Annotated in this window: 43 protein-coding genes and 4 tRNA genes (1 of these 47 running past the window's edge); 6 read left to right on the top strand and 41 right to left on the bottom strand. The window is 49.1% G+C overall.

Going from position 1 to position 57,671, the window contains the following annotated elements; genetic code table 11:
- The 10 genes from dxs to DWV73_RS08255 all read right to left on the bottom strand — a co-directional run.
- Positions 1-677, bottom strand: the beginning of a protein-coding gene (gene dxs / locus DWV73_RS08300) for a 1-deoxy-D-xylulose-5-phosphate synthase (protein ID WP_117796393.1). Its footprint begins 1,204 nt before the window's first position; the window shows 677 of its 1,881 coding nt (coding positions 1-677); its start codon is at positions 675-677; the stop codon falls past the left edge of the window.
- Positions 678-738: 61 nt separating this feature from the next.
- Positions 739-1,629, bottom strand: coding sequence for a polyprenyl synthetase family protein (locus DWV73_RS08295; RefSeq protein ID WP_117796477.1), 891 nt, complete (start codon positions 1,627-1,629; stop codon positions 739-741).
- 5 nt (positions 1,630-1,634) lie between these two features.
- A complete protein-coding gene (xseB, locus tag DWV73_RS08290) occupies positions 1,635-1,844 on the bottom strand; it encodes an exodeoxyribonuclease VII small subunit (RefSeq protein ID WP_107000293.1) in 210 nt (69 codons plus the stop codon).
- A 109-nt stretch (positions 1,845-1,953) separates the two neighbouring features.
- A complete protein-coding gene (gene xseA, locus DWV73_RS08285; protein WP_022359936.1) occupies positions 1,954-3,165 on the bottom strand; it encodes an exodeoxyribonuclease VII large subunit in 1,212 nt (403 codons plus the stop codon).
- A 3-nt stretch (positions 3,166-3,168) separates the two neighbouring features.
- Positions 3,169-3,612 carry a transcription antitermination factor NusB gene (gene nusB / locus DWV73_RS08280; protein ID WP_107000295.1) on the bottom strand — a complete coding sequence of 148 codons (444 nt, stop codon included), beginning with the start codon at positions 3,610-3,612 and terminating at the stop codon, positions 3,169-3,171.
- A gap of 429 nt (positions 3,613-4,041) precedes the next feature.
- Positions 4,042-5,496, bottom strand: coding sequence for an IMP dehydrogenase (guaB, locus tag DWV73_RS08275; protein WP_022359938.1), 1,455 nt, complete (start codon positions 5,494-5,496; stop codon positions 4,042-4,044).
- Between the two features lie 381 nt (positions 5,497-5,877).
- On the bottom strand, positions 5,878-7,503 hold the full coding sequence (gene groL / locus DWV73_RS08270; protein WP_022359939.1) for a chaperonin GroEL: 1,626 nt from the start codon (positions 7,501-7,503) through the stop codon (positions 5,878-5,880).
- A 74-nt stretch (positions 7,504-7,577) separates the two neighbouring features.
- Positions 7,578-7,862, bottom strand: coding sequence for a co-chaperone GroES (locus DWV73_RS08265; protein WP_022359940.1), 285 nt, complete (start codon positions 7,860-7,862; stop codon positions 7,578-7,580).
- 184 nt (positions 7,863-8,046) lie between these two features.
- Positions 8,047-8,403 (bottom strand): Hpt domain-containing protein, encoded by a 357-nt coding sequence (locus DWV73_RS08260; RefSeq protein WP_117796392.1) that lies wholly within the window; start codon positions 8,401-8,403, stop codon positions 8,047-8,049.
- A gap of 12 nt (positions 8,404-8,415) precedes the next feature.
- Entirely contained in the window at positions 8,416-10,521 is a 2,106-nt protein-coding gene (locus tag DWV73_RS08255) for a diguanylate cyclase (protein ID WP_333491318.1), read from the bottom strand.
- Between the two features lie 240 nt (positions 10,522-10,761).
- On the opposite strand from DWV73_RS08255, the gene DWV73_RS08250 reads away from it, so the two are divergent.
- The 3 genes from DWV73_RS08250 to DWV73_RS08240 are packed head-to-tail and all read left to right on the top strand — an operon-like array spanning position 10,762 to position 12,696.
- Positions 10,762-11,220: a hypothetical protein gene (locus DWV73_RS08250; RefSeq protein WP_107000298.1), complete on the top strand. Its 459-nt coding sequence runs from the start codon at positions 10,762-10,764 to the stop codon at positions 11,218-11,220.
- Positions 11,221-11,238: 18 nt separating this feature from the next.
- Positions 11,239-12,003, top strand: a complete 765-nt coding sequence (locus DWV73_RS08245; RefSeq protein ID WP_117796391.1) for an IclR family transcriptional regulator — start codon at positions 11,239-11,241, stop codon at positions 12,001-12,003.
- Positions 12,004-12,018: 15 nt separating this feature from the next.
- The gene (locus DWV73_RS08240; protein WP_117796390.1) at positions 12,019-12,696 is read left to right on the top strand and encodes a choline-binding protein; all 678 of its coding nucleotides are present in this window, start codon (positions 12,019-12,021) and stop codon (positions 12,694-12,696) included.
- A gap of 102 nt (positions 12,697-12,798) precedes the next feature.
- Here DWV73_RS08240 and hgdB read toward each other — a convergent pair whose 3' ends face one another.
- The 21 genes from hgdB to DWV73_RS08135 all read right to left on the bottom strand — a co-directional run bounded on the left by hgdB (position 12,799) and on the right by DWV73_RS08135 (position 31,030).
- Positions 12,799-13,950 carry a (R)-2-hydroxyglutaryl-CoA dehydratase subunit beta gene (hgdB, locus tag DWV73_RS08235; protein WP_117796389.1) on the bottom strand — a complete coding sequence of 384 codons (1,152 nt, stop codon included), beginning with the start codon at positions 13,948-13,950 and terminating at the stop codon, positions 12,799-12,801.
- A gap of 2 nt (positions 13,951-13,952) precedes the next feature.
- Complete coding sequence (gene hgdA / locus DWV73_RS08230) at positions 13,953-15,392, bottom strand: (R)-2-hydroxyglutaryl-CoA dehydratase subunit alpha (protein WP_107000302.1); 1,440 nt, start codon at positions 15,390-15,392, stop codon at positions 13,953-13,955.
- Between the two features lie 34 nt (positions 15,393-15,426).
- Complete coding sequence (gene hgdC / locus DWV73_RS08225) at positions 15,427-16,221, bottom strand: (R)-2-hydroxyglutaryl-CoA dehydratase activase HgdC (RefSeq protein ID WP_107000303.1); 795 nt, start codon at positions 16,219-16,221, stop codon at positions 15,427-15,429.
- Between the two features lie 436 nt (positions 16,222-16,657).
- Positions 16,658-18,424 (bottom strand): carboxyl transferase domain-containing protein, encoded by a 1,767-nt coding sequence (locus DWV73_RS08220; RefSeq protein WP_107000304.1) that lies wholly within the window; start codon positions 18,422-18,424, stop codon positions 16,658-16,660.
- 145 nt (positions 18,425-18,569) lie between these two features.
- Positions 18,570-19,379: a glutaconate CoA-transferase subunit B gene (gene gctB, locus DWV73_RS08215; protein WP_107000305.1), complete on the bottom strand. Its 810-nt coding sequence runs from the start codon at positions 19,377-19,379 to the stop codon at positions 18,570-18,572.
- A 21-nt stretch (positions 19,380-19,400) separates the two neighbouring features.
- The gene (locus tag DWV73_RS08210) at positions 19,401-20,501 is read right to left on the bottom strand and encodes a CoA-transferase (protein ID WP_022359951.1); all 1,101 of its coding nucleotides are present in this window, start codon (positions 20,499-20,501) and stop codon (positions 19,401-19,403) included.
- A 141-nt stretch (positions 20,502-20,642) separates the two neighbouring features.
- Complete coding sequence (locus tag DWV73_RS08205) at positions 20,643-21,782, bottom strand: sodium ion-translocating decarboxylase subunit beta (RefSeq protein WP_117796388.1); 1,140 nt, start codon at positions 21,780-21,782, stop codon at positions 20,643-20,645.
- Positions 21,783-21,793: 11 nt separating this feature from the next.
- Positions 21,794-22,240, bottom strand: a complete 447-nt coding sequence (locus DWV73_RS08200) for a biotin/lipoyl-containing protein (protein WP_117796387.1) — start codon at positions 22,238-22,240, stop codon at positions 21,794-21,796.
- 183 nt (positions 22,241-22,423) lie between these two features.
- Positions 22,424-22,852, bottom strand: a complete 429-nt coding sequence (locus DWV73_RS08195; protein WP_117796386.1) for an acetyl-CoA carboxylase biotin carboxyl carrier protein subunit — start codon at positions 22,850-22,852, stop codon at positions 22,424-22,426.
- Between the two features lie 46 nt (positions 22,853-22,898).
- Positions 22,899-23,195: an OadG family protein gene (locus DWV73_RS08190; protein ID WP_022359955.1), complete on the bottom strand. Its 297-nt coding sequence runs from the start codon at positions 23,193-23,195 to the stop codon at positions 22,899-22,901.
- A 466-nt stretch (positions 23,196-23,661) separates the two neighbouring features.
- Positions 23,662-25,362, bottom strand: coding sequence for a glutamine--tRNA ligase/YqeY domain fusion protein (locus tag DWV73_RS08185; RefSeq protein WP_117796385.1), 1,701 nt, complete (start codon positions 25,360-25,362; stop codon positions 23,662-23,664).
- 259 nt (positions 25,363-25,621) lie between these two features.
- A complete protein-coding gene (locus tag DWV73_RS08180; protein ID WP_022359957.1) occupies positions 25,622-26,050 on the bottom strand; it encodes a flavodoxin in 429 nt (142 codons plus the stop codon).
- Between the two features lie 41 nt (positions 26,051-26,091).
- Entirely contained in the window at positions 26,092-26,661 is a 570-nt protein-coding gene (locus DWV73_RS08175; protein ID WP_022359958.1) for a DUF3793 family protein, read from the bottom strand.
- 222 nt (positions 26,662-26,883) lie between these two features.
- Complete coding sequence (locus tag DWV73_RS08170) at positions 26,884-27,732, bottom strand: YitT family protein (protein ID WP_117796384.1); 849 nt, start codon at positions 27,730-27,732, stop codon at positions 26,884-26,886.
- Between the two features lie 138 nt (positions 27,733-27,870).
- Positions 27,871-27,943, bottom strand: a tRNA-Lys gene (locus DWV73_RS08165).
- Between the two features lie 8 nt (positions 27,944-27,951).
- A tRNA-Gln gene (locus tag DWV73_RS08160) sits at positions 27,952-28,023 on the bottom strand.
- Positions 28,024-28,049: 26 nt separating this feature from the next.
- A tRNA-His gene (locus DWV73_RS08155) sits at positions 28,050-28,123 on the bottom strand.
- 27 nt (positions 28,124-28,150) lie between these two features.
- Positions 28,151-28,224: transfer RNA gene (locus tag DWV73_RS08150), tRNA-Arg, on the bottom strand.
- A gap of 187 nt (positions 28,225-28,411) precedes the next feature.
- A complete protein-coding gene (locus DWV73_RS08145; protein ID WP_333489813.1) occupies positions 28,412-28,951 on the bottom strand; it encodes a transcription repressor NadR in 540 nt (179 codons plus the stop codon).
- Between the two features lie 47 nt (positions 28,952-28,998).
- On the bottom strand, positions 28,999-29,850 hold the full coding sequence (gene nadC, locus DWV73_RS08140; RefSeq protein WP_117796383.1) for a carboxylating nicotinate-nucleotide diphosphorylase: 852 nt from the start codon (positions 29,848-29,850) through the stop codon (positions 28,999-29,001).
- The gene (locus DWV73_RS08135; protein ID WP_117796382.1) at positions 29,816-31,030 is read right to left on the bottom strand and encodes an L-aspartate oxidase; all 1,215 of its coding nucleotides are present in this window, start codon (positions 31,028-31,030) and stop codon (positions 29,816-29,818) included. Before DWV73_RS08135 ends, nadC begins: the two co-directional genes overlap by 35 nt.
- A gap of 336 nt (positions 31,031-31,366) precedes the next feature.
- Between DWV73_RS08135 and DWV73_RS08130 the strand changes: the two genes are divergently transcribed.
- Positions 31,367-32,191 (top strand): EFR1 family ferrodoxin, encoded by an 825-nt coding sequence (locus DWV73_RS08130; RefSeq protein WP_117796381.1) that lies wholly within the window; start codon positions 31,367-31,369, stop codon positions 32,189-32,191.
- A 105-nt stretch (positions 32,192-32,296) separates the two neighbouring features.
- Here DWV73_RS08130 and DWV73_RS08125 read toward each other — a convergent pair whose 3' ends face one another.
- From DWV73_RS08125 to rsmH, 6 genes are all read right to left on the bottom strand, one after another.
- Positions 32,297-36,511 carry a Cna B-type domain-containing protein gene (locus tag DWV73_RS08125; protein WP_181986234.1) on the bottom strand — a complete coding sequence of 1,405 codons (4,215 nt, stop codon included), beginning with the start codon at positions 36,509-36,511 and terminating at the stop codon, positions 32,297-32,299.
- Positions 36,512-36,545: 34 nt separating this feature from the next.
- Positions 36,546-37,346, bottom strand: coding sequence for a class B sortase (gene srtB, locus DWV73_RS08120; protein ID WP_181986233.1), 801 nt, complete (start codon positions 37,344-37,346; stop codon positions 36,546-36,548).
- A 199-nt stretch (positions 37,347-37,545) separates the two neighbouring features.
- The gene (locus DWV73_RS08115) at positions 37,546-41,769 is read right to left on the bottom strand and encodes a VWA domain-containing protein (RefSeq protein WP_117796378.1); all 4,224 of its coding nucleotides are present in this window, start codon (positions 41,767-41,769) and stop codon (positions 37,546-37,548) included.
- Positions 41,770-41,821: 52 nt separating this feature from the next.
- The gene (locus DWV73_RS08110) at positions 41,822-42,487 is read right to left on the bottom strand and encodes a hypothetical protein (RefSeq protein ID WP_117796377.1); all 666 of its coding nucleotides are present in this window, start codon (positions 42,485-42,487) and stop codon (positions 41,822-41,824) included.
- A gap of 255 nt (positions 42,488-42,742) precedes the next feature.
- Positions 42,743-43,564, bottom strand: a complete 822-nt coding sequence (locus DWV73_RS08105; protein ID WP_227589521.1) for a tyrosine-type recombinase/integrase — start codon at positions 43,562-43,564, stop codon at positions 42,743-42,745.
- A gap of 334 nt (positions 43,565-43,898) precedes the next feature.
- Positions 43,899-44,957 (bottom strand): 16S rRNA (cytosine(1402)-N(4))-methyltransferase RsmH, encoded by a 1,059-nt coding sequence (gene rsmH, locus DWV73_RS08095; protein WP_117796375.1) that lies wholly within the window; start codon positions 44,955-44,957, stop codon positions 43,899-43,901.
- Positions 44,958-45,482: 525 nt separating this feature from the next.
- On the opposite strand from rsmH, the gene DWV73_RS08090 reads away from it, so the two are divergent.
- The gene (locus DWV73_RS08090) at positions 45,483-46,268 is read left to right on the top strand and encodes a MerR family transcriptional regulator (protein ID WP_117796374.1); all 786 of its coding nucleotides are present in this window, start codon (positions 45,483-45,485) and stop codon (positions 46,266-46,268) included.
- Between the two features lie 234 nt (positions 46,269-46,502).
- Here the strand turns inward: DWV73_RS08090 and addA are convergent, their stop codons facing one another.
- The 4 genes from addA to DWV73_RS08070 form a co-directional block, all read right to left on the bottom strand.
- Positions 46,503-50,330 (bottom strand): helicase-exonuclease AddAB subunit AddA, encoded by a 3,828-nt coding sequence (addA, locus tag DWV73_RS08085; RefSeq protein ID WP_117796373.1) that lies wholly within the window; start codon positions 50,328-50,330, stop codon positions 46,503-46,505.
- A 67-nt stretch (positions 50,331-50,397) separates the two neighbouring features.
- Positions 50,398-53,865 (bottom strand): helicase-exonuclease AddAB subunit AddB, encoded by a 3,468-nt coding sequence (gene addB / locus DWV73_RS08080; RefSeq protein WP_117796372.1) that lies wholly within the window; start codon positions 53,863-53,865, stop codon positions 50,398-50,400.
- Between the two features lie 34 nt (positions 53,866-53,899).
- Positions 53,900-55,402 (bottom strand): RNA polymerase factor sigma-54, encoded by a 1,503-nt coding sequence (gene rpoN, locus DWV73_RS08075; RefSeq protein WP_117796371.1) that lies wholly within the window; start codon positions 55,400-55,402, stop codon positions 53,900-53,902.
- Between the two features lie 90 nt (positions 55,403-55,492).
- Positions 55,493-55,831 (bottom strand): DUF1292 domain-containing protein, encoded by a 339-nt coding sequence (locus DWV73_RS08070; protein ID WP_022358993.1) that lies wholly within the window; start codon positions 55,829-55,831, stop codon positions 55,493-55,495.
- A 427-nt stretch (positions 55,832-56,258) separates the two neighbouring features.
- On the opposite strand from DWV73_RS08070, the gene DWV73_RS08060 reads away from it, so the two are divergent.
- The gene (locus tag DWV73_RS08060; protein ID WP_107001186.1) at positions 56,259-57,638 is read left to right on the top strand and encodes a ParB/RepB/Spo0J family partition protein; all 1,380 of its coding nucleotides are present in this window, start codon (positions 56,259-56,261) and stop codon (positions 57,636-57,638) included.
- The last annotated feature ends 33 nt before the right edge of the window (positions 57,639-57,671 follow it).

Raw genomic sequence — 57,671 nt, 5'->3', positions numbered from 1 at the left:
TTTGTCCGGAGCAGCGTGCCGACCAGATCCGAACCGATCATCGGGATCCGCGATAACGTGCCCGCCACATTCTTCTTCAACAGATTGTAGCCCTCATCTGCACGAAGATTATTCAGATACCGCGACATACCGCCGACATTTTCCGAAATGGACATATTATTATCATTTAAAACAATAATAAAATTCGTCTTGAGCCGTCCCGCATTGTTGAGCGCCTCATACGCCATGCCGCCGGTCAGCGCGCCGTCCCCGATGACGGAAACGATCGAATAATCCTCGCCCAGCAGATCTCGCCCCTGTGCCATACCAAGCCCCGCCGAAATCGAAGTCGAGCTGTGTCCCGTGTCGAACGCATCAAACGGGCTTTCCTTCCGCTTCGGGAAACCGCTCAAGCCCCCATACTGGCGCAGTCCATCAAAATTATCCTTCCGCCCGCTTAAAATCTTGTGCGTATAGGACTGGTGCCCTACATCCCAGATAATCTTATCCTTCGGAAGATTCAGCGCGCAGAACATTGCAATCGTCAGTTCCACCACGCCTAAATTGGACGCCAAATGACCGCCTGTCCGGCTTGTCGTCTCGATCAGAAACTCGCGGATTTCCGCCGCCAGTTCCTTGCGTTCTTCCTCGCTCAACCGTTTTACATCCTCCGGTCCTTTTATCGTATCTAATACCATTCTTTCATCCCCCAAACCGTTTTCCACATCCGCTGTCGTCCCCGGTCTTCGATTGGATTTTTTATTTTTCACGGCTGACCAGCATCTCGATCAGCTCTTCGAGGAATTCATTCTTTCCAGGCAGGGAATAGAGGATATCAACCGCCGTCTCCGAAAGCTGTTTGACATCATGCTTCGATTTCTCGATTCCCTCCAATGTCACATAAGTGGTTTTATTGTTTTTCTCATCGCTCAGAACCGGTTTTCCAAGCACCTCCTGGCTGCTGGTAACGTCGAGAATATCATCCTGGATCTGGAACGCCAGACCGATCGCCGCCGCCATACGCTCTACTGTCCCGCACTCAGCTTCGCTCGCGCCCGCCATCACGGCTCCGATCACCATCGAAGCCTCCAAAAGTGCTCCCGTCTTTAAACGGTAGATAAAATCCAGCTTATCCTTCGGAATCGGCTGATTCGTCAGTTCCACATCCACCGTCTGACCGCCGATCATGCCGTAAATACCCGTTTTTTCGGATAAAATCTGGATACAACGTCCCACCTTTGCCGCATCCGGCGTCATCGCAAATGCCTTTGCCGCCGTCTCGATCGCGTAGATCAGAAGGGCATCTCCCGCCAGAACTGCCATATCATACCCATATGCAACCCAGGTCGTCTTTTTTCCACGTCGGTACTCGTCATTGTCCATACATGGAAGATCGTCATGAATCAGGGAAGATGTATGAATCATCTCGATCGCCGCCATCAGCGGCTCAATCTCTTTTCCCTGACCGCCAAACAGACGATATACCTCACGCATCAGAATCGGACGAAGGCGTTTGCCGCCTGCCTTCACGCTGTAATTCATCGCTTCAAAGATCGTTTTCTGATGCCCTTCCTCTGCCGGAAGATAAGAATATACAATCTCTTCCGCTTCCTTGACTGCCTGTGCCAGCCGTTCCTTTGCATTTTCCATCTCTGTCACGCCTCCGTCTCCTCGCCGTTTACGACCATAATCTGTTTTTCAACCTTATCTATCTTTTCACTGCAGGCGCGGACCAGACGCATTCCCGCCTCATACGACGCAAACGATTCTTCCAGCGTGCTGCGGCTGTCCTCCAGCGTCCGCATAATGCCATCCAGACGGTCAAACATTTCCTCGATCGAAAGTTCTTCCTTATTTTCTTCCATCGATCCTGCCTCCTGTTTTATCTAATATACTCTCGGAATCTTTCCTGAAAGAAAACGTGTTCTCAAATCTCTCTGTTATGATTCACACGCAACACAATGAACCACTTTTTTACCCAGGCAGGTTTTCCTGATAAACCTCCCGGATCTCTGCCTCCACGCGTCCATCCGGCAGACGGACGGTCAGCGTATCCCCAGCTTGCAATCCTGTCACTGTCTCCACACGTTTTCCATCTGCATCCGTCACGAACCCATATCCGCCGCTTATCTTTTTTAACGGGGAGAGACCATCCATCCGGCTGCACACCAGTTCCAGACGATGGCGCAGATCGGACACCTTTTTCTCCATCTGGCGCGCCATCTTAACTCTCGCATCTTCCAGATACTGCCGTCTCTCATTTAACTGACTCTGCGGACTGTGAAGCTGCAGGCGCAGACGAAACTGCTCCAGGCGATAGGCATACTGCTCCGCCTTCTGCTCCATCCGCTTCGTCATCTGCTGTGCCGCCGCAATGCACTGCTGCTCAAACAGGTGGTAATCAAAAACCGCCAGTTCTGCCGCCGCCGAAGGAGTCGGGGCACGCAGATCCGCCACATAGTCCGCGATCGTAACGTCTGTCTCATGCCCGACCGCCGAGATTACCGGCGTCCGGCACGCAAAAATCGCCCGCGCCACACTCTCCTCATTGAACGCCCACAGATCCTCAATCGAACCGCCTCCGCGCCCGACGATCAGCACATCCAGATGCAGCGCATCCAGGGTCTGGATCGCCCGCACGATACTCGGCGCTGCCCCTGCTCCCTGCACCAGTGCCGGGCAGAGGACAAGCTGCACGTAAGGGTTCCGCCGTCCCGAGATATTGATAATATCCCGGATTGCTGCGCCGGTGCTCGCCGTCACGATACCGACCGTTTTTGCATACTTTGGGATCGGCGTTTTATATTCCGGGGAAAACATCCCCATTTCTTCTAATTCATTTCTCAGTTTTTCAAAGCGCCGGAATAAATCGCCCGTGCCGTCCAGCGTGATCTCGCTGGCATAGAGCTGGTATCTTCCATCCCGCTCATACACTTCGATACTGCCCTTGACGACCACCTGCTGTCCTTCTTCCAGACGGAACGTAAGTCCCTTCCGCCTACTGGCAAACATAACTGCCTGCATCGCTCCCAGACCGTCTTTCAAGGTAAAATAAATATGACCGGACGTATGATATTTGCAGTTAGAAACCTCGCCCTTGACCGAAATCCGGTTCAGGGCAAAGTCCTGTGCGAACATATTTTTAATGTATGCATTAACCTGCGAAACCGAATATACGCCAGCCATCGCTTATACCAGCTTCGCTAAAATGCCGTTGATAAATGCCGGTGAATCATCGCCGCCGAACTTCTTCGCCAGCTCGACCGCCTCATTGATCGCTACCTTCTCCGGTACATCGTCATCGTGCTTGATCTCGTATAATGCCAGGCGCAGGATCGTCAGTTCCACCTTGCCCATACGGCGGGTAGTCCATCCCTGTGCAACCCCATCGATTGCCTTGTCAAGCTCCGGAAGCACATCCAGAATCTTCTCAACCTTGCTCTTTACGTATCCGCCGTCAAAGGTGTCTAACATCGGATTATGGATGATATCGCCGATTCCGCTCGGAACATCGTCCTCCTCTTTCGGCTCTGTAAAATATACATCCACCTGCTCCTGCATCTCATCCGTCGGGTAAAAATCCGCACAGAAAAGCAGCTTAAAGCAATGTTCTCTCAGTTCTCTTCTGGTCATACTAATCCTCCTGTTACCTGTTTCTATCCGTCTGATACGCCCGATTTGCTGCCTCGGTATCGCAAATATCCCTTTCGTAATCCGCTGCAATCGTTTTCTGAATATCCACAGTCTTTCCTGCATAATTGTTATATTTCTACTATTCTAATGTATCATTATAACGTATCCCCGGTTTTTTCACAAGAGTTTGAGAAAAAGAATCCGCCAAAGTTACTGTTCACGGGTAGGCACTTTTGGAACCGAAAGTGCCGTAAGAAAACGTGGTGGCAGCAGGAATTTGCCGTATTTAAATGCGAAGCCACGGCAAATTCCGTCACTGGACACGTATGCGTGAACAGTAACCCGCCAAAAAAGCGGCATCCCTGCTGAAGCAGAAACGCCGCTTTTATATCGTTTACAATCTTATCGATTGCTTATGCTATCCAATTTTTATTCATCCACGCTGTAGTTCGGAGCCTCTTTTGTGATGTGGATATCATGCGGATGGCTCTCTTTTAAGGATGCTGCGGAAATCTTGATGAAACGTCCGGTCTCCTGAAGAGTCGGAATATCCGATGCGCCGCAGTAACCCATACCAGCACGCAGACCGCCGAGCATCTGGAATACGGTATCTTCTACCATTCCCTTGTATGCAACACGTCCTTCTACACCCTCCGGAACGAGTTTCTTCGCATCGCTCTGGAAGTAACGATCCTTGCTGCCGTTCTCCATCGCTGCGATGGAACCCATGCCGCGGTATACTTTGTATTTTCTTCCCTGGTACAGCTCAAAAGTTCCCGGGCTCTCATCGCATCCTGCAAACATGGAACCCATCATGCAGACGCTGCCGCCTGCTGCGATCGCCTTCGTCAGATCGCCAGAATACTTGATACCGCCGTCTGCGATGATCGGAATGCCGTACTCTTTGGCAACTGCGTAGCAGTCCATAACAGCGGTGATCTGCGGAACGCCGATACCTGCTACAACACGGGTCGTACAGATGGAACCCGGTCCGATACCAACCTTGACCGCGTCAACGCCTGCCTCGATGAGAGCTTTTGTTGCCTCTCCGGTCGCTACGTTACCTGCTATTACCTGCAGATCCGGATATGCTTCCTTGATCATTCTGACACAGTGAAGAACATTCTCAGAATGTCCATGTGCAGAGTCGAGAACAACTACGTCTACTTTTGCTTTCACCAAGGCTTCCACACGATCCAGCACGTTTGCAGTGATACCTACTGCCGCACCGCAGAGCAGACGTCCCTGTGCATCCTTTGCAGAGAACGGATACTTGATCTGTTTCTCAATATCCTTGATAGTAATAAGACCCTTGAGGTTAAAATCCTTGTCCACGATCGGAAGCTTCTCGACACGTGCCTTGGCAAGAATCTTCTTTGCCTCCGTCAGGGTAATGCCCTCCGGAGCGGTAACCAGATGCTCAGAAGTCATGCACTCTTTAATCTTCTTGGAGAAATCTTCCTCGAACTTGAGGTCACGGTTTGTGATAATACCAACCAGTTTTCTTCCCTCTGTGATCGGAACACCGGAAATCCGGAACTTGCCCATCAGCTCATCCGCATCCTTTAATGTATGCTCTGGGGATAAATAAAACGGGTCAGTGATTACACCATTCTCAGAACGTTTTACTTTATCGACCTCCTCAGCCTGCGCCTCGATCGACATGTTCTTGTGAATAATACCAATTCCACCCTGTCTTGCCATTGCAATCGCCATGCGGTGCTCTGTAACCGTATCCATGCCGGCACTCATCAGGGGGATGTTCAGCTGAATCTTCTTGGTCAGATGTGTCGTCAGGTTTACCTGATTCGGAATAACCTCAGAATAGGACGGCACAAGCAGGACATCATCAAATGTAATGCCATCGCCAATAATCTTACCCATTATATTACCCTCACTTTCGTAAATTTTAAACACCGGACATTGAAAACTGTCTGATGTTAATAATTGATTTTAGCAAGTTTTTTGAAATATGTCAACCGGAGAATAAAGGGGTTGACGATAGAATTTACTTACGCCATTTAATTAGCATATCTTATAAATAATACCAATCAGATAAGTATTAATAATGCAGTCATCCTTAGCCTCATTTCCCTGCCAATTTTTTCACCCAAAAAGAAGGACTGCCACACCTTCGCATAGCAGTCCTTCTCTCCCCTGGCAGCTGCCTGTCAGAGATTCTTTCTATAAATTACCATTTTTATTTTCTACATTCGATACTGCATCTCTGATGTAACATCTTCCGCCATTTTCCGGCTCTCTTACTTACATCATGCCGCCCATGCCAGCGCCTGCTGCCGGACCTGCCGGTGCATCTTCTTTGATGTTGGCAACTGCAGACTCGGTTGTAAGCAGGGTAGATGCAACGCTGGTTGCGTTCTGCAGGGCACTTCTGGTTACCTTTGCCGGATCCAGGATGCCTGCTTCTACCATATCTACGTATTCCTCATTGTAAGCATCGTAACCTACGCCTACCGGGGACTCTTTTACCTTGTTGATGATAACAGAGCCTTCCAGACCTGCGTTTGCTGCGATGTGGAACAGCGGAGCTTCCAGAGCTTTCAGGACGATACGGCCGCCGGTCTTCTCGTCGCCTTCCAGTCCGTCTACTACCTTCTGAACTTCTGCTGCTGCGTGAACATATGCAGATCCGCCGCCTGCGATGATGCCTTCCTCAACAGCTGCCTTTGCTGCGGACAGGGCATCTTCCATACGCATCTTAGCTTCCTTCATCTCAGCCTCGGTCGCTGCACCAACACGGATAACGGCTACGCCGCCAGCCATCTTAGCCAGTCTCTCCTGCAGTTTCTCACGGTCAAAATCAGAAGTGGTTTCCTCAATCTGAGCCTTAATCTGAGCCACACGGTCTGCGATGGCTTTCTTATCGCCGCAGCCATCTACGATGATGGTGTTCTCTTTCTGAACTTTAACGGATTTCGCACGACCAAGCTGATCCATGGTGGTATCCTTTAATTCAAGTCCCAGTTCCTCGGAAATAACAGTACCGCCAGTCAGGATTGCAATATCCTTTAACATTTCTTTTCTTCTATCGCCGTAACCCGGAGCCTTCACACCAACAACGGTGAAAGTACCTCTCAGCTTATTGACAATCAGGGTGGTCAGCGCCTCACCCTCAATGTCCTCAGCGATGATGAGCAGCTTGGAACCAGACTGTACCAGCTGTTCCAGCAGCGGCAGAATCTCCTGAATGTTGGAGATCTTCTTATCGGTAATTAAGATGTACGGATCGTCCAGAACGGCTTCCATCTTCTCCATATCAGTTGCCATGTATGCAGATACATAGCCACGGTCAAACTGCATGCCTTCTACCAGATCAAGCTCAGTCTTCATAGTCTTGGACTCTTCAATGGTAATAACGCCGTCTTTGGAAACCTTCTCCATCGCGTCTGCTACCATCTGGCCTACTTCCTCATCAGCGGAAGAGATAGCAGCGACTCTTGCGATATCTGCCTGGCTCTTAACGTCCTTCTTCATGCCTTTGATTGCCTCTACGGCTGCATCTGTGGCTTTCTTCATACCCTTTCTCATAATGATCGGGTTAGCACCTGCTGCCAGGTTCTTCATACCTTCGTTGATCATCGCCTGGGCCAGAACGGTTGCGGTTGTAGTACCATCACCAGCTGCATCGTTGGTCTTGGTTGCTACTTCCTTCACCAGCTGTGCGCCCATGTTCTCAAACGGGTCTGCCAGCTCGATCTCCTTCGCAATGGTCACACCATCGTTGGTAATGAGCGGAGCGCCGAAGGATTTATCCAGAACTACGTTTCTGCCTTTCGGTCCTAATGTAACTCTTACGGTATCTGCTAACTGATTTACGCCCGCTTCCAGGGCTTTTCTGGCTTCTACGCCATATTTAATTTCCTTTGCCATGGTTATCAACCTCCATAATTTTCTTGAATAAACGTTCCGATCAGCATCTGTCTTCCAGACATCCTGCCCATCGATTAACCGATAACAGCCAGAATATCATTCTGTTTTACAATGACATATTTCTCATTGTCCAGCTCAACTTCTGTGCCTGAGTATTTCGAATAGATAACTTTATCGCCAACCTTTACCTGCATCGTGATTTCTTTTCCATCTACCACTCCGCCAGGACCAACCGCGATTACCTCTGCCTGCTGCGGTTTCTCTTTTGCCTGACCCGGAAGAACGATACCTGATTTGGTCGTCTCCTCTGCAACTAACTGCTTTAATACAACTCTGTCAAATAATGGTGTTAACTTCATTATTGGCTCCTCCTTATCCATCCAAATTTATTCCATCTGATTGCTTTTCTTTCGTAATCAGATATGTATCTTCTTCTTACGAAGTATGTTATAACACGTTCTGTTAGCACCGTCAAGTGTTGAGTGCTAAAATTTTAGTAAATTTTACGGGGAGAACTGAAATATTCCATTTCTCCCCGTTCTATTAATTGCTCTCCTCAAATGCCTTAATCGCCGCAACCGTTTTCTCATAACACTCTTTTACCGATGCAAAATCTGCCTCGTATCCGGTCAGTTCTCTGCCTCTCAGTTTTTCGGTCAGCGCTGCGCTTACCTCATAGAAGGCATCAAAGCCCAGGTTCAGACAGATTCCTTTCAGGGTATGTGCCGCGCGGAATGCTTTCTCCGCATCCTTTTCTTTTAATCCATTCTCCAGATCCTGAAAGCTGGAATCGCTCAGAAACTTGATGGCAAATTTTTCCACCAGCGCCACACCTCCAAAGCGTTTCTGAACTCCTTCAAAATCCCCGCCCATTTCTTTGTAGCATTCCTGAATTGTCATGACAGCCTCCTGTTATTTCTCTTCCTCAGTTTTCATACGGCTCAGCTCCTCGCCCGCAGTTCCATACTCTTTTTCAATCGCCTGCGTCACCGCGCCGAAAAACTTCTTCTGTGAATTGTCATAATGTTCAAATTTCTTATTTTTTCGCTCCGGATCACTCATCTCACTCCGGTATGCTGCCTCCTGCAGCTCCTTTTTAATAGGATCCTGAATCTCACACAGGCACTCAAGCAGGAGCGGGTTAAATGTACCACACTCTCCGTTGCAGATCATCTGCACCGCCTCCTCATGAGAATAAGCCTTTTTATAGACGCGCTCACTTGTCAGCGCATCATACACATCCGCCAGCGCCACCACCTGCGCTGAGATCGGGATCTCCTCCCCTTTTAGACCATCTGGATATCCTTTTCCATCATAGCGCTCATGGTGCCAACGGCAGATCTGGTACGCCACTTTCATCAGCGGCTCATCCTCATACATCTGAAGATTCGCAAGCATGTCCGCACCGATCACTGTATGTTTTTCCATGATCTTACGCTCCTCCGGCGTCAGACGACCCGGTTTATTCAAAATCTTCTCGTCAATTCCGATCTTTCCGATGTCATGCAGGGATGATGCCGTGCTGATCAGCATCCGGTTCGACCAGGACAAGGGATATTTGTCCGTCTTCTTGACGAGCTGTTCCAGAATCATCGTCGTCAATATATTAATATTGAGTACGTGCATACCGCTCTCGCCATTTCGAAATTCCACGATCTCGCTCAGAACACTGATCAGCATCCGGCTATTCTTCTCTTTCTCAAAAACCTGGTTCGTCACCATTGCCACCAGGCGGCGCTGTTTCGCATACAATTTGATCGTATTTAAGACACGCCGGTGTACAACCTCCATATCGAACGGGCGCTTGATATAATCAGAAACTCCCCACTCATACGCCTGCTTGATGACCTCGCCCGAATCTTCGCCCGAAATCATGATAACCGGGATATCCCCGATCAGGTTGTTGCGGTTCATGTATTCCAGAACCCCGAAGCCGTTCATCCCCGGCATGACGATATCGAGAAGAATCAGGGAAATCTTCGTCTCATAACGGTTCAGCATGTCGAGACATGCTGAACCATTTTCTGCCTCCAGAATCTCGAATTCGCCTTTCAGCATTTCTGAGAGAATCATACGGTTCATCTCCGAATCGTCCACGATCAAAATGCGGTAACGACTCGCATTGCGCCGCCCGGCTGCCACGATCTCCTCCGGTGTCCACTGTCCATCTTTCTCAGTCACAATCATGTTCTTGGAGGTCTTCGCCTGATACATAAATTCGTCCGCCCGGCACATCGCCTTCCCGACTGTCTCCCCGTTCGTCAGCGTACCGCCGATGCTGACTGACAATTTCAGTTGCGGATATCCTTCAACACTCATGTTGCAGATCAAATCCTGTATCCGATGCAGCTTCTCAACAAATGCCTCCAGACTGATGCCCGGCATCACAAGCAGGAATTCATCCCCGCCATAACGCACCAAGCGGTCCGTCTTACGGATACAGCTTATAATCGCCGCCGACACCGTCACCAGCACTTTATCGCCCGCCACATGCCCATATATATCATTGTAGGTCTTAAAATCATCCAGATCGAGCATCGCGATACCGGCATCCATCCGCTGCTCTTTTAACTGATCTTCAAAATATCTCCGGCTGTAGCTCCTCGTCAGTGCATCCGCATACAGCTCGCGCCTGTAGTGTGCAAATTTCTTAACGAGTGCTTCTCTTCCCTCTGCGTCAAGAAGTGTCTCATCATCCAGACAGGAAATCATCTCCACCACACAGGGAACTCCATCCACCTCCAGATACTTCGCGATGACCTGATACATCTTCAGACCGATAAATTCAAGCTTCATGCACTGTCCCTTCATCGCAAGCGCGCGCTGTGCCGCACAATTCTTTCCTTTTTCCCAGAACGAATAGCATTTGCAGTCCTCGGATCGGAGTTCCCCGTTCCTCACGTCCATCTTATGGAGTAGATCTTTATCTAAAATACGTACAACCGTAAATATCCTTTCCATCTGTGCAATCATTTGTTCCAATTCCTGCGCCGTCATCTTTGTATTCAAATTCATCATTTTATTTTTATCACCACCTAGCAAATATATAATTTTATTCTACATGATTTCCGGTATGACAACAAGCATTTTTCTCATGCTTCCTGTACATAATTACCGCCCCTGTGTTACTGTTCACGCATACGTACCCCGTAACACGTGATTCACACACTTCCCGTTGTTCACAAAAGATTCCCTTTATTTTTTAGGCGTTTCGTATTACAATAAGGATATCGAATCGTATAGAGAGGAGTATCAACCATGGCAAAAAAACATTTTGGTAAATTACTGACACTGGCAGCTATCGTCGGCGCTGCAGCAGCTGGTGTTTCTTACGTCTTACAGTATAAATCATTCCACAAGGAACTGGATGAGGATTTCCACGACTTTGAAGATGATTTCGATGATTTTGACGATGCCGGCGATAAAGAAGCTTCCAAGGCTTCTGATACAGCTGCCTCCGAACGCAGCTATGTTTCCTTAAATCCGGAGAAAAAGGAAGCTCCGGCTGAGACTCCAGAGGAAACTTCTGAACATTCTGAGGAAAGCGAAAAAGCTCCGGCTGATGCAGATGTCTCTTCCGAAGAACCAGTCAAAACAGAAACCGTCCGCGCAGATGCTCCGGTTTCCGAGGACGGCGAATCTTCTTCCGAGAAAGAAGATTCCGACGCAGCCCCGGATGACAGCACAACCGTGACGGTTGAGGAAATCACAGAATAACACAGGAGGATTCTTTGCATGATACAAAGTCTTCTCCGCGCGATGGAACTTCTGGAACTTTTAAAAGAAGCCAACCACAAATATTCCATCGCAGAACTTTCCGAATCAACCGGGCTTCCGCCCAGCACAATCCACCGGATTTTGCAGACATTTTGTGAAAAAAAATACGTGATCCGCGATGAACACGCGCACACCTACCAGCTTGGTCCCGCCCTCATCTCTCTCGGTCGGGCGGCGGCTGACAATGTGCGGATTCAGGATGCGGCGCTTCCGATTCTCAAGAACCTCTCCTACTGTACCCGTGAGGATTCCTATCTGATCATCCAGGTTGGCGACAAGGGACTGGTACTTGACAAAACGGACGGTCCGAACCACCTCAAGGTCGTCGAAGAATTTGGCTATGAGATGGATCTGCACTGCGGTGCGATCCGCAAAGCGCTTCTGGCTTTCCAGAGCGACGAATACATCCGCCGCTATCTGGACACACGCTTAAACCGTCCTGAGGCATTTCCAAAGGCGGATCCCGCAGAATTGGCAGAAGAACTCCGCACCATCCGTGAAAAGGGCATTGCCGTTTCCCACGGCGAATACGTCCCGGATGCAGTCGGGATCGGTGCTCCCATTTACGGTATTGACGGACGCATTTCCGCTTCGGTCGGAATCATCGCACCGTATTCCCGTATTGAAGATGACACACATCTTCTGCACCTGCAGGATCAGGTCCGCCACAGTGCGGCAGAATTGTCCTATTATATGGGACATACATTTAAGCAGGAGAAATAAAGGAGATTTCACTTTATGATTAATAAACGCTTATTTTTAGCAGGCTTAACAACCGGTCTTCTCTCCCTCTCCGCCGCTTTCCCGGCGATGGCAGGAAGCTGGAAAAATGGAGCTGGTGACAATGCCGCCCGCTGGTGGTACGACAACGGTGACAACACCTGGGCGGCAAATGGCTGGCGCTGGATCGACGGCAACCAGGACGGCGTCAGCGAATGCTACTATTTCGACGCCGAAGGCTGGCTTCTAACCTCCACCACGACGCCGGACGGCTACAATGTAAACGCAGACGGTGCCTGGACGGTAAACGGCATCGCTCAGATCCGCCAGACCGCGGCTTCCAATGAATCCGATAACGAAAGCTGGGACGATTTCCAGAACGGCTCCTCCAAAAAGGCAAAAAAAACAGCCACCAGCTCCAGCAGGACGCCAGATTCCGGAAGCTCTGACTCCAGCACCGGCTCATCCGAAGATTCTTCCAGCGATGATAGCAGCAATTCCAACGGAAGCTCCGGCAGCCACAGCAATTCCGGAAGCTCCGGTCCGTCCAAAGAAACCTCTTCTACTTCCGGAGACAAAAAGCCGGATGCTCCAAAGAAGAACTCCAAACAGGAACCAGGCAGCGGCTACCGCCAGGGGTCTGTGACGGATGAGCAAATTGCAAATAATAGTTCTTCTGACTCCACTAAGGAATAAATAAATGTATGCCGCTAGGCGCACCAAACAAACGCCCCCGCAAGAAAATCTCCTGCGGGGGCGTTTCTATCTCATCATTCAGTTTCCCAAACGAATCTTCTATTATTTCTGAAGTGCAAGAACGTCAGCGAATGCCTGAATAGCAGTGCTTGCCTGACCGAAGTCTCTCATCTGCTGGTCGATACCCAGTTTGATGTGCGGAACGCCTGCATCGTTCAGAGCTTTCTTCAGGTATGGATACTCCATCTCCTCCGGATCACAGAACTGCTGCATAAACAGTACCAGACCCTGAGCGCCGCTCTCTTTAACCATGTTAGCTACGAACTCACCACGACGGTTCTTGTCAGATTCCGGATCGTACAGAAGTACTTCGTAATCGATGTTAGCGAACTGTTTAGCCAGTGCTCTAACCGGATCCAGCTCGTCTTCCGGAGCATCTACACGGAAGGAACGTGTCTCGTGTGCCACATCATCTGCAGCGATAGCGATGTTGTTCTCTTCGAAGATAGAAAGCAGCTTCGGATTATCACAGATAATACCGGAGGTAACAACCTTGGTTCCCTTCCAGTCACAGACAGGAAGTTTAGCCAGCTCTGCGTTCAGCTCGACAAGCTTTGCAGTGTACTCCGGCTTCTCCATGAAGTAGAATGCCTTCAGAACTGCGGAACGTTTGGTTGGTGTGATAACATCACAGTGCTCGTTAGCCAGTTTTACGAACTCACGGCGAGCTGCACGGCTCTTGTTGTATACAACGATAGCATCCTGGATATCAGCATCCGTAATTTTTCTGCCTGCGATTTCTTCCAGATCTGCTTTAACATGGTTGTACTGATCGATACAGAACTGAAGACCAAACTCTTCGAAACGGTTCTGCGGATGAGCTAAGAAGATAACTTTCATCTTGTCGCCCATAGCTACACGGAAGTTCTGGCTCATCGGACGAAGAGTATCACAGATAGTAGGTGTGATAATACCGTCTAACTGATCCATAGTTCCATCCAGCAGCATCTCCAGAGCTAACTGAGCGATGGTGCAGTAGAAAGTAGCGCAGTACTCTTTTGCACGGCTGATGGTCTTAGTGTTGGAACCCCACATACCCATCGGAACGATACCAGCGGCATATACAAGCTCTTCCGGAGCGTAGTAAGGAAGAACACCAACTACTTTTTTGCCCTGAGCTTTATATTCAGCAAGCTGCTGCTTCGGAGTTGCAGCTTTTACCTTAAATTCTTCTAATAATGCGTTAACACTCATGGTTATTTAGCCTCCTTTGCCTGCTTATTTGCTTCCATTGCCTCAACCAGACCCTCTACACGAGTCTCGTACTGAGCAGCATTGAAGTTACGCGGGTCAGCCTGATCGCCGTCGAAACCAGCACACGGGATACCCAGGTCAGCAGTAAAGCGACGCTGCATCTCAGCCATGTAACCACTCCACGGTTTACAGCTTCTGTTGTAGTGAACCAGAACGCCATCTACCTTGTTGTCACGGCAGATGCCTTCACGCCAGTCAACACCCTGCTCGATGCAGACAGAGTTCGGAGCTTTGTAGTAAGCACGAGCCATCTCATCGATGTTGTTGTAAACGAAACCGAATGCCGGAGCATATACAACGGCAGTAACGTTTACACCGTGGGTCTTCAGCGGTTTGAACAGAGCCGGCAGTTTCGGCCAGCACGGAATACCCTCGAACATAACACGGTATTTCTCCGGGAACGGAGTTGTGGTCTCACCCTTCTTAACTGTCTCTTCCAGGTCTTTTGCAAGTAATTCAAAAGCATCACCAGCAGCTACAGTAGCACGTGCAGTTACAACGTCTGCCATGTGGTTGAACAGGTCAAATCCACTGTATGGAGCCGGTTTGTACTGCAGGAAATCACAGACTTTCAGCCAAGCCTTAGCGGTACGGTTAGCGTTTGCACAAGCCTGCTCGAACTTCTTCTCGTCGAACTTCTTGCCTGTCAGCTCTTCCAGCTGTTTGATCGCTTTGTCGAACTGAGCGCGAACGTATTTAACATTCTCATCATGAACTTCTACTGTATTGTTGTACGGGATATCGATCATGATCAGCGGAATGTTACACATACGAGCGATGTTCTCATACCATTTTGTCATACAGTTACAGATGTTGTTGCAGCAAAGAACGAAATCCGGCTGCGGAATACGCATCTGACGAATCGGAGAAATAGCCTCAAGACGTTTCTCTTTTTCCGGACCATCCGGGAGTTTTTCAATCTCAAGCAGGTTGTCCAGCTGCAGATACGGAGTCTGAGTCTTCGGATCCTTCTTCGGTTTTCCGTCTTCACCCATCACTACGTTGCCGTCAGCATCTTTTAATGGTTTACCTGTGCTCGGATCGATGATGTATTCACCAGTCTCCGGATCATACTTACGGGATACACGTACACCAGCTGCATATGCAAGGCTGATACGAGCGTAACCGCAGATATCGTTGTCATATCCAAGATCCTCAGCTGCCTGGCACATCAGCTCACCGTAACGGTTAGCTGCGATACCAGCTGCCTGGTTCTCCGGATACATAACGTGTAAATCAAATGCTGCTGCAAGCTCACACGGGAATTTGGAAGAAGACCATCCAACTAACTCGCCTCTTGCTTTGGCCTCACGCGCCTCTTTGTGTACGTCATCTACGACTTTACGAAGCGCAAGAACACCAGGACTAACTTGTTTTGCCATAATAATTATCCTCCATTCTTAAAAATTAACTTAGTTACTTCTGACGGCTGGCTACCTGATATGCCATCAGGGCTGCGCCAAGCGCGCCGTTATACTGTGTCAGCGGGGATGTACAAATCTTTACGCCAAGCTCAGCCTCAAGCGCATCTACTACGCCCTGGTTCTGAGCCACACCGCCTGTCATAACGACATCCGGCACTACACCGATTCGGTGGGCAAGACCCGTGACACGATGAGCCACTGAACGATGAATACCGGCAATAATATCACATTTATCCGTTCCCATCGACAACTGGCTTATAACCTCACTCTCTGCAAAAACCGTACAGGTGGAACTGATTCCTACCTGCTTCTTGGACATAGCGCCAAGACGGCCTAGATCACTTACCTCAACTTCGAGAACGCGAGCCATAACATCCAGGAATCTTCCGGTTCCGGCTGCACACTTATCGTTCATCTGGAAGTTTGTCATGACACCGTCCTCAACGCGAAGAACCTTCACGTCCTGACCGCCGATGTCAATTACGGTATGAACCTTCGGGAAAAGGAAATAAGCGCCCTTTGCATGACATGACAGCTCACTCATCTGCTTATCGGCAATTCCGTCCATCAGAGATGTACGTCCATAACCGGTAGCCAGTGTGAATGCCATATCTTCTTTCTTGAGGCCTGCATCTTCCAGAACTGCCTCGATGGCACGGCTTGGACCGCTGGTACCTGCTCCAACGTCAATCAGAGACTTACCTACGATCTCCTTGCCATCCTTCAGGATGATACATTTGGAAGCTGTAGAGCCTACGTCGATACCTAAAGTGAAAATTTCGCTCATGATGTATCTTTTTCCTTTCAATACTGACTTTCTATGCCTGATTTTTGTTTCAACGATGTTTTGGCAGATCCGTGCTATCACATCGTCTCCACCCATCATAATACCACAAAATCAACTAAAAGTCGCTGTAAAATCTTGAAAATGTTATAAAATAATTCTTAACAAAACTATTACTTATTACTTATCTGCCTGAGTATACCAATAAATCGAGCAAAGGTTCCAGTTCCTTTGCCCGATTTATCTGCAAGCATCCGGCAAAACGGTTCATTTACAGTCATACAGACAAGCCGCTTCGCCAGAGCCTCACACTATTCACACTATCAATTTGTTACTTATCACTATTTACACTATCACTGTCAGCCGCGTACTTACGCGCCTTCTCTTTTTAAAATGTTATCTTAGCGGCACCTATCACAATGCCGTTTTAATTTGATAATTATTTACCGTAGTTGATGAACTCACGAGTAGATCTCGGAGCCAGCATCTGATGCATCGGGCAGATAGCCTGAGCATTCTGATAATAAGCCTCGGTAAATGCCTGGATGTACGGACGAAGATCGGTCAGATCTACGATCTCATCAACCATACCCTGTTTTGTACAATATTTCGGACGAGATTTGTCTGTGTACATCTGGATCATAGCGTTCATCTTGTCGATGATCGGCTGAAGCGGCTCGCCAGCTTTTTTAGCTTTAACAAGCTTTCTGGAGTACATAGCGTTTGCAGCGGTCTCACCCGGCATTACGTAGTACTCGCAAGCACCTGTACCGATAGAGAATACGTTGGTGTTGTTGCCCTGCGGACCACCCAGAACGTAGTGAGCAGCAGCACTTGCCTTACGAAGAGTAACCTCCAGAGACGGAAGCTTAGCATTCTCGATAGAGTAGATCAGGGACTGACCTAAACCAAGCAGCTCTGCCTTCTCAGCGTCATCGCCTACATCGATACCTGTGGTATCCTGCAGCCAGATAACCGGTGTCTTATCACGAGCACACAGAGTAACGAACTCGTTCATCTTAATCAGACCCTGACGGTACAGCTTACCACCGATACCTACAGAACCCTGTTTGTACTCCGGATAGTTCATGAGTAAGCCCTGTACGTTAGCGATAACACCAACCAGAAGGCCGTTAACTTTTGCAAGACCAGCAACGATCTCCGGACCGTAGCCTTTCTTGTACTCGAAGAACTCACTGTTATCGAACAGACGGCCGATTACATCGTAGATGTCGTACGGACGTTTCTGGTTCATCGGGATGATGCTGTACAGATCCTCAGCCGGAAGCTGCGGAGCCTTCGGGCTGTCAACACGGAAGAACTCCAGGTTGAAGCACGGAAGGTAGTTGATGTACTTCTTGATTCCCTCGATAACGCCTAAATCATCCTCGTAAACTTCACGGAAGAATCCTGTCTCATCATAGTGGATCGGCACGGAACCCGGAGCCGGAACGTGATGTTTGCTGTTCTCGATCTGAGCGTTAACGATCTGCTCTGCTGCTTCCTCATCGATGTAACCCTTCGGGTTCATACCGGAAAGGATACCAGCGCCACCAACTGCCATGTTCGCATCTTTATGAGCGATCAGGATAGTCGGGGAAATGCTGTGGTAACCACCACCTGCCGGGTTGGTTCCGTAGATACCTACGATAACCGGAACACCAAGCTGGTTTAACTCAGCGTTGCGGAAGAACGGTGTACCACCACCACGACGGTTCGGGTATACTTTGTCCTGATTCGGGAACTCAACGCCTGAGCAGTTTAACAGGTATACTAACGGCAGATGCAGCATCTTAGCGGTATCTGCAGCACGGAGCAGGTTATCTGCCTGTCCCGGAACCCAAGCACCAGCCATCTTCTTGTTATCAGAAGCGATGATGTAAACCCATTTGCCATTTACACGGCCAAGACCATTCAGAACGTTAGTTGTCTGGAAACGGTTGTCTTCCGGATTGTAAAGGCTGTTTAACGGGCACCATGTACCTGGATCGATCAGGGCGTTGATACGCTGTGTAGCAGAAAGCTGTCCACGTGCGTTTAACTTCTCTTCGGTTGTGATACCAGCATCAAGAGCCTGCTTAATGGACTCATGGATGTCGTTCTCAACAGCCTTCAGTTCCTGCTCGTTTTCCGGATTCGGATTAACCAGAGCTTTACCAACGGTAGGCATATTCTGGAAATATCCTGGCATTGAATACATATTCATGTCTTCTTTTCTCCTTATAAAATAAAAAATAAAAATGGTTATAAATGAATTGCTTGCGGGACAGTTCGTCTCCTGTCCCGCCTGCAATCAGTAACTAATTAATCGACAGAAATGATATCTGTCTTGATTCCCTATGGAAGGCTAATTACTTAGTCTCCTTCGGAACTTTGATGAATGCCTGACCTGGGTCGATCTCTTCACGAATAACGCGGATGATCTCCGGATCCGGACCTTCCATCAGCTGAGCTCTGGAGGTATCGATCTCGAAACCAGTGTTCTCCTGAACCATTTCCGGAGAGGAGAATGGATAGTAGTAAGCCAGGTACATTCTCTTGGTCTCTTCGTCGAATTTCATGATACCAAGATCGGTAACTACCATCTGCGGTCCACGGTTGCCCGGAAGACCTGCTCTCTCACGTCCGCCAGGGCCGTCCATCCAGCCACAGCTTGTGATGTAGTCAACATGCTCCATGAATCTTCTCTTCTGATGCTGCATCATGATGATGGTGTTGCAGAAGGTAGCGATTCCGTTTGCACCGCCAGAACCGGTGAAACGTGTGGTAGGTTTAACATAATCACCCTTACCAAAGATACAGGTAGAGTTAACGTTTCCGTACGGGTCGATCTGAGCGCCACCGATGAATGCGATCATACGATCAGCATCATGTAACCACTCATTAGCCTCGAAACCTACGAAACGAACGTTTGGCCACTGTACTGCACAGTGAGCCATGAAACGGTTGTCACCTACAGAACGCGGAACCTCGATCGGAGAACAATCCATAAGACCACTCTCTACGATCGGATGGCAGCTCGGGCAAACAACACGTTTTGCCAGGGATGCACCGATTAACGGAAGACCGGTACCAACGATAACGATCTGATTTTCTTTAATATTTTTTGCGATGGCGTAAGCCTGCATTTCCTGCTTTGTATACTTTGTATAATCAGCCATTTTAGATTTTCCCTCCCTCAATTAATGTCTGGTAGAATAGCCAAGATGCGGCTCATTCTTAAGGTTCATGAGGCGAGCGCCGCCCAGTACGTTGAGCAGATCATCCTGATCCTTGCATCCATATACATACTTCTGAAGGTAATCCTTGAAGGTCTCCGGAATCTTGGTGCCGTCAGCAGCATCTTTTGCAGCCTGTGCAGCAACTTCTGCAGCTTTTGCAAGCTTCTCATCTTCCGGCTTAGCAGCAGCAGCCTTAGCAGCTTTGTCTGCAGCCTTCTGAAGCTGTGCCTTAGCATCCTCAGCGTCAAGGTACTTGGAAGCCTTGTCGTACTCTTTCAAGCCCTTATCATCATCATCATAATAGCCGTAGCACTGTGCCGGCCAAGCACCGTACGGTGCACGAACAACGGCGTCTACACACTCACCAAAGATTCTTGTCTTGGTTGGGTCACGACGGATATACTCATCACTTACGATCTCCTCGCAGGTAACGATACAACGTTTTGCAGCTACAGCGATATCTACGTCATGGAACTCATCACCATCGATGATACAGGTTCCATCCGGAGATGCCTGCTGAACATGGATGATAGCGCAGTCAAGCTTCGGAACCGGAACAGCCAGCAGCTTCTCGCCTGGCTCAAGCGGGTTCTCGATCTCTACGCATTTCAGGTTGTCAACACCTTCCATGGTTCTTCTCTTCTCTTCGCTGATACCCCAGAACTTAACAAGTCCGGAGCCCTGCATCATACGTACCGGCAGGTACGGAAGACCCAGAGATGCAGCATGAAGCTGAAGCATCAGAACGTCCTGAGAATAATCCTCATATGTAAGCTCACCCTTCTCGATAGCTGCGCGGAAACGACGAGCTACGTTGGTGTAACCAGAGTTTGCAGTATAGCAGTTGATGTAGGCTCTCACACGGCCCTCACCGATTAACGCATCCCAGTCACCACCTGCCGGGCCAGACCAGCCTACAAAACCAGTTTTACCCTGACGAAGGATCTCGTAAACTGCTGCATACGGTTTACGGTTTGTTGTAAATCCGCCGAGACAAAGTACATCGTTGTCACATACATACTTTTCTACGGCATCGTGTAAAGACATTACTTTATTAGCCACAATAAAGCCTCCTTTAAAAAAATTTTCTATAACTACCTATATAAATAAGTAAAAACGGGATCCGGTACTTCCGGCGCTGCGGTCTTTCGCAGGCCAGATGCAGCCAGATCCCGGCTGCAACAGCCAAAAATCAATATTCGATTAACCGAAAATCAGCATGAAGAAACCTGCTGCTACGGCAGAACCGATAACACCTGCTACGTTTGGTCCCATAGCGTGCATCAGAAGGAAGTTGGTCGGATTCTCTTTTGCACCAACTGTCTGAGAAACGCGGGCAGCCATCGGTACAGCAGATACACCAGCGGAGCCGATTAACGGGTTGATCTTGCCGCCGGTTACAGCGCACAGCACCTTACCAAGGAGAACACCTCCGATGGTAGCGAATGCGAATGCAAGAAGACCCATGCAAACGATAGCGATGGTCTGAACACGCAGGAAGATCTCGCCGTTTGCGGTCGCACCTACGGTAGTACCAAGCATGATAGTTACGATGTTGCACAGTGCGTTCTGAGCTGTATCAGAAAGACGCTCTGTAACACCAGATTCACGAAGCAGGTTACCAAGCATCAGCATACCAAGCAGCGGAGCTACGGACGGAAGAAGCAGGGAGCAGAACAGTACTACGAATACCGGGAATACGATCTTCTCAACCTTGCTTACCTTACGGAGCTGCTTCATAACGATGGAACGCTCTTTCTTAGTGGTAAGAAGCTTCATGATCGGCGGCTGAATCAGCGGAATCAGCGCCATGTAGGAGTAAGCGGCAACGGCGATCGGAGCAACCAGATCCGGTGCCAGGTTGTTAGCTACATAGATAGCGGTCGGACCGTCTGCACCACCGATGATACCGATAGCAGCTGCCTCACCTACTGTAAACAGACCAGTTGCGTTAGCCAGCATGAATGCAATGTAGATACCGAACTGAGCAGCTGCACCAAGCAGAAGGCTCACCGGGTTTGCAATCAGCGGACCAAAGTCTGTCATGGCACCTACTGCCATGAAGATCAGACACGGGAACAAACTGGACTTAACACCGCCGTAGATGATACGCAGAACACCTGCGGTATACCACGGCTCGCTTTCCTTCATCAGGTCAGCCAACGGCAGGTTTGCCAGGAACATACCAAATGCAATCGGAAGCAGAAGAAGCGGCTCGAACTGCTTTTTAATTGCCAGGTATAATAATACAAAAGCAATGAGAATCATTACACAGCTTCTCCAGGTCAATGCTGCGAAACCCGACTGTGCAAGAAGCTCTTTTAATATTTCAAAAAAGTTCATTACCTAACCTCCTAGTTCAGAGCAACCAGAGCAGCTCCTGTATCAACAGAATCGCCAGCCTTAACAAGGATCTTGCTGACTGTACCGTCTGCCGGAGCAACGATCTCAGTCTCCATTTTCATGGCTTCCATAATAACTACTACTTCGCCAAATTTAACTGCCTGTCCTTCAGATACCTTGATGTTCAGGATTTTACCTGGCATTGGAGCTTCTACGGTAGTTGCGCCCGCCGGAGCTGCTGCCTTCGGAGCCGGAGCCGCTGCCGGTGCCGGAGCTGGAGCTGGTGCTGCTGCAACTGGAGCCGGAGCCGGTGCTGCCGGTCTCTGTACCGGTGCGGATGCCGGAAGAACCGGAGCTGCCGGAGCTGCTACACCATTACGATCCAGAGATTTGTAAGCTTCTAATTTTTCTACTTCAACTTCGTATTTCTTTCCATTGATCGTAGCAACATATTTCATAATTCTTTACGTCCTTTCGAATGTTTATCATTACTGTTCACACATGTGTGCCCAGTAATGGGATTTTGCCGATGCTTTGTATTCCAAATCGGCAAAATCTGTTGCCTGAACTGTATCATACAGAATTTTCAGTTCCGAAAATTCCTTTTTGTAAACAGTTGCTATTTATCATAGTATCGTCTATTAGTTCAGGGTAACCAGTGCTGCACCTGTGTCAACGGCGTCGCCTGCTTTGACAAGAATCTGTGCTACTGTACCGTCTGCCGGAGCAACGATTTCAGTTTCCATCTTCATAGCTTCCATCACGATGACGGTCTCACCAAACTTAACTGCCTGTCCTGCAGATACTTTGATGTTCAGGATTTTACCTGGCATCGGAGCCTCTACGGTAGTTGCACCTGCTGCCGGTGCTGCCGCCGGAGCTGCTGCTGGTGCAGGAGCCGGTGCTGCTGGTGCAGGCGCCGGTGCTGGAGCTGCCGGTGCTGCCGGTGCTGCTGCTGGAGCCGGTGCTGCTGCCGGAGCCTCGCCGTAACGCGGCATTGGCTCGTATGCATCGATTCTTTCAAGTTCTACTTCGTACTGTTTTCCATTGAGGGTAGCCGTATACTTCATAACTGCTCTAACCTTCCTTTCGATTTCCTTTCATTCCTGTTTCTCATTACTTAACTTCTGTCACGCTCAAGATCTTAAACTTGTCTGTCGGCAATCCGAGGTCATCCCCGATCGTTGCCATCAGCACGGCAAGTAATTCCTTATCAGCTTCATCCGACACAGCCGGTGCTGCTTTCTGTGCTGCGGCCGGGGCCTTAGCACCATCAGAAACAACGGAGCGGAGAATCTTGGAAATTACCATAATTGCCAGAGCCAGACAGATCAGAGCCAGGAAAACTACCGAAAGACCCAGCAGAGAAACGATAACTGACTGCCCGAAAGGCATAGTTGGTTCAGTCCACATTGTGCATTGCACCTCCTTATTTATTTTAGGTTCTGCTTTCTTTGTGAAAAATTATACTTATAAAATTCCACCAGTAAGATTCCGTATTGTGGAATGCATTCCATTTTTGAAAGCAATTTATAAGGGGCTTTTCCCCTTAACTGTAACAAGTGAAGCCACAGATTGACATGATCAGCTCACTTTACTTAAATTATAACAGTAACCCCCCTGATTGTCAACCAAGCCTTTCATAAATTATGCACAAAAAGCAGGGTGTTTTATTAGCAAAAACAACCTGCTTTTTATAGGTTATTACTACATTTTTCTACATTTTTCTTAATAACCCCCGGAAGAATCGCCAAGACCTCTCAAGCATTTTGCTCATATTCTAAAATGTATTCTGAAAGTCCCGTTCTCTCCTTTTTTCATCAGAACAAAGCCGCTTTTTTCTGTATTTTTTTATACATTTTCAAGAGTTGTTCTCGATTTATTTCGGAAGCTTGAAAGAGCTCTTCAGCGAAACAATCCGGTTGAAAACCGGTTTGCCCGGCTCGCTGTCGCGGCAGTCCACGCAGAAGTATCCATTGCGGACGAACTGAAAGCTCTCAAATGCTTTTGCCTCTTTCAGACCCGGCTCTAAGTAACACTCTTTCAGAACGCGCAGGGAATTCGGATTTAAGTTCAGCGTTCCATCTGCATTGAGTTTGCCCTTTTCCTCGTCTACCAGGTTCTCATAGAGACGTACTTCTGCTTTCAGTGCAGTCTGTGCTGCTACCCAGTGAATCGTACCTTTTACCTTTCTTGCATTGAAGCCGGAACCACTCTTCGTCTCTGGATCGTAGGTACAGTGAACAACCGTTACATTACCGTCTGCATCTTTCTCGAATCCGGTGCAGGTAACAAAGTACGCGTTCATCAGGCGGACCTCATTGCCCGGGAAGAGACGGAAGTATTTCTTCGGTGGTTCTTCCATAAAGTCCTCGCGTTCGATGTAAAGTTCTCTGCCAAATGGAATCTTTCTGGAACCAAGTCCCTCGTTCTCCATATTGTTTGGTGCATCCAGCTCCTCGATCTGTCCTTCCGGATAGTTGTCGATAACAAGCTTGACCGGGTCAAGAATTGCCATCACACGGGACTTCTTTAATTTCAGATCCTCGCGCAGGCAGTACTCTAACATTGCACTGTCGATGGAATTGTCTGCTTTGGAGACACCTGCCAGCTCTACAAAGCGGCGGATGGATTCCGGCGTGTAACCTCTGCGGCGCAGCGCTGCGATGGTTACCAGACGCGGGTCATCCCAGCCATCTACAATCTTATCCTCTACCAGTTTCTTGATATAACGTTTTCCGGTAATGACGTTGGTCAGATACATCTTCGCAAACTCAATCTGGCGCGGCGGGTTCTCAAACTCGCACTCTCTTACGACCCAGTCATAGAGCGGTCTGTGATCCTCAAATTCCAGCGTACAAATCGAATGCGTGATGTGCTCAATCGCATCCTCAATCGGATGAGCGAAATCGTACATCGGGTAAATGCACCATTTGTCCCCGGTGTTGTGATGATGCATATGGGCTACACGATAAATAACCGGATCACGCATATTGATGTTCGGGGATGCCATATCAATTTTCGCACGCAGTACCTTTTCGCCATCCGCATATTTGCCTTCTTTCATCTCCTCAAAGAGCTGTAAGTTCTCCTCGATGCTGCGGTTGCGGTACGGGCTTTCCTTACCAGGATTGTTAAAATCACCGCGGTACTCGCGGATCTGATCAGCTGTCAGATCGCAGACGAATGCTTTTCCCTTTTTAATAAGAAGAACTGCACACTCATACATCTGCTGGAAATAGTTGGATGCAAAAAACAGGCGGTCCTCAAAATCAGCGCCCAGCCATTTTACATCCTCGATGATCGACTCAACAAACTCCGTCTTCTCCTTCGTCGGGTTGGTGTCATCAAAACGGAGATTGAATTTTCCGTTGTATTCTTTTGCCAGTCCAGAGTTCAGAATAATCGATTTAGCGTGTCCAATATGAAGATATCCGTTCGGTTCCGGAGGAAATCTCGTCTGGACATGATCGTAAACGCCCTCTGCCAGATCTTTGTCAATCTCGCGCTCGATAAAGTTCTTGGAGACAGCCTCTTCCTTCTCCTCTCCCTCTGCCAATGGTTTTTTATTTTCTTCCATATACATTCCCTCCGTTGTTTCTTTTCGTAAATTGATACTGTTGTTTGAGTCAAATCAAACAGTTTTATTTTTTATCATATCACATTTTGGAGTTTTCGAAAAGGGGATATTTGCCCACAAAAAAGGAAGCGCCGCGGGAGGACACTTCCTTTTCTGATTTTCAATTTTTAAGCATCTTTATTATGGCAATTTAAGATGTCCTGCGTTCGCAGGTAATTGTACTTCTTCTTATTATATATGTGTTTTTATGCGATTTTACTTATGCGTTTGCAAGAGCCTCGCCCAGTGCCTCGCACTCAGCACCTGCTGCCTCGTCCGGCGTTGCGTTGCAGATTACCGGCTCGCAAGCCATGGTTACGCCCAGAGTCATGCAGTCGCTCTCCCAGGTACGCATCCACTCGCCGTCGCCCCATCCGTAAGAACCGAATAATGCAATCTTTTTGCCAGAGAGAACCGGGCTAACTTCGTCGAACATCGGCTGGAACTCAGACTCCTCTAACTGTTCAGCGCCCATGGACGGGCAGCCAAATGCGATTCTGTCATACTCGCCAGCTTTGTCAGCGCCAAACTCTGCGGAAGTAAATAAATCAGCCTCGCCGCCCGCTTTCTTAACGCCCTCTGCTACGTAATTTGCCATAGCCTCTGTGTTTCCCGTTCCGCTCCAGTATACAATTGCTACCTTGCTCATTTTTATTTCCTCCTTGTGAATAATTTACTTACTTAGATTTATTATGCGGCTTTTACAAGCTGAATAATCGGTGTCCCCTGACGGTATTTCTCCCGGCACACTTCCGTGCATTCCCGGTATGAATCAAACCGCCGTTTTGCTTCCTGCGGGTCGCCATACGTCTTCCAGTAACCGCTGCAGGTATAATTTTTTCCCTGATTTTCAATGAATCCAACAACATCCTCAAGCGGATACCCCAGGAAAATGCCAATCTCATGTGGAAAATCATGTTCCAGACAAAGCCGGTTGGAAAGCTGCCTCAAAAAGCCATCGACCGTCTTCTTCATCTGGTAACCAGACTTTTTTAAAAAGTGCTGTACAGATATTTTACCCAGAATAAAGCGAAGCCATTCCTCGCGGTACACCAGAATCAGAAACGCGCCCGTCCGGCTGCACTCTTTAAGCGCCCGCACCTGAAGCCCCGACGGTTCCAGTTCCCGGTTCCAGAAATCAAGCGCTTCCAGGAGTTTATCACGGTTCTGCGGCTGATAGCGGAACAAGTTCGACGGTTTGATGCCACGAAGAGTCGGCGCACACACCTCTACGAATACTTCTTCAAACAATCGTTCCATCTTCCTGCCTCCTGACTGCTTCTCTTAGTTAGCCATATCTACCTTTAGTTAGATATGGCTAACTATCTTTTAAAAAATAAAAGGCTTTTTCTGCCTTCTATTTTCCTTTTCACGGGTTAGTCTTATCTAACTTCAATGAGACTATATCATGAATCACTTACCACGTCAAGCAAATTTTGTTCATTTTTGCTTACTGAGTTTTTTTATCAGTAACATCATTTTCTATCTTTTGGGACGATAAATAATCTCATTCACCGTATACACCGTCACAAATGCCTTCGGATCTGTTTTTAATATATACGGCATGAGCTGTGCATATTCGTTTTTATCTACGATCGTGATAATTTCCGTCTTCGGCTCATTGTCAAACGCGCCGAATCCCTGATAGATCGTCGCGCCGCTGTGAAGCGTATGCAGGATAAACTGGCGTATCTCTTCTTCTTTTTCCGAGATAATGCAAACTCTCTTTTTCAGATTCAGACCGAAAATAAAATGATCCAGCACAATTCCGTTTAAGTATGTACCCAGAATGCCCAGCACCACCAGTTTTTTATCGCTGAAAAACACGGATGAGAGCGCCACACACATGCCTGGAAGCGCCATCGCTTTTCCCAGCTCCATATGGAAATATTTGTTTAAGAGCTTTGCCACGATGTCCAGACCGCCCGACGAGGCATTCATCCAGAACAAAAGAGCCAGACCAACGCTGACAACAAAGATATAGCAGACCGTATCCATCATCGCATCCTGGTTGAGCGACACAAAATCCGGGAAAACCTGCTCAAACACCCACAGAAAAACCGGCAGAATCAGTGACGTATACACCGTCTTGACGCCGAACTCGCGTCCGATAAAAAGAAAGCCCACCACCAAAAGCGCCGCATTTAAAATAAAGGTCAGCACTGAAATCGGCAGCGGTATCACATTTCCCAAAAGCATCGCCAGACCGGAAATACTTCCCACCGATACACCGCTCGGAATCAGAAAGAAATAGACGGCTGCCGCCACGACAAAGGTCGCCGCTGTGATCATTGTGTACTCCCCGATTACGCGCATGGACTTTTTTGCCATAACTTAAAACCTCCTCATATTACAATTTCGCGCGAGCGCGCATCATTGGCACGTTAGCGCCTTTTTGTGTGATAGAGACTTCCAAGGAATTTCCCATTACACAAAAAGACACATCGCGTCTGCAATGTGTCTTCGTAATGAGGCATCGGGGATTCGAACCCCGGACAACTTGATTAAAAGTCAAGTGCTCTACCGACTGAGCTAATACCCCATATTTAACTGGGCTAGTTGGATTCGGACCAACGAATGCAGGAGTCAAAGTCCTGTGCCTTACCGCTTGGCGATAGCCCATCAGCAAAAGATCCTTTTAAAAGGAAGGTGGATATAGGGATTCGAACCCTAGGCCTCCAGAGCCACAATCTGGCGCGCTAACCAACTGCGCTATATCCACCATAGGAATCTGTCGAAACAGATTCGACGAGCCTGAAGGGATTCGAACCCCCGACCCACGGCTTAGAAGGCCGTTGCTCTATCCAGCTGAGCTACAGACTCATATTCATTTTGCGATTCTGACCGTTTTATCCGGCACTGTAACCATTCCCGCACCTGACCTCTCAGCCAACTGCTTATCTGTCTCATCGACAGCAAAGATAGTATATAACATTTGAAAAAGAATGTCAACAGGAAATTTCATATTTTTTAAAATAATTTCAAAAATTCATTTCTTTTGACTTTCCCCCTATTTTTCCACCTCTTCCTGCTCGTATGACAGGAAGTCCGCCAGAAATCCCTTTTCCCGCAGCGCTGCCTCGATCTCGTCAAGAATCTCCTCCTGATCGGCAGCCACGTGATGGAAATGATAGCCCGATGTCACGTTTAAAAGCGGCGTGGATCGCCCAGTCCGGATATTTTCCACAAATGCCTCAACATCGCGGCGGCTGCGGATATTTAACGGCGCCGATACCTTTCCATAGATGCGGTGGTTGACCATGACATCCAGCACCTCGCCGCCCAGATCAACAATCGTATTCAGCTCTTCGCGCGTCTGCTCGGTCGTATGGCACATTTTAAAGAGGCGTTCCGTCTGGTGCGGCACCTCCAGCACATAACCGCGGGCAGTCGCAAGGACAGGGTGTCCCTCGGTACGCAAAAGCGCGATATCCTGCACCACCACCTGACGGCTCACGCCGACTGCCCGCCCCAGCGCCCCGCCGGAAAGCGGTGTGGATGACTGTCCCAGCATTTCCAGTATTTTCTTTCTCCGCTGTACTCCTGTCATCGTTGTTTCCATCCTGTTTTCCCTGTCCTTTCTTAGTTTTTAAATTTTTATAATGCCCGCAGATGTTTGAGGCTCAGATCCAGAATTGGTGCCGAGTGCGTCAGCGCGCCGCTGGACACATAATCTACGCCTAATTTCGTGATCGTTGCGATATTTTCCTTCGTCATATTTCCGGAACACTCCGTCTCGGCGCGTCCGTCGATGATGCGGATCGCCTCCGCCATCTCGTCCGGGGTCATATTGTCCAGCATGATAATATCAGCGCCCGCTTCCACTGCCTCGCGCACCATATCGAGATTTTCCGTCTCCACCTCGATCTTGCGGACAAATGGGGCATATTCCTTCGCCGCCTCAACCGCCGCCTTAACTCCGCCGGCTGCGTCGATATGGTTATCCTTGAGCATCACACCGTCCGATAAGTTGTAACGGTGGTTGCTGCCGCCGCCAACCTTGACTGCATATTTTTCAAATATACGCATACACGGGGTCGTCTTGCGCGTATCTAAAAGCGTCGTCTTCGTTCCTTCTAAAAGCTTCGCCACCTGGTTCGTATAGGTCGCAATGCCGCTCATCCGCTGTAAATAGTTGAGCGCCGTCCGCTCGCCAGAAAGAAGCACCCGGATGTCGCCGGTAATCACACCTAAAAACTGCCCTTTTGTGACGGTATCCCCGTCTTTTACCTCAAATTTTGTCTCGGTCGTCTCGTCAAGAAGTTTAAACACGCGCTCAAACACCTGTAAACCGGCGATAATACCGTCCGCCTTGGCTAAGAGCTGTACTTCGCCCCTGCGGTATTCCGGCATGACCGCGTTCGTCGAAACGTCCTCACTGTTAATATCTTCCTTTAATGCCATGCGGATATACTCATCCGCAACAAGCTGCATCGTAATTGGATTCATACTCTTCGTCCTCCCGTCCGGCAATCTTGCCTGCCGCTCTCTCTGCAAATACAAGGCTTTCCAGCAGACTGTTGCTGGCAAGCCGGTTTTTTCCGTGTACGCCGTTGCAGCTCGTCTCACCGACCGCATACAGGTGATTCATCGTCGTCTCGGAGAAATGATCGACATAGATACCGCCCATGAAATAATGCTGCGCCGGTACGACCGGAGCCGGTTCCTTCGTGATATCGTAGCCCTCTTTTAAGCACTCCTCATAAATGTGCGGAAAATGCCCCCGGATCGTCTCCTCCGGAACTGCCTCAAACGACAGCCATACATGATCGCTGCCTTCTTTTTCCATCTCCTTCTCGATCGCCTGCGTCACCACATCACGCGGCAGAAGCTCATCGACAAAGCGCTCGCCCTTTCCATTTAACAGAACCGCGCCCTCGCCCCGGGTCGATTCCGAAATCAGAAAGCTACGTCCCGGCTTCTTGCTGTACAGGCTGGTCGGATGAATCTGGACATAATCGAGATGTTCCAGACGCACGCCGTGTTTCTTTGCTACATCCAGCCCATCACCTGTCAGGCTCGGGAAGTTCGTCGAATGCTTGTAAAGCCCGCCGATACCTCCAGTCGCCAGAACCGTGTCTTTCGCATGAATCTTTAAAATATCGCCGTCTGCATTCTTTGCCAGAATACCGGTGCAGATGCCCTTTTCTACCAAAATATCCGTCATAACAGTATATTCCCGGATTTCTACATTCGGAAGTTCTTTTACACGCGTCTGCAGGGTCGTCGTGATCTCTTTTCCCGTGATGTCCTCATGGAAACAGATACGCGGCTGCGAATGCGCGCCCTCCTTTGTATATTTTAAACTGCCATCTGGATTTTTGTCAAACCCTACGCCTAATTTCAGCAGATTATTTATCACATCCCGGCTGGAGCGGATCATGATATCCACACTCTCCTTGCGGTTCTCGTAGTGTCCCGCGCGCATCGTGTCCTCAAAATACGCATCATAATCCGTCTCATCCCGCAGCACGCAGATACCTCCCTGCGCCAGCATGGAATCACAGCTCTCTATATCTTCCTTGCAAATCATTAAGATCCGGTCTTCCGACGGCAGATTTAAAGCGGTGTACAGACCGCCTACGCCACACCCGACGATGACCACATCATAATTTTCCTCCCGGACCATTTTGTTGCCTTCCTTTCTATACCATACGTTTGCACTTATCTTTTTATCCTGCAGATAGTTCAGCCTTCAAATCGCAAAATACTATCTGCCACTCTATGCTCCTATCGCAAACAGAGTTCTCTTTCAATCCAAAACTTCATTTGTGCATCCGCACCAGTATAGCACATATTATTTCATGTGACAAGACATATGTAATGATATTTTGGGCAATTCTGCAAAAACTAATTCTGCAAAAAACCATGTTTCATTGACAGTCCACCATAAATCCATTAAAATACCTACTATAATAAGGTTTTTGCCGAATTAAATTTAAACATATGAAGAGAAGGTATTTTCATGAAAATCAATCACGTACACGCAGTCTATTTCAGCCCGACCGGCAACGCGAAAAAGGTTGTTACCACGCTGGCGCAGGCCATCGCGGATACACTCGGCGTCCCGATGGATTCCTATGATTTCACGCTGCCGGAAAGCCGCGAAAAAGTTCATACATATGGGGCAGACGATCTGCTCGTCATCGGCACCCCGGTCTACGCGGGACGCATCCCGAACAAGATGCTCCCATTTGTACAGACCCATTTTGAGGGAAATGGCGCGCTCGCCGTTCCGGTGGCTGTCTTCGGAAACCGCAACTTCGACAATGGGCTCATCGAGCTTCGCAATGAATTAGAGGCGCACGGTTTCCACACCATTGCGGGTGCCGGTATCCCGACCGAGCACGTATTCAGCGACAAGCTGGCAACCGGACGTCCAGATGCAGATGATCTCGCACAGATCCATGCATTCGGCATCAAAGCAGCTGAAAAGATCACTTCCCTGACCGAAATCCCAGCTCCGATTGCCGTGCGCGGCGATGATCCGGTCGGACCATATTACACCCCGCTCGGCACCGACGGAAAACCAGCTGTCTTCCTGAAAGCCAAACCAGTCACCGATCCGGAAAAATGTACTGGCTGCGGCATCTGTGCAACGGTCTGTCCGATGGGCTCTATCCCGGCAGATGCACCGGACACCTGCACCGGTATCTGCATTAAATGTCAGGCGTGCATCAAGATCTGCCCGGCTGGCGCCAAATACTTCGACAACGAGGCTTTTCTGTCCCACGTTGCGATGCTGGAGCAGAACTATACACGCAGAAGTGAGGCGGAGTATTTTATCTAAGGATATCCACATTCCAGCATAGTTTTAGGGCGGCGCCATTTTACTGGTGCCGCCCTATCAACCTACTTTTATGACCGTGCAGTCTTTATTTTTCTATGTCCCGTTCTATTCCTCTGTCTTTTTTCTTCCTGTCATTAATACATAGGCTGCTGCCATCATTCCGACTGTAAGTGCAGTCATCGGCACATTCATCTGATCCTCTCCAGTCTTCGGAAGTCCCTCTTCCGGTACGACCGGCTGAGGTTCTGGTTCAACCGGTGTAACCGGTTCGGTCGGTTCTGCTGCCGGACCAGACGCGGTTGTGGTCGAAGACTTTTTACTGCCAGAACCACTTCCACCGCCGTGACCACCATGACCTCCACCGCCATTATGATCCGGGGTCGGATCTGGTGTTGGAGTTGGATTATCGCCTCCGCTCATGGCATTGACAAATTTTACAACTGCTGTTTCTCCACCAGCGATTGTTCCTACATCTCCTGTTTTCGTCACGGTATAGCCTTCATTTCCGCTCTCTTCCACCGTGTAAGCAGTTCCCTCCGGAAGACCGGCTGCTGACTTGCTCTCGCCGTGCTTTAATGTAAATGTTGCTACATTATCGACAAATTCCATATCGCCATAATTTCCGTTCAATGCAGTGCCGCCCTGCAAGGTTACTTTAAACGTGAACGCTTTTTCCTTGTCTCCGCTTCCGGTGACCTCTTTGGAAACCGTCAGGCTGCCGTACCGGATTGGTGCATTGGTCAGTGTAATGTGATAGGTTTTGTTTTCCTTGTCATATTCTGTACTGGAACTTCCCTTCCATCCTTCCAGCGTTTCTTCTTCCACAATATAGTGACAATCTTCCACCTCTCCATTCGAAACGCATTTTGACGGAAGATCCTCAAACGACGCCGACCAGTTATTCTCCGCATTTAGTTCTGCGTGACTGTCGAGCTTCACTTTTTCACCGCTCGTATCGCCTACGCGGTAGAGATCCACGTACACGTGGTCTGGATGAGTTTCTTCGGTCCATTTTTTGGTTACTTCTACCGCCACATCTGCATATTCCATACCAATCACAACTGGACTGTTCGTTGCAATACCGCCGCCACGCTTGGAAACATTGTTACTGATAACAAGCTGTGCCTCCGATGACGCCAATTTCTGGTGCTCCTCACTCAACTCTCCATGTAAACCAAATGACTTATTTGTATTGGTATAAATAGCCGGATCCGCTTCTGGATTTCCAGCCTGATAGCGATTTTCCGCCTCATCAGAATACCATCTGATCACACCGCCGCCCAGAGAACGACCGGAAACAGAAATGTGGGTAGTTGCGCTCGGCGGGTTGCTCTGAATCGAGAACTTATCCGGTGTATCGGTTCCTTCATAGCGGATCTCATCTCCTGATGCTTCATAAGAATAGGAAATGCCGCCTGTCTTCCCAGTTGCCTTATTTCCATAAAAAGCGCCGCCCAAAGTTGAATAAACCTCTGTCTCAGAGGTCGGGCACGCCCAGATTCCTGCACCACGCGATGCCCGATTTCCTGTTATCAGAACATTCGTAAGATGAAGCGTTGGATTCTCGTGATTCGTGTAATCAATTCCGCCGCCAAAGCCAGACGATCTATTTTCACTGATCAAACCACTGATTAAATTCACCTGGCTGTTCTTATCCATATTCAGCTTCATACCGCCGCCACGCTGACCCGCTTCATTCTTAGCAATGGTATTTCCTTCCAATGTCAGAACACAATCAGCCGCTCCAAGTACCCACAGCCCGGCGCCATTTCCCATGCTGCTATTTTCTGTAATGACATTGTTCTTCAATGTAACTGTTTTCGATATACGGCTGTAAATCGCACCGCCATCGCCGCCTCTGGCTGCCATCTCTGTAATCCGATGGTTATAAGCATGTGAATTTCGAATCCGGTTGCCTGTCAATTCTGCCGTCTGCACCGCATCCAGATGGATTGCTCCACCATAATCCTTAGATATATTAGAGAAGAAATAATTTTCATTCAGTGTCACCGTTCCGCGATCTGCAAAAAGCGCACCGCCGCCAAACCAATACTGTCCAGTCGTTCCTGTCATATCAATCGCGCTGTTATAAAACAAATTACACTTCTCCATTTTAACCGCTGCCTGAGAAGTATAGACAGCACCTCCGCTCTGGGCGAAATTTCCCTGTCCACTATATTCTTTGTAATTATTATCTTCTCTTGTAAAATAACCGAAATTACATTTCTCTGCTTCCAGCGTACCTCCATTCATCAAAACAGCGCCGCCGTTTCCAGATAACGCCTGAAAACCTGCCAGAATCGTATTCCTCAGAATGACTGCTCCGCCGTTTGCCTCGATCGCACGGTTATCTGCACCCTTGCCGCTTCCGCCAAGCAGACCATTCAAAACCGTAAAGGTTCCCGATTCCGCAACCGCAAATGCACTGATTGTCTGTTTTGCTTTTGCTTCCGGAACTATTTTTACTTTTACTACTTTTCCATTCAAATCAAGTGTAAGAGCTTTATCAACTGAAACAGCATTTGACAGTCCACAGTTTTTCAGCACCTTCACCGTATCCCCATCGTCTGCTGCCGCGAACGCAGCTTCCAGCGTATCATACGCTGTCCCATTTACCTCTGCCACACCGGCAGCTGCCTCGTTTAAAGCCAGCAGAATAGAAAATTCGTTGACGCCAAAGGTCAGTTTTGCTGTTTTTTCACTGTCCTCTGTGCTATCCTGGATTTCAACCTCAGAAAGTTCTGTGATGACATCCTCATGGATATGCAGGATTTTTGTCTCTTCCAGATTTTCTCCTGTCTCACTTTCAACTGCATTCTTTTTAAACTGAATGCTGACCTTGACTTCTTCGGATGGCTCGACTTCCTCTCCTGCCTCGTTTACAAATTTCACATCAAAGGCTGTAAAGGAATCCGCGCGATATCCTTCTTCATGGATCTGATCGCTCAATGTCTGATGTTCTTCGCTTCCGTCCTTGATCTCTTCTGCTTTCAGCTTTACTTTTTCTTCAAACGCACCCGCCGGTACCGTCAGGGTAAGTACAGCGGAATCTGTATTGACCGTGTAGACCGCATCATCCACACTGCCGGAAAGTCCCAGCTCTGCAGCGGTCGTCACGAATGCAGCAGCTGCCGTATTTTTAAGAAGAACACTCTCATATGTCTCGCCCTCTAGCCGCTCTGCTCCGTCTTCTATCTCGACTTCCGTCTCCGCATCCGGCTGGTCGGCTGTATTCGTTTCTTTCTCCGATGTCTCATCTTCCGTCTGTATCTCGCTCGCCGTCGCCGGTGCCGCTGTCAGAAACATCTTAAAATGATCCGATCGCGATACCTGCGCCACGTCCCCTGCTTCGCTGCCTGCAGAATCATTCTTTTCATTTTCTGAGCCCGAATCTGCATCCGGCTGACTGTCCTTTTCTTCTGGGGTACCTGTTTTTCCCGCATCACCCGCACCCGAGCCTGCTTCCTGGCTCTTTTCCGGCTCGTTTGCCGGGTTCTCTGCTTCTGCCTCGTTTTCTGCTTTATTCGCCGGATTTTCCGCCTCTGAACCTTTTTCCGGTTCACTTGCCGGGTTCTCTGACTTGTCCACCTTTTCCGGAGTTTCCACCGGATTCTCTTTTTCTGGTTCCTGCGAATCTGTCTCTTTTACATTTTCTTTCTTCTCAGACTCTCCAGCCGTTTTATTTGATTTTTCTTCCGCACCATTCGAAATGGAAACTCCCGTTTCTTCGCTTGCTTCCATTTCTTCATCCTGGATCTGCTTCTTTAACTCTTTAGATGAGAGAATCGAAACTTTTCCGCTTCGTTTTCCATCTACCTCTATCTGCCCATATTCTTTCTCAGAAGAACGATTTAACAGCAGAAATAAAATTTCTTCCTCGCCCGTGATCGTATAATGATCCAGATCCTCTTTTTCATCCAGTCTCGCATAGACCTTTAAATTTACCTTTCCGTCCGGTGCTTTCACATCCGGATGCAATTCAAAGAGGGAACCATCTTCCTGAAACAGTGTCTCATACGCTTCTGATTCTTCTCCCTCAAAGGTTAGGGCATCTTCCTTGACCGGTTTTCCTTTCACCGCTTTTAATAGTGCCTCACTCAGCTCTTCCTGATCCAGGACAAAATTCTGATTTTCTTCTTCCGCCTCATTCTTTTCCAACAGCGGAGCCGTTGCTGCCAGCGCCGTCGTACTTCCAATACTGGTACTGATCATACTGGTGCACAAACAGACAGACAAAAGACGCTTCATCTGCTTCATTTCTTTATGAAACAAATGATGCCTCTGTTTCCGGCTCCTCCCCTTTGTCTCTAACTTCTTCATATTCTTACCTCCTGTTATAGATCTATTTCCCATTCTATTCTGCCGCCTCATACGCATATAGAATTGTCCGGGCATTGTTAAATTCATAGCTGCATGTCACAAATGAATACAAACGCATGATCGTTCCCTCGATCGGCGCGGACGCGCTCGCGCCCGCTGTCATCTGCTGAATATATGACGCAAATTCTTCTCCCGATGCAAACTCCGTTTTCCGTCGGATCGCATCCGGCGATGTGCAGACAGCCGCCAGGGCTTTTAAATGAATCTCCCGCTCCGGCGTATAAAGAATGATTTCTGAATGCTGATCGAAATAGCCCTGATCCTTGTATCTGGAAATGTCCTTAAACATACTTCCATTCTTCATGTGATGGCCGTACAGCACGTTATGCAGGGACGAAAAATCTGCCCGATCGGCATAGTCCAGAAAAATCGTGCCCGCCGTGCTCTTCTGCCCGTTCAGGTCACGGTGCAGGTAATAATCATTGTCCTTCCCCTGAACCACCGGATAATTGATCTGAGTTCCCGGAATCTGAATCCAGGCAACGACGTCCGGATTCTGGGAATCCAGCACTGCGAAATCAATTTCTGACACATATTCTGTCTCCTTTATTGCATCCGTCTCATCTATCTCATTTTCCACTTCTGGCACTTTTTTCTCCGGCATTGTTTCTCCTGTCGTCCCTGCTTCCGACATTCCCACAACCTGAGCGGTCAGCTCTTCATGCGCCTTCTCCTGACGCATTTCATCCCATTTATGCATTGCCACCCCCGCTGTACCGAACGCCAGACAGATGACAGCTATCACAGCCGCTGCTTTCCGTGTCCACTTTTGCATCGATCCCTCCATCTTTGCCCGTGAAACGTTCTGCGCCTTTATTTGTTAAGCAAATTATATATTTTTATAAATGATGTATTAATTTGCATACAAAACGAAACAGATAACAGCATAGTTTTAGGACAGCGCCATTTTTTCTGGCGCCGCCCTAAAAACCTGCTCTTATAACCGGGCAATTTTTATTTTTCTATGTCTCGTCTTACTCTTCCGTCTTTTTTCTGCCCGTCATTAATACATAAGCTGCTGCCATCATTCCAATTGCCAGCAGAGCCATCGGCACATCCATCCGATCCGTATCCCCGGTCTTCGGAAGTCCTTCTGCCGGTACAACCGGCTGAGGTTCTGGTACAACCGGCGTAACCGGTTCCGTCGGCTGGGCTGCCGGTCCCGACGCGGTTGTGGTCGAAGACTTTTTACTGCCAGAACTACTTCCGCCTCCGTGACCGCCGTGGCTTCCGCCTCCGTTATTGCCTGGATTCGGGGTCGGGGTAGGATCAGATCCCGGTTCCTGGCTTCCATGTTCTACCACATATGATACGGTCGGCTTCGGGAATTCTTCTGGCCGATACTCATTTCCACGGCTGTCTACCGGATACAGGACCGCCTCCTGATTGGTATAGTGCCCTTCATAGTGCTGGCTGCCGTCCCGGTCATATTTTCCATAGGTTCCATCCGCCGTCTTTGGGTTTATCAGTTTTACGGTATAGGTCAGCTGCACCGGTGCAAAGTTTGAAACTGGTTCATTTATATACCAGGTAAACATCTCTGTCTCTGCCTTATTTCCCGCGTCATATACCACTTTAAAACGATAATTCTGCGGTCCCGGTTCTCCGTCTCCAAAATACCAGGTGTTGCCCTCCTGATACATAGAAAGCGCTTTTCCCCCTACTGTCAGCTGGTCTAAGTGATCGAAATCAAAGTTATAATCCTCTTTCACATAGCCCATATAATCTTTCACAACAGAACCTTTATCAACGGCATACAAAATATCATTTTCTATACTGTCAAATGAAACCTGCTTTCCATTCGCGAGGTACCGCATGAAACTCATTCCCCACTCATAGTTACTTGCCGTTCCGGGCGGCGTAATCGGCATCGCATAGCAGTGATATCCTTCCGAAGCTGCCTGTGCGTACGCCTCGTATGAAAGATATAATGCCTTATCGATCGAATTCACATAATTTCCTGCTTCCTCCACCGGTGTAATAAGCGATGCATCCGGTTCCGTTCCATATGGATAGTCGTGTGTATCCTTCTGCTCTGAAAGTCTGGCTCCTATGCCGGTCAGCCATGCATTCCAGTCCGTCGGTGCCTGATTATTTCCATACTTGGATTTCCAGTTATCCGGTCCTGCAAAATGTTTCGGAGAATCTGCCATAAATCCCCAGGCAACCGCCGTCGGATTCTCATTAAACATATAGGTAATACCATCACTGACAACTACCAGCGTCTTGCGTTCATCTGCCACTCCTGTATCCTGGTCTAACATCGATTTACCCGCTAAAATACCTGCGTGAAGATTGGTTCCACTCTTAATCTCCCGACAAATGGCTGCTTCAATCGCCTCATATTGGGTCTCCAAATCCATAAATCCATCCGTATGAGCTTCCTTGTTAAAGAGCACTACTCCCACTTTGACCTTTGCTCCCTTTTCCTGCACTTCTTTCTTGAGGTTCTGAAGCATTTCCAATGCCTGCTCTTTCAGTCCCATGCTGGTTGATTTATCTAAGACAAGCACCACATCACTTACCAGCTGCTCCTCCGCTGACGGCAAGGACAAAGCCACTTGAGACTTAAAATTTTCATCCAGCTGTTCCGCTGTCTTCGATTTAGAAGTTCCTCCCTCTGGAATCGTCGGAAGTTCTCCTCCCGGAATCGTATATGATACAGTCGGTTTCGAAAATACTTCCGTTTTTCCTTTTTCCTGATCGCTTCCAACCGGATGCAGCACTGCTTTCTGGTTCGTATAAAGTCCATCATACTCTTCGCTTCCGTCTTCATCGTACCGTCCATACGATTCTCCTGGATTGTTCTTCGGATTTACCAGTTTTACCGTATAGGTCAGCTGCACCGGTTCATTATTTTTTACCGCCTCATTCATCGTCCAGACGAAATGTTCTCCTCCTTCTTTATCCGACGGATCGTATTCCACCTTAAAACGATACTGAGCTGCATTCACGTCTTCATTTCCAAAATAAACGGTATTTCCATCTTCCAATTTAGAAAGCTCCCTGCCGCCAACAGTCAGACGGTCGATGCTCTTTAAGTCAAAATTGTAATCATCCTTGACCCAACCCATATAATCTTCCACAGTCGAGTCACGATCGACGGCATAAAGGATATCATTTTTGATATCTTCAAAACTTACCGTTTTTCCGTCTGCCAGATATTTCACAAAGCTCGGTCCCCATGGATAGCTTTCACCAGCAGATGAACCAATCGGCATCGCATAGCAGTGATACTGTTCCTTCGCCGCTTCCAGATATGCCTCATAGGAAAGATAGAGTGCTTTATCAACGCTATTGGCATATTTTTTTCCTTCATCAGGTGGGGTACATGGCATTAACTCTCCTTGCTCATATGAATGGTCAAATTCATCGCCCTGATTATCCATCTGTGCTTTGATTGTACCCAGGCGCTCGTTCCACTCATCCTCCGATAATGCTTTATTATTCCCATATTTAAGAATCCAGTTATCCGGTCCCGCCCAGGAATGTTCTGAACCATCATTCTCAAATCCCCAGGCAACCGCCGTCGGTTTTTCCCCAAAAATATAGGTAATGCCATCGCTTAAAAGCACAAGGCTCTTTCTTCCTGCTGCCACCTGCGTATCCTCATCCAGCATTTTCTTGCCTGCAAGGATTCCAGCCGAAAGATTCGTTCCGCTGCTAATATTCTCACGGATCGCTGCCGCAATCGCATCATACTGGGTTTCCAAATCCATAAAGTCAGACTTGTGCGCTTCTTTATTGAAAATAACGACTCCAACCTTTACTTTTGCGCCATTTTCCTTTGCCTGCGCCTGCAGCTCCTTAAGCATCTCTAACGCCTCATTTTCCAGCTGCACGCTGGTAGATTTATCCAGCACAAATACAATGTCATTTTCCAATTTTTCCTCCGCTGACGGAAGGGAAAGTGTTACCTGGGATTCAAAGTTTTCGTCCAGATTGGTAGCTTTTTTAGACTTCGAAATCTGCCAGTGTGGAATTTCTTCCACTTCCACTGCCGACAAAACAGCTACGTCTGTCAGACCAAGCTCCATCGCGGAAGTTACAAATGCGGCTGCGGATGCATTCTTAATGCCTACCGTTTCATATGAATCCCCCAGAATGCGTTCAAAATTGTCTTCTTCTGCTTCGTCGCCTACAATCGCCTTATTTTTTTCGTTTTCATCGTTCTCGTTCTCTTCTTCTTTTGCATCAGACGGAGATGCCATTGCAGCTGAAGTCAAAAACATCGAAAAATGAGCCGAACGTGATACCTGAACTGAATCTTCGTCCTGGGCGCTGTCATTTTCTGAATCCGATGTATCTGTTTCGGACGCATCCATGCCTGCTTTTTCATTCTCGTTCTCAGAATCCAGCTCCGATAAATCTTTCTTGTCATCCGCTGCTTCCGGTTCTTCTTTTATATCCGAGGTATCTTCTGAATCTCCTGTATTCGGTTCCTGCTCCTTCTGCTCTGCTTTGTCCTGTTTTTCTGGATCCGAGGTTTCTTCTTTTATTTGATTGTTACCTGCATCTGAAGCATTTTCCTGCTCCTTTACATCGTCCTCCAGAGCCGTATCCTCTTCTGTGATATCTTCACTTCCTGCCGGAACTGCACTTTCCGGTTCTTTTACCTCATTTTCTATCTCGGTCGGAACCGCTTCCTCTGTCTCCAGCTCAACCTGCTTTTTTACTTCACCAAATGGCGCAACCGTCATCCATGCGCTGGCTCTTCCATCCACCAGAATCCGTCCGGTGCGCTCTTTTGAAGAAGAATTGGTCATCAGGAAAATAATTTCTTCATTTCCGCTGATCGTATACTGATCCATGTCCTCTTCATCCTCTAAGCGGGCATACATTTTCAAAGTAAGCCGGTCGTTTTTCTTCTCGAAATCTGGATGCAGTTCATATAGATTTCCTTCTTCAAACAGTCCCTCGTAGGTTTCTGCCTCATCGCCGGAAAACGTAAATGCATCCTCTTTTACTGTCTTTCCTTTTTTAGCAGCATCCCGGATTGCCTGCCTGAGGACTTCTTTTTCCAATGAAAATTCCTGTCTTTCATCCCCTCCTTCGGATGTGGCAGCTGCAAATGCGGCTGTATTTGCCACGCTTGTGCTCAACATACTGCTGCACAAAAGCACTGACATGAAACGCCTTGACTGACGTTCAAACCATCCTTGACTGTAACTTTTCCCCTTTTTCTTCGCTTTTTTCATTCTTTTTGCCTCCTGTCTTATCTATCATCAACGCAGGTCCCCTTATGCAGATTTAAATACCTCCCTTCTGCACCGCTTTCACGCCATGTTCCCGCAAAAATGGCTCGTACAATTCCTCTTCTGCTTTTTTCCGCGCTGCCACCGCATCCTCAAGGTTTACGAAGGTTCCAAGGTTGTACACTTTTCCCTGAAAGCCGATCGCTGCCCGCCACCGGGAATTTTCCCGCTGGTAGACGCCTCGGTAGCCACTTGTATTGTTTGCCGTATTTTTCTGGTTGGCGATTCGTTCCAGGCAGGTTCCGCCTACAAAATGAATCGCTTTTTTCATGTTTTTCTTTCGTGTCTCCGCCTGCAGGCACCCACAGCTCTTGGTTTTTCCCGCGCACAGGCTTTCTTTGGATGCCTCAATCAGGCGTCCGCAGCTACAGACACATTTCCAATATCCGCCTGTCCGGTTGGAATTATCCGCCTCTTCAAGCACTTTCAAACGTCCGAACTGACGGCCTGTCAGATCGATCCGCCGACTGGACGGAAGCTCCTTCCGATAGCACCCGCAGCTTTTCGTATGCCCTGTTTTCAGATGGGACTCCTCCACGGTCTTTTCTTTCCCGCAGTCGCACCGGCACAGCCAGTAATGGCGGCGGCTTTTTGCTGCCTGTTTTATTTCCCGGCAGACAGTCAGACGTCCATACCGGCGCCCCGTCAGATCTTCTCTCACATACTCCACCTCCCCGGATGACATAATGGGAATTATGTCATATCCGACTGTTTCATTTTTTCTTTTATTTGCAAAGCTTTTGTCGAATTTTCCAGATTTTGGATAGAATATCTGTGTTATTTCAAGTACTGTTTTTAACGCCTTTGTATGTTGAAATTCTTTCTCAGAAGTGATAAACTTAATAATAGAATCATATATTTAGATATGTATGCAGATTTTTTCCATTTCATGACATAATTCCCATTATGTTTTTCGTCAATTTTCCCTATCAATCAACAAACCTAATTCCAGCTGTCTGCGGCACGCTTCACGGCTGCTGATGATCGTATAACGTCTTGTCGTTTCCACGCTGCTGTGACCCAGATAGTCTGCCAGACGAACCAGATCGTGATCGCGCTCATAAAATATCTTGGCAAACAGATGGCGCAGATTGTGCGGATATACCTTGCTCGGAAGAACACCCGCTTCGGTGCAGACGGATTTCATGTCCGCCCACACATTCTGTCTGCGGACTGCCTGCCCGTTTTTTGTGACAAAGATGCTGCCTCTCACAATCCGCTGCTTCCGGCAGTACTGCGTCAGATACAGCATCAGCGACTGCGGCAGCAGGATCACCCGCTGTTTTCCCTTACAGTCGATCACTACTTCCCCCTGTGCCAGCGATTCCGCTGTAATATATGAAAGCTCGCTGATTCGTATGCCCGTGCTCGCGATTGTCTGCAAAATCGCACAGAGACGTTCATCGCCGCGTCCCCGTGCCGCCTTAACTAACTTCTGGTAATCGCTGCGCGTCATTTCCCGTCTCTCATCGCAGAAAATCCGCTTCTGCACCCGGAACGTGCGGACACAGTATTCCTGTCTTCCGATAAAATGAAAGTAGCTGTTCAGAGATGCCAGCATCGAATTGGCGCTGGATGTTTTATAATGGGCTTGCAGATATTCCTTAAACGATATAATTGTGTTTTTATCCCATTCTTCACCCACAAACATCAAAAACTTTCTCACATCCCGGCAGTATTTTTCGATCGTATGGCTGCTTTTTTCCTGTTCTCTCAAATAATCCCTAAATCGTTCCAATTCATTTTGTGTTTCCTGTTTCAATGCGTTTCCTCTCTTTCTCACGAAACTTTCTCGCGGATTTGTTTTTTTCGCAGCTGTTTCTTCTTTCACAACTGTGACCACTTTTCTATTTTCTGAAAAGTAATCTTATAGTATACGCACCGGAAACAGAAATCTCGCTAAAAAAACATTTTTGCTCTTTTAATCGGATTTTTGCAGAACCAGACATCACTGCGCCCGAAATTTTTTCACATGGACTCTCTTTGATCTTCACAATAAAAACAGGACAGCCGCTCCCATATTGCTCGGAACAGCTGCCCTGTTTTTTCATATATTTTCTTTTATATTCATTTTACTCTTCCGCCCGGATCGCCCAGCGCATCTTCGTCGAGCGGGCACGCGGGTTCTGTACGCACTCCTGCGCGGACGGGCGCACCACATCTTTGGAATATTCTTTATAGATACCGGCGCGATATCCCTCTTTGAGCGCCGCTTTCACCAGTTTATCCTCTCCGGAATGGAAGGTCAGGATCGCTGCCCGTCCGCCCGGTCGAAGCGCATTTGGAAGCTTCTCCATAAACTCATAGAGTACTTCAAATTCCTGGTTTACATCGATCCGGAGCGCCTGGAAAACACGCTGACAGGTCTTCTTGACTGTCTCCTTTTTCTCCTTTTCCGGAAGGAAATCCAATGTTTTTTCAATGATTTCACGGAGTTTCGTGGTCGTATCGATCCGGTTTCCACGGCGGATCTCATCCGTGATCGCTTTTGCCAGCTCCTCGCAATACGGTTCGTCTGAATTTTCGTACAGCATGCCCGCCAGCTCCTCACGCTCGATCGTGTCAAGGCGCTCGGCGGCGCTGATGCCTTTTTCCTGATTCAGGCGCAGATCCAGCGGCCCATCTACCTTGAACGAAAAGCCTCGCTTCGGATTGTCAATCTGCATCGAAGACACGCCCAGATCGGCTAAAATAAAATCAAAACCACCCGCTTCTTTGGCAATCTCATCGATTGTACAGAAGTTCTGGAGACGGATTGAAAGCATGTCCTCGCCATAGCCCGCTTCTTCCAGGCGTTTCCGCGTCTTGGCGGATTCCTCCGGATCAACATCGGTCGCATACATATGTCCCTGCCCTTTCAGGCAGGCCAGCATTGCCTTCGTATGTCCGCCGTATCCTAGCGTCGCATCAAATCCGACCTGCCCCGGCTGGATCTGCAAAAAGTCCAGAATCTCCTGCACCATAATGGAAATATGCATGCCCGCTGGTGTATTTCCCTTCTGAATCACATGCTGGATCGTGTCCTGATACTTCTCCGGCTGCAGCTCTTTATATTTTTCTTCAAATTTTTTTGGATATTTTCCTTTATATCTGACACGCCGTTTGTGTGGTGTCTGATTTTCCTGATCCATAAAAGCCTCCCATATCTGCTTAGATTTTCCATTGATTTTCCCATCTGTCAAATCGAAAATCATATTGGTTCAAGCATATATGGAAGGCGTTCAAATGTCAATTCTTTCTTGATTTTTCCAGATAAAACGCAGCATCATAGGTATACAATAAAGGCGTTTTGGTTGAAATGTTTCTCCGGGCAGATGTTTGCAGATGAGCCATCAAATCTTTCTGTATATAAAATACTCATTCTCCCCAATTTCTGACGCTCCTGCCTGCCCGGATACTCCTTTTCAACGTGCATAGTATGACAAATTGTGTGGCGTTTTGCATCGGCGGGATACTTGACACAGCATCCCGCTTTCAATAAAATGATTATACATCGTACATTGATGTGCGATACAATCCCTTTTTAGCTAATTTATATAATTTTTACTTATTTTTCATGTAATTATAAAAAACTATGAGTGTAAAAAATTGCACCAGAACCCTACATAACAAATATACATGATTGCACATCTTATGGATATCTAACAGGAGGTTTTATGACGCACGATAAAAAACGGCTGCTCTCGATCGGCGAGGCAGCCAAAGCGTTGGAAGTGACCCAGCGCATGATTTTAAATTATGAAGACAAGGGTCTTATTCTGCCGGATCAGAGAGACGGTATCAATGGAAACCGTTACTATACAGCAGACACCGTCTCGCGCATCCGGAGCATCCGCATTCTGCAGAATCTCGGTCTGTCGCTGGATGATATCTATGCCTATTATCACGGCACGACGGATCTGGAGCCGCTGATCACTCGTCTGGAAGATCTGCGTGACGAGATCAGCCGGAATATTGAGAAATTAAAAGAACATTCAAAAGGGCACAATGACTTTGAAATCCGACAGATAGAACTTCCCGCCCAGACCGTTTACTGCCAGGATCTGCATTCGACAGAACTTGAAGACAAGAAAGAGCAATTACGTGGCGTCTTCATCAAGGCGATCCGCCAATATGGTTCTGACACCACCCAGCATATGTTTTTCACCGAATACAACCTTTCGAATCCGGGCGATTTTACCTGCTGCATCGCCGTCCCGCCGGAAAGCCGGGGTGAACATCTCGTCACCCTGCCCCGCCAGAAAGCGCTCTGTATCTTTTATCACGGTGCCTATGAAGGTCTTCCTGTAATTGTGAAGCATCTTTGTGCGTATGCAAACAAATATCAGATTCCATTAAAGGGCACCGCCCGCCACCTCTATCTGGAGGGACCGCCCCAGCACAAAAATCCTGAGAATTTTCTGACGCAGGTAGCGGTTCTGATGGCGGATGATACCCTTTAACCAAAACTTATTTCTCTAATTTTATTATTTTAATTCCTCTGGGCGCAGCACGCATTGACCCACTCTATAAAGTTATCGGCCGCGGCAGCCCGCATGGACATAAACAAAGCCCTGATCCGTATAATCCGTAAAACTCCGGTACTCCGTCAGATCCTCCTGCGCCGCATATCCCGGCGTATTGACTGGAAATACGATCGGCTCCGAACGTGCCTATCTGTATCCAGAATCACTGCCTTACACTTCAATCGCCCCAAACCGGAACGAATACAGGTAGCGCTCCGCCACCCTTTTTCCTGTCATCTGTTCTAGTGCGCGGGTATAGTAGCGCACCTGTGCCTCATAGCGGCGGATCAGAATGTCTGAATTTTCCACATAATCTGTCTTATAATCCACCAGAACCAGCTTGCCGTCCTCCTCAAAAAAGGCGTCGATGATACCCTGTATCAGAATCCGCTCATCCGAATCCCAGTCGCCCATTTCGCGCGCCGGAATACCGATGACGAACTGTTTTTCCCGGTACAGTTTCCCGGCTGCTGCCGCTCTCTGCATGCGTTTTCCCAATGAACTGGCTGTCAGTTTTGCCAGATCTGAGCCGCGCACCAACGCCGCCGCCTCGGCATCCATCCGCCCCTCAGCCGCCAGCTTCGCCGGAAATGCATTTAACTCCTGTCTCGACATTGCCCGCTCAAACGGCAACAACTGCAACACACGGTGGTACGCTGTACCGCGCGTCGCGCCGCCTTTTTCTTCCTGCTCCTTCTCCATAAACACTGGCAGCGTCGGCAGAAATACCATCTCCTCCTCTTCTTCCTCCATGCCCTTTTTCTTGAGTTCAGAAACGGACATCTTGGTGTTGAGACTCAGATCGTCCAGGTATGGGTACTGGAAATGGTAGTTGCTGCTGATGATCGATTCTATTTCCCTGATATTTTCGAGCCGATTTTGCGTGTTTGGATGATTCTCGTCATTCGACAAATGGCTGTCCTCCCCCGCCAGCCACCGCAGCCACTCTCTCGATAACGTCTGGCGTATCTGCGTGCCGATCTCACGGTCGATCTGGTCGGAAAGCGTTTCCGTCTGATATGAAATCCACGGATTTTTTTCCGGAATACTCATCAAAATCCAATCCAGATACGAGGAAGCCAGCGTCAGAATCGTATACGGAATCGCTCCGTGTTCGGCTGCCACTGCGCTCCACTTCGCAATCCGATCCTCCAATTTCCGGGAGGACGCCGTCAGAATCAGTTTTTCCTTCGCACGCGTCAGCGCCACGTAAAGAACACGCAGTTCCTCGCCCAGCGCCTCCAGTTCCATCCGGCGTTTCATCACATTTTTCTTGAGCGTCGGTCCCTTGATGCGCTTCTCGCTGTCCAGATAGTCGGTTCCGATTCCCAGATCCGCGTCGATCAGAAGTTTCCCCCGCGTATCCTGCTTGTTAAAATTTTTTCCCATTCCAGCTACAAACACGATCGGAAATTCCAGCCCCTTGCTCTTGTGGATGCTCATGATCCGCACCACCGTTCCCTCGGAATCCGCCACCGGCGCCTCGCCAAAATCTGTGTTATATTTTTTCAATTTTTCAATATACCGGATGAAATGGAACACACCCCGGTAGCTCGTCGCCTCATAGGCTGCCGCTTTCTCCACCAGCATATCTAGGTTGCCGCGCCGTCCCGCCCCGCCCGGAAGCGCCGATACATAGCGGTAATAGCCCGTTTTGTCGTAAATCCGGTAGAGGAGTTCGTGCATCGGCAGGTAAACAGATTCCTGGCGGAATGTATCCAGGAGAGTAAAGAGTTTTTGGAGTTTTCGGCGCAGGTTATTCTTTTGAATTAATTTATTTTTTTGAAAACGAAACGCATCCGCGATCGACGACTCGTCACTTTCGTCATTCGACTTCACCGGTCCATCCTCGTTCATATACTCCACAACCGCCCGGTAAAGCCCTGCATCCCGCGACCGGTCAACGCCCGCCTTATGTTCCGCCACAATCCACGCCAGCTCCTCATCAGAAACGCCGCCAAACGGCGATTTGAGCACCGACGCCAGGGGAATGTCCTGCATCGGATTGTCAATGACTGCCAAAAGATTCAGCACCGTCTCGACTTCCAGCGTATTAAAATATCCCGTCCGAGACTCTGCGACCGCCGGAATCCCCTGCGTCGCCAGCACCTCGATAAATTCTTCCGCCCATCCGCTGACGCTTCGAAGCAGAATCACAATATCCCCGTACTGCGCCCGACGGTAAGCGCCAAGCTCCTTATCCCAGATCGTGATCCCCCGTTCTTTATCCGTCATCTCACGGATCTTTCCGGCGATCATGCGCGCTTCCAGCTCTCTGGCGGTGTAATCGGCTGCCTCATCATCTAACTCGGGGGATTCCGTCTCTTTCTGCGGCTGCACCGACAAATCCACCAGCAAAAGCTCCGTCTTTAACTCATCCAGGCCATCCCGCTCTTCAAAGGCTGCGCCCGGATGCAGTGCCGCATCTTCCGTATAGGATATATTTCCCAGCTTTTCCGTCATGATACGGTAAAAAATCGCATTGATCGATTCCAGTATGTGATCCCGGCTTCGAAAGTTCTGGTGAAGCTCGATCTTCTGGTGCGCGCTCTCCTCCGACGTGTATGTGCTGTATTTTTCCAGAAATAATTCCGGTCTCGCCAGGCGGAATTTATAGATACTCTGCTTGACATCGCCCACCATAAACACATTCGGGCGGTCAAAGCGTTCACCGCTGATGCACTGGATCAGCGTCTCCTGAACCAGGTTGCTATCCTGGTACTCGTCCACCAGAATTTCGTCGTACTGCACGGCGAGCTCATCCGCGACTGTGCCTGGTACGCGCACTGTCCAGGAATTTTTCCCTTGCATCTGATCGGTTTCTTCTGCACTTGAAGTTTCCTCCGCCTCGGAACATTCTACTTCCGGTTCTGTCAGGATCTCCAGCGCAAAATGTTCCAGATCATGAAAATCCACCACATTTTTCTCTTTCTTCTTCGCCCTAAACCGCCGTCCAAATTCCTGCGCCAGCTCCAAAAGTTCCAAAATCCGCTCTTTTCCAGCTTCCATATCCGCAAGCATCTGCTCCGGGGATGCAAACAGATACTCTCCTTTTAACTTTTCAACTGCTTTTTTGACCCGGCTGCGGCAGTCGGAAACAAGCGCCTTTTTCTCCGGATCGACCTCCCCGTTTTTGCCGCGGATCGCCGCCAGACGCGAAAACGTAAATCGTTCCAATGCCTCCGAGATCGTTTCAAACGAACCGGCTGCCCCACAGACTGCCTCCGCATGGCGCAGATCTTCCTCGATCATCGGCAGGTACGGCATCGGTCCCCCCGTCTCCTGGCAGATCTCCCACGCCTCCCGAAGCTGTATTTTCCACTCCTGCGCCTGCAATGCAATATCACGCAAAAGGAACTGCATCCACTCCGTCTGCTCCAGCTCTCCCTGTTCGGTCAAGAGCAGCTCCTCACGGCATTTTTCATACCACGCATCCGGCCACGGGTTACTCTGGGCGAAATTGTAGACCTGCATCACATACTCGGCAATTCCACCGTCCGCCTTGCCCGTCGCATACGCGTCCACAAACTCCTCATACCGTTTCCCGCCGTCGCGGTAATAATCTTCCAGCAGCCCATCCATCACATCAGCGCGCATCAGAAGCATTTCGCCCTCATCGCCGACCCTGAATGCCGGATCGATATCCAGTCGGTCAAAATGTTCCCGCATGATATGCAGGCAGAAGCTGTCGATCGTCGTGATCTGGGCAAACTGAACCAGAACTGCCTGCTGCTGGAGATGTTCATTTTCCGGCTCCGATTCCAGTTTTTTCTCAATCGCCGCCTGGATCCGCTCCCGCATCTCCGCCGCTGCCGCCCGGGTAAAAGTCATGACAAGCAGGCGGTCTATGTCCTTCGGGTTCTCCCCCTCCGTGATCATCTGGATGATCCGCTCAACCAGCACCGCGGTCTTGCCGCTTCCGGCCGCTGCCGACACCAGGAGGCTTTTCTCCCGCCCCTCAATTACCTGCTTCTGTTCCCTGGTCCAATTTACTGCCATTTCTCGCCCTTTCCTTTTTCATGACTGGTTCATTCTTTCATTCCCACAGTCACAGCCAAACACAAACTTACCGTTCCGTTTCCTTATCCTTTTCTTCCATCTTCCCCCAGATCTCCTCCGGGCTCAGCTTATCAAAACGCCGGAACTGGTAGCCGTCCGTTTTCAAATCAAATCCGCACACACTGTGGTACGGGCAATAATCGCACGCCGTTTTCTGGCCGTTTTTGTACGGCGACGCCGCAATGTTTCCATCCAGAATCTCCCGCCCCATATGCTTCATTTTCCGGTTCACATACGTGCCCAGCACACGGAATTTTTCTTCCCCTGCTGCCTGCGAACGCCGCTCAACGATCGCCTCATTTTTAATCGAAACCGGCACAACATCCGAATCCACCGTCGCCTCCTCGCCCAGCCGGTTATCCAGATGTGCCAGTGCCTCCCGATCGCCGTTTACCAGCCCGTTCATCCGCAGTGCCTTCAAAATATCGGCATTCGTCTCCTCCTCCGACTCCACCGGCTTGCGCTCCACCATCGGATCCTCGATATGATAATAGAAAAGCCCCGCTGGAACCACCGTTTTATCCGGGTATTCCCGCCCGATCTTCTCCATCGCCGCATCCATGTAGACAACCAGCTGCAGCTGCAAACCATAATAAATATCCGTCAGGTCAAATTTCGTTTTTCCCGTCTTGTAATCAATGATCTTAAGGTACAGCCGGTCGCCATCCTCGCAGAGATCGATTCGGTCAATCCGCCCGCGCAGATGGATCGCCTCCTCGCTTGAAAGCGGAATCCGCATCGCTCTCAGGTGATCCATCGGTGAAAAACTGACCTCAAACCCGGCTGGCTCAAAATCACCTTTTTTTAGCTGTTCCGTCAGTGCCCAGATCGTTCGATCCGTGATCCGGTATACCTTCCGTTCCAGATACTGGTTCCGGTACGAGCTTCCCAGAATCGCATTGCCGTATTCCTCCGTGACCGACGCCACACACTCCGCCACCATTTTCTGGCGGTCTTCCTCCGAAATGCCGGAAAACCGGCGATTTTCCTCTTTCATCCGCGTGAAATACATGTCAATCGCCGCATGGAACAGATTTCCGATATCCGACGGGGCAATCTCGTACATCTGCCGTTCCGACAATTCCAGCCCATACGAAAGAAAATGTGCATACGCACACGACGCATACAGCTCCATACGCGTCACACTGCCCCGCAGAATCGGGCTATAGAGCGCCCGCGCCGCCGCCTTCCCGATGCCCGTATCCTGATAGGTATAAAATGCAGCATCCGAGAGAGCCTGCATTTCATCCCGGTACGATTCTGACTGAATAAAGTATCGGTACAGCGATATAAACTGGTCATTTTCCCCGCTTTTTTCATCCTGCAGTCCCCGAAGCACCCAGCTCATGCCAAGCTCCGGCGACCAGAGCGCTTCCTTCTCTTCCTTCGGCTGTTCCAGACGTTTCTCCGGAAATAATTTAAGCAGCTGCAGCATCAGACTCGAAGGACGCATCGCTTTTCCCTCGGCAGAGGACGCCGCACACGACAGATAGAGATAGTCCGACGGCTTTGTCAGCGCCAGATAGAGATAAAATCGCTGCAAAAAGCTTTCCTCCCGCGCGGTCGGCGCCAATTCTACCTGCATTTCCCGCAGCGCCCGGCGATCCGCCTCCGAAAGGATCCCGCCGCGTCCCGAAACAGACGGCACTATCCCGTCATTGACTCCGGCAAAAAACAACACTTTTATATTGGAAAGACGGGTTCGCGTGATATCGCCGACCACGATCCGGTCCACGACCGCGGGGATCAGTCCTACCTTGATCTCCGCAAAACCGGCGTCCAGAATCTCTGCATACTCCCGCTGTCCCATGATCTCCTCGCCAAGAAGCGCCACAATCCGGTCAAACAGATCCATCACCAGCCCATACACCTGCCCGTACTCCTTGGCAAGACTCATATCGCCCACTTCTTCAAACTGCTGCGCCATCGCCGCCAGCTTCTGCTCCATCTCAAGTGCTTCGAGAAAATGGACCAGCGCCTCCGTCCGCTCGCGCACCGTTGCTTTGCGGTTGGAAAACACCTCCCGAAGCGGCAGAAATGGTGTGACAACCGCCTCACGGAACTGATTTAACTCATCCAGATTGATAAGCTCTGCCCCCCGGTACACGCGCTCCCATGTACTGTTCCACCGCTTAAACCCGCGGATTCCAAGCGCAATCACATAATTTTCCGCCTGATAGATCACTTCCGGTGAAAGCCCCGCAAGCGGCATCACCAGCCCTGTTTTCAGGAATCGAAACACCGATTCATAGGAAAAGCCCGATTGCAGCACCTCCAGCGCCGCCCGGATTAGTTCCACCATCGGGTTACTTAAAATATTTTTCTTATAATCAATAAAACACGGGATCTGATTCTTCTCAAACTGCCTCAGAATCTCCCGCGAATATGTCTCCAAGTCGCCGGTAATCACCGCGATCTCCCGGTAACGGATGCCCTCCGATGCCACCAGACGCCGGATTTCTCCGCATAAGAAAGAGATTTCCGCCTGCGGGGTTGCTGCTTCAATTAGACGCAGGCTTTCCCGGCCATGTTCAGCCGCAGCCCCGCTTTCGTTCCCGCTCCCAGAATGATACACCTTTCCTCTATATCGGAACAATTCATTTTCAATAAATCCCAGTTCCGGGCTGTCCTTAAATCTCCACATTGGTTTTTCTTTCAACAAAATATCCTCATCCCGGCTGCATCCGGCAGCTGCAGCACGGTCAATCAGACGGCAGACGGTATGACGGCTCATGTAAAAGAGCTTCTGCTGCACGCTCTCGCGGTACGGGTTGTCCTCCGGATCCATCGTGACCGTCACGATCACCTTCCGGCAGCACCGGAATAAGAGTTCCAGAAGCTCATACTGGATCGGCGTAAAGCCTGTATAGCCATCCAGCGTCACAACGCTGTCGCGGATGAGCTGTGACTGCGGCAGCACCCGGCAGAGAAGGCTTAAAATTTCTTCTTTTACGATCACTTTTTCCTCGGTATACGCCTGGAATGCCCGGTATAAAACCTGCATATCCAAAAGCTTCTGGCGCAGCAACGGGCTTTTCGTCTCCCCGATCAGCGTCTCCAGCTTTTCCTCCGTGATGCCGTACTGGAAAAACTCAGACAGCATCGATTTGATCTCGCTGATAAAGCCCGCCTTGTCCAGATGCCCTCCAAACAGGTGCAGATTTCCCCGGACGCCCGATGAGACGCGCCGCAGAACCATCGATTTTCCCATATCATCCAGCACCGCCAGATTTTCAATCGCCAGTTCCTCAAACACCCGGTATGCCAGACGCTCAAAACTGACAATATCGATATTCATCACGCCATGGTTCGGATGCAGCATCACGATCTCTTTCTGCGTCTGCATCGTAAACTGTTCCGGCACCAGAGCAAAAAAACGTTCGTCCGGCTCTTCCATCGACTGACGGATCAGATTTTCATACAATGTCCGTGTCTTTCCCGAACCGGAACCACCGATTATAAATTGCAATGACATAGTTTTCCCTCTGTCTTTCTGTCTATGTTTTCTGTCAGATACCAAAGCACTTCCGCCCGGATGCATCCCGGATTCCCATTTCTTCCCGGTATTTCGCCACGGTCCGCCGCGACAGCGTGATCCCCGCTTCCGCCAGTTTTTCTGACAGCACGCGGTCGCTGAACGGCTTTCTCGGATTTTCCGTTTTGATCAGATGGCGGATTGCCTCCCGCGGATCTTTGCCTGTTTCCATCCGATTCACCACTTCTGCCTGAACCGCCGTTTCTTCCTGATTCACCGCATCTTCCCGCTCTGCCATTCTTCCCTTATCCGTCGTCTCGAATCCCCCCGCAGCCATGTGTCTTGAAAAGAAATATGACAGCGGAAAGATCCCCCAGCGGCATTGCAGATATTTTTCACGCACTGTCCGGCTCAGCGTCGGCTCGCTGACCCCCAGCGATTTAGCCGCCTGTTTCTGCGTCCACGGAGCCAGTTTTCCACTTCCTTTTGCAAAAAACTCCCCCTGTACGCACAAAATCTCTTCTGCCAGCCGCGACAATGTCTGATTGCGCTGCCCAATGCACTGGCAGACCCATTCAGCCTGCCGGATTTTCCCCTCGATGTAGTCCTTCGCCTCCGTCTCGGTATCTTTCTGCTTCATCAATGACAGATAATACGGATTGATAGTAATCTGCGGCAGTGTCTCATCGGAAAGCTGCATTTCAAATCCGTGTTCCGTCTGTGAGATAATTATATCTGGTACAATATATTTATCATAGCGCTCATCCCCATATCCGCTTCCCGGTTTGGGATTCAGCTCCCGGATCCGCGCTGCTGCCAGAAGCACTTCCTCCAGCTTGCAGGAGCATGCACGGGCAAGCTGCTTCATCTGGTTTTTTCCCAGCAGATCCAGATGGTTGGAAATGATGCGTGCCGCCAGAATTTCGGTTCGCATCGTTCCATTCTGAACAATATCAATCACCGCGCCGCCGTCTTCTGCCAGGTAAGACAGCTGCATCAACAGACACTCCTTCAGCGACCGTGCCCCGATCCCACACGGTTCCAGCCTGCCAAAATTTTTCCAGATCCGTTCTCCTTCTGTCTCCTCAATTCCCAGCCCAGCGCAGAGTTCTCCAAAATTCACGCTGAGATATCCGCTTGCATCCAGATTTTTGATCATATAGCGGAATATTTTTTCTTCTCTTTTCGTCAGATGCAGCATACACGCCTGTTCCAGAAGTGATTCCAAAAGCCCCTCCTGGCTTCGTCCCGGCTCTAATCGCCCCGCCTCTTCTTCCTCATCCTGATAATAAGTCTGGTTCTGGCGGTCAAGGCTGGCAAGTTCTTCAAGTCTGCGGATTTTCTCGTTCAACTCTCCATTTTCTTCCAGCCGTCCATTCTCCGGCTCCCGCTCTTCCAGATCCACCACTGGATTTTCCAGCGCCATCTCTTCTATGTACTCTTTCAGCTCTATCTGCCCCATCTGAAGAATATTTGCGGATTGTATCATTTTCTGGGACAAGGTCTGTTTGAGCTTTAACTCCTGTTTCAGTTCCATCGTACCACCCCTGAAAAGATGTAAAACGCCCAGATGCCTCGCCGTTTCTGCCTGCGAAGTACCTGGGCGTCCTGTCTTTTGCCTGCCTAATTACTGATCCAGCTCGTCCTCGCCGACCAGCTCATCATATTCCTGCTCGTCCAGAAGCTCGTCAAACGCATCTGCCACGATCTCATACTCATCGTCGTCCTCGATGTTTTCCAGGTTCGGCTGTCCGTTCTCATCCTCGCTGTAACGGTACAGATATACCTCTCCGTCCTCTGCCTCGATGTCATCCATCGGAAGAAGGGCAATATAATCCTTGCCGCCTGCCGGGAAAATCGTCAGAACAACACACTCAATCTCTCTGCCGTCATCCAATGTCAGAGTCACGGTCATCTCCTCGCCGTTGTCGATCTCTTCCTGCGTCATATTCTTATTATCTGCCATATTTTACCTCTTTCTTTTCTATGCCTTTTCTACGTCCCACAAGATCCGTTGGCGGAATCCTGTCTTGACTCCACTGTATCAGAGTATTCTGTAAAAATCAAGACTTGACTTCCTCATTGTCCTCTTCATCTGCCGCCTCGTTACTGTTCACGCATACGTGCCCAGTAACGGAATTTGCCGTGGCTTCGTATTTAAATACGGCAAATTCCTGCTGCCGCCACGTTTTCTTACGGCACTTTCGGTTGCAACGGTGTACAAAGGGAACATAATAAAAAACTTAATAATGGACTGCCAATCTTACACAAAGTACCGCCCAAACGAGACTACGGGCGGTATTTTTGTATCATGGCGGAGAAAGGAGGAACTTCCCACGGGGGCTTGACTGAAAAGTTGAGCCCCTTTTTTCATGCCAAAAAACAGGAGGTAAATGCTTATGGCAGATGATAAAACCACAAAAACGCCGGAACAGCCGGTAACGGATAGCGGGCCGGGCAAGGAAACACCGCCTAATCCCCCAAAAGAGTCGGAGAAGGTTTCCGTTTCCCCGGAGCCGGAAAAAAAGACGGAACCAGAGGTAAAGACCCCACAGGTTTCTGTCTATAACTTCGCTGAAATTATGAAGGAAAAGAAAGCCGAGGAACGAGCGGCAGCTCCCGGCGTGGAAAAGCCTGACCCGGCAAAAGCGGAGAAACCGGAAAAGCAGCCGGAGGCTCCGAAAAAAGCAGAGGAAAAACCCAAAGAGCCGGAACAGCCGAAGCGCCGGGGCCGTCCCCCGAAAGCAGATAAGGACAAGGACGCAGCCTCGAAATCCAAAGCTCCCGCACAGAAAACGGAAAAGGCGGTCAAAAAGGAACCGGAGAAAAAAACGGCTCCAACGGTACAGGCCGCTCCCGCTCCGAAGGAACCCGAAAAACCGAAGGATGCTCCACGCCGGGGCAAGGAGCAGATCGTCTATATCAAGCTGAACGAACTCCACGCCTTCAAGAACCATCCCTTTGAAGTCCGGGACGATGAAGAAATGCGGGCTATGGTGTCCAGCGTTAAGGACAAGGGCGTGACCCAGCCCGCTATCGTCCGTCCCCGTGAGGATGGCGGCTATGAGATCGTGTCCGGCCACCGCCGCCAGAAAGCCAGCGAGCTTGCCGGATATGCGGATATGCCCTGTATCGTCCGAAACCTGACAGACGATGAAGCCATCACGCAGATGGTCGAGGATAATCTCAACCAGCGTGAAGAAATCCTCCCCAGTGAGCGGGCCAAAGCCTTGAAAATGCAGCTTGAGGCTATCAAGCACCAGGGCTCCCGCACTTCGGGCCAGATTGACCCGAAGGACGCAGGAAAACGCTCCAACGAAATTGTGGCCGAGCGTAATAAGATGGCGGTCAAACAGGTGCAGCGGTATATCCGGCTCAATGAGCTGGTTCCCGACTTGATGAAGCTGATGGATGAAAAAAAACTGGGCTTTACTACGGCGGTGGAGCTTTCCTATATCGGCAAGAAGAACCAGAACTATATCGCCGTTGCCATTGACAGCCAGCAGTCCTCGCCTTCACAGGCGCAGGCAAAGCGTATGCGGGAACTGGACGAAAAGAAGCTGCTCAACGGGGATGTGATCGACGGCATTATGATGGAGGACAAAAAGGAGGTAGACAAAGTGATTTTGACAGGTGCGGAACTGAGCAAGTATTTCGGCAAGGAAACTACGCCGAGGGAAATGAAGGACCAGATTATCAAGCTGCTGGACGACTGGAAGGGTCAGCAGAAGGAACACGAAAAACCGGAGAAGAAAACCGAACAGGAAAAGTAAGCTAAAACTTCGGGTCAGCATGGCCCGAGGATT

Origin of the sequence: Clostridium sp. AF12-41, assembly GCF_003461685.1 — a bacterium.
Taxonomy (GTDB): domain Bacteria; phylum Bacillota; class Clostridia; order Lachnospirales; family Lachnospiraceae; genus Otoolea; species Otoolea fessa.
This window is presented reverse-complemented; position numbering and strand designations above follow the sequence as displayed.

Excerpts from the sequence above, each read along its gene's own strand:
- DWV73_RS08240 (WP_117796390.1), top strand. The coding sequence starts at position 12,019 with ATGATTAATAAACGCTTATTTTTAGCAGGCTTAACAACCGGTCTTCTC.
- guaB (WP_022359938.1), bottom strand. The coding sequence starts at position 5,496 with ATGGGTAAGATTATTGGCGATGGCATTACATTTGATGATGTCCTGCTT.
- DWV73_RS08200 (WP_117796387.1), bottom strand. The coding sequence starts at position 22,240 with ATGAAATATGTTGCTACGATCAATGGAAAGAAATACGAAGTTGAAGTA.
- groL (WP_022359939.1), bottom strand. The coding sequence starts at position 7,503 with ATGGCAAAGGAAATTAAATATGGCGTAGAAGCCAGAAAAGCCCTGGAA.
- DWV73_RS08125 (WP_181986234.1), bottom strand. The coding sequence starts at position 36,511 with ATGAAGAAGTTAGAGACAAAGGGGAGGAGCCGGAAACAGAGGCATCAT.
- DWV73_RS08220 (WP_107000304.1), bottom strand. The coding sequence starts at position 18,424 with ATGAATATGTATTCAATGCCAGGATATTTCCAGAATATGCCTACCGTT.
- rsmH (WP_117796375.1), bottom strand. The coding sequence starts at position 44,957 with ATGGATCAGGAAAATCAGACACCACACAAACGGCGTGTCAGATATAAA.
- DWV73_RS08115 (WP_117796378.1), bottom strand. The coding sequence starts at position 41,769 with ATGAAAAAAGCGAAGAAAAAGGGGAAAAGTTACAGTCAAGGATGGTTT.
- xseB (WP_107000293.1), bottom strand. The coding sequence starts at position 1,844 with ATGGAAGAAAATAAGGAAGAACTTTCGATCGAGGAAATGTTTGACCGT.
- addB (WP_117796372.1), bottom strand. The coding sequence starts at position 53,865 with ATGTCATTGCAATTTATAATCGGTGGTTCCGGTTCGGGAAAGACACGG.
- DWV73_RS08090 (WP_117796374.1), top strand. The coding sequence starts at position 45,483 with ATGACGCACGATAAAAAACGGCTGCTCTCGATCGGCGAGGCAGCCAAA.
- DWV73_RS08185 (WP_117796385.1), bottom strand. The coding sequence starts at position 25,362 with ATGGAAGAAAATAAAAAACCATTGGCAGAGGGAGAGGAGAAGGAAGAG.
- hgdA (WP_107000302.1), bottom strand. The coding sequence starts at position 15,392 with ATGGCAAAACAAGTTAGTCCTGGTGTTCTTGCGCTTCGTAAAGTCGTA.
- DWV73_RS08190 (WP_022359955.1), bottom strand. The coding sequence starts at position 23,195 with ATGTGGACTGAACCAACTATGCCTTTCGGGCAGTCAGTTATCGTTTCT.
- rpoN (WP_117796371.1), bottom strand. The coding sequence starts at position 55,402 with ATGGAACTGAAACAGGAGTTAAAGCTCAAACAGACCTTGTCCCAGAAA.
- DWV73_RS08250 (WP_107000298.1), top strand. The coding sequence starts at position 10,762 with ATGGCAAAAAAACATTTTGGTAAATTACTGACACTGGCAGCTATCGTC.
- DWV73_RS08295 (WP_117796477.1), bottom strand. The coding sequence starts at position 1,629 with ATGGAAAATGCAAAGGAACGGCTGGCACAGGCAGTCAAGGAAGCGGAA.
- DWV73_RS08245 (WP_117796391.1), top strand. The coding sequence starts at position 11,239 with ATGATACAAAGTCTTCTCCGCGCGATGGAACTTCTGGAACTTTTAAAA.
- DWV73_RS08060 (WP_107001186.1), top strand. The coding sequence starts at position 56,259 with ATGCTTATGGCAGATGATAAAACCACAAAAACGCCGGAACAGCCGGTA.
- hgdC (WP_107000303.1), bottom strand. The coding sequence starts at position 16,221 with ATGAGCGAAATTTTCACTTTAGGTATCGACGTAGGCTCTACAGCTTCC.
- nadC (WP_117796383.1), bottom strand. The coding sequence starts at position 29,850 with ATGAATCCAATTACGATGCAGCTTGTTGCGGATGAGTATATCCGCATG.
- DWV73_RS08260 (WP_117796392.1), bottom strand. The coding sequence starts at position 8,403 with ATGACAATTCAGGAATGCTACAAAGAAATGGGCGGGGATTTTGAAGGA.
- DWV73_RS08205 (WP_117796388.1), bottom strand. The coding sequence starts at position 21,782 with ATGAACTTTTTTGAAATATTAAAAGAGCTTCTTGCACAGTCGGGTTTC.
- DWV73_RS08145 (WP_333489813.1), bottom strand. The coding sequence starts at position 28,951 with ATGACAGGAGTACAGCGGAGAAAGAAAATACTGGAAATGCTGGGACAG.
- addA (WP_117796373.1), bottom strand. The coding sequence starts at position 50,330 with ATGGCAGTAAATTGGACCAGGGAACAGAAGCAGGTAATTGAGGGGCGG.
- DWV73_RS08170 (WP_117796384.1), bottom strand. The coding sequence starts at position 27,732 with ATGGCAAAAAAGTCCATGCGCGTAATCGGGGAGTACACAATGATCACA.
- gctB (WP_107000305.1), bottom strand. The coding sequence starts at position 19,379 with ATGGCTGATTATACAAAGTATACAAAGCAGGAAATGCAGGCTTACGCC.
- DWV73_RS08195 (WP_117796386.1), bottom strand. The coding sequence starts at position 22,852 with ATGAAGTATACGGCTACCCTCAATGGAAAACAGTACGAAGTAGAACTT.
- DWV73_RS08135 (WP_117796382.1), bottom strand. The coding sequence starts at position 31,030 with ATGGTCCGGGAGGAAAATTATGATGTGGTCATCGTCGGGTGTGGCGTA.
- DWV73_RS08265 (WP_022359940.1), bottom strand. The coding sequence starts at position 7,862 with ATGAAGTTAACACCATTATTTGACAGAGTTGTATTAAAGCAGTTAGTT.
- DWV73_RS08180 (WP_022359957.1), bottom strand. The coding sequence starts at position 26,050 with ATGAGCAAGGTAGCAATTGTATACTGGAGCGGAACGGGAAACACAGAG.
- DWV73_RS08130 (WP_117796381.1), top strand. The coding sequence starts at position 31,367 with ATGAAAATCAATCACGTACACGCAGTCTATTTCAGCCCGACCGGCAAC.
- nusB (WP_107000295.1), bottom strand. The coding sequence starts at position 3,612 with ATGACCAGAAGAGAACTGAGAGAACATTGCTTTAAGCTGCTTTTCTGT.
- srtB (WP_181986233.1), bottom strand. The coding sequence starts at position 37,346 with ATGCAAAAGTGGACACGGAAAGCAGCGGCTGTGATAGCTGTCATCTGT.
- xseA (WP_022359936.1), bottom strand. The coding sequence starts at position 3,165 with ATGGCTGGCGTATATTCGGTTTCGCAGGTTAATGCATACATTAAAAAT.
- DWV73_RS08175 (WP_022359958.1), bottom strand. The coding sequence starts at position 26,661 with ATGGAACGATTGTTTGAAGAAGTATTCGTAGAGGTGTGTGCGCCGACT.
- DWV73_RS08070 (WP_022358993.1), bottom strand. The coding sequence starts at position 55,831 with ATGGCAGATAATAAGAATATGACGCAGGAAGAGATCGACAACGGCGAG.
- hgdB (WP_117796389.1), bottom strand. The coding sequence starts at position 13,950 with ATGAGTGTTAACGCATTATTAGAAGAATTTAAGGTAAAAGCTGCAACT.
- DWV73_RS08255 (WP_333491318.1), bottom strand. The coding sequence starts at position 10,521 with ATGATGAATTTGAATACAAAGATGACGGCGCAGGAATTGGAACAAATG.